The following is a 57671-nucleotide window of genomic DNA, read 5'->3' on the forward strand; positions in this document are numbered from 1 at the left end:
TTATTTTCAAGTAAATTCTCGAAATACGGCCAGTTTTTTGCGGTAAAGTATTGATGAGGAACGGCAAATACAACTGCATGGGCGGGCTTCAATTCGTTCTCATTCGATATCAATTGAATGCCGTATTCTTTTCTTATTTCGTCAATATCGGCCATCGGGTCGAAGATTTGTACGATTACACCAAAGTCCAGCAGTTCCCTCACGATATCAATCACCCGGGTATTTCTTATATCGGGGACGTTTTCTTTAAACGTAAATCCTAAAACGGTGACCCTGCTCCCTTTAACGCAGATTTCATCCCTAATAAGTTCTTTTACTATCTGGGATGCAATAAATCCCCCCATACTATCATTAATACCGCGGCCTGACAGGATAACTTGCGGGGTATAGCCAAGTATTGATGCTTTATATGTCAAATAATAAGGGTCAACGCCTATACAATGTCCGCCAACCAAACCAGGCTCAAAAGGTAAAAAATTCCATTTTGAAGAGGCAGCTGCCAGCACATCCCTCGTATCGATGTCCATTTTATTGAAAATCAGAGCCAATTCGTTCATCAACGAAATATTTAGATCCCTTTGAGTATTTTCAATAACTTTCGCGGCTTCTGCCACTTTAATTGTCGGTGCTTTATGTACACCCGCTTGTACTACCGATTCATACACCGAAGCTACAATATCCAATGTCACTGGCGTATCTCCAGATACGACTTTGGTAATAGATTTAAAAGTATGCGACTTGTCGCCCGGGTTGATCCGTTCAGGCGAATATCCCACATTAAAGTCCACTTTCCATTTTAGCCCCGATTCTTTCTCCAAAACAGGGATGCAATCTTCTTCGGTTGCTCCCGGGTAGACAGTTGATTCATAGACAACAATATCGCCTTTTTTAAGTTGTTTGCCTACCGTTTTTGAGGCATTGATAATAGGGGATAAATCAGGCTGTTTTGCATGATTGACAGGGGTGGGCACAGCAATGATATGAAAATCCGCTTTTTTTAAATCATCAGCGTCGGAAGTAAAGAAAATATCAGCTGCACTCAAATCATGCTGATCAACCTCGTTAGTCCGTTCTATGCCTTGTTTCAGCTCATCGATACGTATGGAATTCACATCAAATCCAATCACACGTTGAGTTTTTCCAAATTCTACTGCTACCGGCAAGCCCACATAACCCAGTCCGATAAGCGAAATTTTTCTGTTATGCTTTTTCATAAAGCTACCTTATAAAAATCTTTATACCATTTAACAAAATTTCTAATGCCGTCTTCCAGCAATGTATTGGGTCTATAATCTAAATCCTGAACCAAATCAGAAACATCTGCATAAGTTGCAGGTACATCACCCGGTTGTAAAGGCAGCATAATCTTGTCGGCTCTCTTGCCCAAACATTTTTCTAGAGTTTCAATAAAGGTTAGCAGATGTACGGGATTATTATTGCCGATGTTATATATTCGGTAAGGGGCGAGACTCGATCCCGGATCAGGGTTTTCCCCCATCCAATTAGGATTGGGCTGCGCTGGCTTATCAATGACCCGGATGACGCCTTCGATGATATCATCTATATAAGTGAAATCACGCAGGTGATTGCCGTGATTAAATACATTAATCGGTTTTTCTTCAAGGATATTGCGCGTAAACATAAACAACGACATATCCGGTCGTCCCCAAGGACCGTAAACTGTAAAAAATCGCAATCCGGTGGTTGGTAGATCATAAAGATGACTGTATGTGTGAGCCATTAACTCGTTGGCTTTTTTACTGGCCGCGTAAAGCGAAACCGGATGATCGACATTGTCATGAATGGAAAAGGGCATATGGAGATTTGCACCATAAACCGAACTGGATGAAGCATAAGCTAAATGTTCTACGGCATTATGTCTACAGCCTTCCAAGATATTAAGAAATCCCGTTACATTGGAATCAATATAGGCATATGGGTTAGTTAATGAATATCGGACACCGGCTTGAGCTGCCAAATGCACGACTCTTTGGAATTTCTCTTCGGCAAAAAGCCTCTCAACTTCGCTTTTATCGGCAATTTCAAGCTTAATGAACTTAAAATGCTCGTAGCTTTTGAGCCGATCTAAACGCGCCAGCTTCAGATTGACATCGTAATAATCGTTCAGATTATCTATGCCGACAATTTCATCACCCCGCTCCAGCAATTTTATACTTAATGCGGATCCGATAAATCCGGCAGCTCCTGTTACTAACAGTTTCAAGATATTCTCTCCATTTTTCTTGTATATTAGGAAATGAAAGTTATTGGCAAAAACATAATCTATTGATTATTCTTGGCTATTATTTCATTCAATAAGGCTTCGGCGGCTTTCTTATCGGAAAAATCTCCTCGCTTTGCTGCTAAATTTAGCGCCTCTCTAAGTTCGGAAAGGGCAGACCCATTATCTGCATTTTTGTGATGAGCAACTGCCAAATGGTATCTGAAAACCGGAACGTCGGGGTCGGAAATAATTATTTGATTAAGGAGCTCTATTCCTGAGCTAGGGTTGCCCTGATTGATCAATGCCCAAGCATAAGTGTCTTTATACGAGGCTTGTTTTGAATCTTTGAATTTTTCACTTAGTTTTACCGCTTTGGTTAAATCTTCTTTATCATTTCCGTGTTCAATCAGAATTGATGCTAAATTGTTTGTCGCTATATCCAAATCAGGATTATTTTTTAGTAAGATTTCATAAATGGAAACAGCAGCATCATAATCGCCTTGTTTCTCGTATAATGCTGCCATAGATAATAGCAAGTTTATATTTCCGGGATTCGCTTTAAGGCCTTCCTTATAATCATTTATAGCCGAATCACTATCGCCTTTAGCCAGTTTTACTTTGGCTAATTCCGCATATAGTTCGGGTATTTTACTGTTTTCATTAATTAAATTTCTTAGCAATGATTCAGATTTTTCAAATTGTTTATTGTTTGCCAGTAGATCGCTCAAAATAATACTTGCAGTAATGTTACGAGAGTTCTTGCTCAATAAATCATTTAAGAAGACGATCATACTATCCTTTTTATTTATTTTTTCGTAGCATAGAGCCAGATCACCTAGAATCTCATAACTTTCGGCAACCAATTCGGCGAGATCTTTATACAGATCAATCGCCTTTATGCATTCCCCTTGTCCTTGGTAAATCTTTGCCTGTAAAAACTTTGCTAAACTAGTGGCTTGTAAGTGATTGAATCCTTCAATTTTTTTCAGTATGTCGTTTGCACTGTCCCATTTTTTTTCGGATATATATACTCTACCAATTTTCTCGAGTAAAAATAGGTTGTCTGGGTGATATCTTAAGGCCTTTTCAGATATTTCTTCCGCATAACCTAGTTTTCTGTCAGATAGGGCATTGTTATATAAATATGTAAACGCTTCTTGATTAGCCGGATTAATTTCCAATACTTTTTTAAATTGCTTTTCAGCCTCTTTTTCGTCGCCCTTTGCAAAAAAAGATTGCCCAAGCAAAACTAGCGTTTCTTCGGAGTTGGGTTGATCCCAAAGAACTTTAGTTAAAACGTCGACTGCTTCATCATGTTTATTTTCTGCCAGTAATATTCTTGCCTGTAGTATCTTCGCATCAATATAATTTGAGTTTTCAGCCAAGATGTCTTCAAGAATTTTTTTCGTTGAAACAAAATCTTTTAAAGCATAGGCAATTTGCCCTAAATATATTTTAGCTGATAGAATTTGATTTTTGTCCTGATCGAGTTCTACGATATGATGAAAAACGCTTTTGGCATCATCAAAATTTTGTTGTGCAACTGCCCACTTTCCTAAAGCCAGTAATCTGCCGGACTTTTCTTTATACTCTTCCGTATATTTTTGAAACTGCACATGTGCTTTTTCAGGATATGCAGTCTTTAAGAAGTCAAGAAACAGCAATTTCAAATTAATATCATCAGGCTTTTTATCGATTAAATTTTTTAGCAAATCTTCAGCTTCTTTCTTTTTGCCGGATTGAGTGTATATTTTAGCTAATATAATCTCAAAATCTTGGTTTTCCGGAAAAAGGGAAGCTAACTCTTGATAATCATTTATTACACTATCGATATTCTTCCTTTGAGCGTTAATTTGAATTTTGAAAAGCCGCAACGAAATATTCTTTGGTTCGTATTTTATTGCGGTATTTATTGCTGACAGTGCGGAATCAGAATTTTTATTTTCCATGTAGAGCACTGACTTGAGCATTAAGCCATCTATATGCTTGGGATTTTCTTTTAAAACACTGTCCACGATGGCTTGAGCTTCAGCTTGTCTTGTTTGCTTCATCAGAACAGAAGCTTTTAATAACTGTGCGTCCGGGTTGTGGTTTGAATTCTTTAGAATAGTTTCAGCTTGCTCAAGTGCTGAATCCAGCTGACCTAATAGAAGCTGGACTCTTCCAAATTTTAATCTTGCTTCCAGATGGGTTGGGGATATCTCGATCACTTTCTTCAAGTTTTCGCTCATCGCTTTATATTGTCTATTTTTTTCATCTAATAAAGCGAGATAATAGTAGGTTTCAGCAAGTTTCTTATCGGACTGGCTCGAGGTTTTTAATTCAAGAACGGCTTTTTCATATTCTCCTTTATTAAAATATTCAATGCCTTTTTGCAGATGTTCTTTAGGATCTTTTTTGTCGCATCCTTCTAATATTAATACAGAGATGGTCAATAAAAATATAGGCTTAAAGTTTCTCATGTATTTGGTAGTGAGTATTTGTGTAATATTTATTAGGCGCATTCAAACTTATCTAGGCAATTGACGTAACGTTTTAAAATAGCCATTTAAATTAGGGCGACATTAAAAGGCGGAATTTCAAGAAAACTGTCAAAAAATTCGCAGCCGACTCTAACATTGGCGGGCACGTTATCTTTCCGGCATCATGAGGTTTTAATTTAATAGGTGTTGAAAAAAGTTTGGATGACAAAATTTAGTTTTGCGAAACATCAGGCACTACAGCTTCGGACGGATGAAAGGGTTTTTTCAACATTCTGTAAGTGTAGCATAAATACATTAACAGCTTGATGTCGGCTCGGCTTATGAGCCGCTCAATATTGAAAAAAGCGCATGCCTTTATACATCAATATCCTCATACCCGCCGAGATACCCACAATGCTGTTAAATTAAGCCATAAGGGACCGCAAAGCTTGCTTTGCAAAGGTCGAAATTGACCGACAAAGCTCGCTTTGTTGTCTGATTCAAGCTCCCTTTAACTTAAGGCTTAAGGAAATTCTGAACAAAATCGATTCTGTCCATGACCTTTGCTAAAGCTCAGAAGAGTCTTGGCGAAGAACTTCTTTAGAGTTTCTTAATGGCATAGGGGGAAGCCCAAAGGGCACAAGACGAGGTATCCAGCGCTTTGGATGGCAAGCTCGAAACGTCTTTGTAGTCGAGGGGCAGATCTTTGTTCGTGCCGTCGCGGATGCCGGTACCGCTCTGTCTGGAGTCGAATTGCATTGGCCCGAAAAGAGCCAGACAGGAGTGCAGAGTACCCTCTGGGTACTGTTGGAATGGTGGGCTTGTATAAGTATATGAGGTTGACGAAAGCATGGATTAAGTTTTTATATTATTGTCAAAATTCAAGCTGAGAGTTCGGCAAGCGGTAATACGATAGTGAAAACGCTTCCTTTGCCCGGCGAACTGTCAACAGCAAAGTGACCGCCATGCTTTGTTATGCAATCCCGTGCTTCATAGACCCCGATTCCCATACCCGCATTGCCTTTCGTGGTATCAAATGGTCTGAATAGTCGTTCTGCAATAAATTTTTCATCCATACCGCATCCATTATCCATTATTGTTATGATACCTTGTTGGCCTTCTTTCCTGAGTTCAAGCCTGACCCAGCCACTATCGTCAGTTGCATCCTGCGCGTTTTGTACAAGGTGACCCAAAATAGCCGTCATTCTTGCTTTATCCCCTACAATGCATACTTTCTCTGGATTGGTCGATATTTCCAGAAGAGGCTTATTTCCAGACTGCTGAATTGCCACATTTGAAATAACGTCTACGAGATTAAAAACTTCCCTGTCTTCGCCTTTAACATTACCTCGTTTTAGTTGTCCTAGAAGATGGTCGATCTTGTTTACTACATTTTCAAGCGTTGATACGGCATCCTCTATAAAATCCGGATTGTGTTTATGTGCTTCCGCATTCTTTATAATCAGAGAGATTTGCGCTACTAAATTTTTTAAATCATGCACCAGATAAGCGGAAAATCTGTTATAAGCTTCGAATTGTTTTGATTTTGCCAACGCATCACTTACGCGGCTAAGAACCAGAGCATTGGCTAATTGCATCCCGGCTGTCTTCAACAAATCGTGGTCTTCCCAATTAAGTCTTCTTACAACTCTCGCCTGTGTCAGTACGACAAAAGCCTCTAATTCATTTTGTCGGAACAAGGGAATAATCAACCAGATATTTTTCTCTTTTGCATCCCACTGCGATAAATCCACTTCATCATAGATCTCGGGATCATGTTCATACTCGACGAAATCGATAACCCATCGCTTGGTTTTCAGAAATTGCACTAATGATTGGTCGGACTTAATCATTTTTAAAGGGGCAAAACCCAAGTTATATTCTTCGGTCAGATAAAAATTTCCTTCCGCATTCTTTAGCCATAACCCGCCTCCTGAGCTATCCACTAAATCAGCCATGGTTTTAATAATAAAACCTGATAATTCTCCAAGAGAATCCAGCATGGCAATAGCTCTGCTGAGCCTGATCCATTCGTCGCGATAATCATAACGGAGATGGATGAAATGTTTACTGAAATAAACTTTAGCCAAAGCTTTGGCTTTTCCTGAGAGAAAAGTAATTGCAAGTAACAGGATGGCCAGGAATACAAAAATTATTTCTGCGATCTTCCCCCAGTTTCCACCATAATTTCTAATGTAAAAGCCGCTGATAGACATCAGGATGAGATATAATCCTATGCCGAATAATACGGTAGTATGAAAGATTATCTGTCTTGAAAGATTGATTCTAGTTGAGTCAGTCTGGTACCGATGAATCGAAATTGCCAATAAGGGGATAATTAAAGCATTAATAAACCCTCTGGAATTCCAGAGGGGCTCATCAAGTCTTACGAAAAGTAACGATTTGCTATAAACAATAAAGTCAGTCATAAACAGAGCGCCCAAGCTTAAACAAGTAAATTTGTTTATCCAGCGTTGGTCGGGATTTGCGTTGCGGTAGACTTGCTCTACCAAAATTAAGCCAACAATGGAGAATACCGTATGTGCAACGAAGCGCGGATCCTGGTTGATGATTTTCTGAATGGCGTACCGAAAATTAGAGAAAATTTCCAGTATTAATACAAATGCCGTCCATAACGCTATTGTGTAAAATAGTTTGGATCTGAATACTAAAAAATAATTACGGTTAAATTGCTGGTATGAAAGTAATACGCCCAATAAAAAAAACCACGCCGTATTACGTAGAGCTTCCAATGGCAATGTGTCCGAAATGAAAGATTCAGGGTTTTGCTTGGTATATGCTATGAAGCCGGCCCAAAATGAAGAAAAAGCAATTGGAATCATAAAGGGAATTGCCAATGGGTGTTTTTTTAAACCCCATAGCAGTGGTGTAAGTAACAGCAGATAAGCGATAGCGGCCGTTAGATAACTGTAAAAACCATAGCTTTCCATAACTTTTCTTCGCCAATTGTTTTTGTTTTAAAATAAGATGAGTATTATCGCTGAATCTGGCGTGTAACTGTGATCTAAACCAGAGACTGACTTTTCCGACTGTCGGGATCAATCAACAAGATCAATGATGATTCCCGAGGTAGAAAGATAATGCAAAAGAATGAGTTTGTGTAGGGTAAAATTTAGGACGCGATACCGCGTCCGGTAGAGCTTGAATTGCTTTACTTTACGATTCACGCCGCTGGCGACTCGTCAATGCCATTAGAGTGTGTTGTGAACTTTTTGTGGGGAGCATGGTTATGAGGACATGATGAATCGTAAACCTTACTCCAGTAATGTATCGGGCGATGAATGGGGCTTTGCCGTTCCGTACCTGACACTGATGAACGAACAGGCTCCGCAACGCTAGCACGACCTGCGCGAGTTCTTCAATGGGCTGCGTTGGCGACTGCGAGCGGGAGCCCCTCCAGGCGCCTGCTGCCGCATGATCTGTCGCCGGGGGAGGGGCGGTCCACCAACAGATCCGGCGCTGGCTGGATGCCGGTTGTTTTCCAGCGATCGTGCATGATCTGCGCGAAATGTTGCGACAAGCGCAAAGCCGAGACCCGCAGCTCAATGCAGCTCTTTTTGACGGGCGAACCTTGCAGTTCAGCTGTGAGAGCGGTGCGCGGGTCGGCGATGACGGATATAAAAGCCGGAGAGATTGCAAGGGGATAGGGCTGTGGATACCTTGGGTTATTTGCTGGCCCTGCGGGTGACGCCGGCAAACGAACAGGCGCGTACCCAGGCGCTCAATTAGCTGAAGCCGTGCAAGTTGCCCTGGGTGATAGTGTGGAGGTAGTGTTCGTGAGTCAAGGCTATAAGGGAAGAAACGGCCAAGGCTGCACGGCAACATGGAATCCGGCTGGAAGTCGTGAAGCTGCCTACTGCCAAACAGGGCTTTGTGCTGTTGCCTCGCCAGTGGGTCGTAGAACGCAGTTTCGGTTGGATAGCCCGTTTTCGGTGGCTGACACGGGATTATGAGCGCTTACCGGAAACTTTGGCCGGGTCTGCATTTCCGGGTCTTTGCCATCCTCATGCTCGTTCAGGCTGCACCCCACTTGCAAAGTGCATAACACGTTCTAAGTTAAGCCGTCATTCGGTATGCCCCAGGAGAGTGCTGGGCTTTACCCCTCCGGGCCCATGTAAATCGGTTCCAGACAGATTAGTGCCGGCATCCACTACGGCAGGAGCAAGGTGCCAAGGAGCAAATCTCTACCTTTGCAAATCGTCTAGTATTCACCGCTGGAATGACGTGATTTTTCTTAACTTAACGATATTGTTGGTGGATTAGGGATAATAGAAGAATGGATTAACTTTAATGGTCATGTTTGCCCGATAGGCGATAATAACTTTTTCGCAATAAATGAGGAATCAGCAAATACCACTTCATCCTAAGCCAGTGGGAACGAACATACAATAACCACCGCGCCAGTCCGGTCCACCGGTCAGCGCAGCTTGGATGATCGGGCAGAAGCGCGCGCAAAAAAAGGAAATCCATTAACCGAATTTGCCATCTTTTCCCAAACCCCACACTTTCGAAGGCTTGCAGTACGTCTACGGGGACAGGCGTATTCAGTAGTCTATGTGTATACCGCATTCCGTAAAAAATCTGCCTTTGAAGGTTAAGCTCTTCAGCGCGGGAAATCAAACGCTGCCAAAAGTCGTCTTGTGCTGAGAACTCGCGAAAAAGCAAATCGAGATCGGAAATATCTCGTAATCCGTGCTCCAGTTCGCCCTCGTAAAAAAGGTGGGTCGCACTATGGATAATTATATCGTAGCAGTTTAGGATCTTGATGTTCGGATGATTGTCTAGCGGACGGGCATCGGCAAGCAGTTTGTTTGCATCCGGGCAATCCTTGGCGGTCAGCGGCAAAATATTGTGATGCAGATCCACTACGCTACCTCGTTTTATATGATGGAGAGGAGGGATTTCATGCATCCATTGGCGGTAATACCTTTGATTGTAAGGATCTTTTTCGGCTGCAAACCAGCCGTGGAACATTAAGGCTTTTTCAACACGATCGATGTCTTTTTTTGGTACCAAAATATCGATATCGGAAAAAGTGCGCCCATTGGAAGCAAGCAGATCGGCGATGACATAACCACTGCCTTTCAATAACAGCAAAGGGATATCCAGTTCGCGAAATATGGTTTGTAGTTTCCGGATCTCCCAATGCAAATCCCTCTTCTGTTTGGCAGCATCGATAAATCCCGATTCCAAATGTCTCAATACATTAGCAGGAACCGCAGCAGAAGCTTCATGCCGCTTCACCAACCAGTAAAGCCGGCCCAGTAGTAATGCCCTCCTCGCCTGTGGCACGATGATATCCCAGTCGATATCGGTCAATTGAGGCAATAAGGAAGGTTGCCGGAACAATTCGACGAGCGAGGAAAGGGGGGGGGTCATGTGTAAGGCTTCAATTCGTCAAATACAGCCATCGCCTCGTCCAGATTGCTGTATTCGAAGCGGTAACAAGCGGCGCGGTCGATAACTTGTTTCAGTATATTGAAACCGGTTTCGCCCAGCTTGCTGTAGTTGAAAGATTGACTCGCCATATCAAGAAAAGCGTGCCCTTTTGTATGAGGTATTAAAGAAGTTGGGGCATTTTCTAAATATTTGGGAAAGATCACCCAGGCGATCGGGCATTCGAGCATCTGATGTCGAACGCTCTCCGCAGTGGGTTTGAGATGACTGACGGTACCTTTGGCTGTATCGGACGAAACCACGCCGAAAACGGACTGCGGATAGCGGTTTCGAATGATCTCGATGGATTGATTTTTCAAGCTGACAGGGCGGGGGACGGGAACCGCATTGGCATTGTCGGGCCGTATCAAGGTCAGTTCGTCCGATAACAAGCGCCAGCCTTCCGACATTAACGCGGCGCAGAGGGTGCTTTTTCCTGATCCGGGAGGGGCCGGTAGAACTACGGCGAAACCCTGCTTCTCGAGTACTGCTGCATGAATAATCAAATAGGTATTGATGTGTGCCGAAATACACCAGTTCATGCCCCATTCTAACATCGCTGTGGAATGATTATAAGGAACGGGTTGAAATACGGATGCACCGTCGAAATAAAATTGTGCTTGTTGGCGAAAATGCTTCCTAAACAAACTTGGGATTTCAACGGAGGTATGAAAATCGCTGAAACCTATAGACTTAATTGTATCAACAATTTCAAAATCATGATACAACCGAAAAAAATGATCCGCTAGAGAGGAAATGCAGCTTTTAACTCGATAACTGAAAGGTCCTGTCTTTAGGATAAAACCCTCGTTCGATAAACGCTGAATTATATAGGGTTTGTTATAATTTCCGATTACCACAGCCAACAACTGTTATTAATTCTTTTTGCAACAAAACCTCTAAAAACGCTTTTAGACTTGTTGGAGTTTCCTGATTACCTTCTATACTATTTCCACAATATTTTTCTATATCGTTGTAGTTAAATATTTCTCCGCTCAGAAAGAATTTTAGTAGTTGGTAGGAAATCCCTTCTATTATGTGAGTATCGCCTGATGCTTGATTGAAAACGATAGAGCCATCTTCCCCGCTGAACTTATATAAACATCCAGGATAAGCACGCCAACATTGCATAGCAATAATACTAACTTAAACGCAGCCAGAATCAGGGCTATAAAAATACTCAAGAAACTCACACCATGTTTTTGTAGATCCGGGCAGCAAATTTTGCCCGTTATTTGCATAAGCATCACTCACCTCAAATGGTAATGTTTCTACAGCATTATTCAGGACGGATGCGGCTATATTAGCCGTACAAGTATTACTGCTAGCCAAAGCATCATAAATGCTCAATCCTGAAATCGATACACCAGTTACCGACTTTAACAGTAACTTAAATGTAGACGTTTCCACAGCCTGCACTTGGGCTAAAGTTTTCTCATTAGTTCCATTCCATCCAGTAAAATTATAAGTACCGTTATTAGGCACTTTATGAAACTTGAAAGTAGTTGAGTTATAGGAAATTCGGCCAAAACTTGTTGACCAGGAGGCCCAATTACCAGAGTTATGCCATTCTGCGGCCGTTTTCCAATTTGTATTCCCGCCCACCAGTCCCTGAACATTTGAACCTATTAGGCCGGAAGTAAAGCCCGAAGGCGTGCATTCCATCCCTGCCCAAGCCGGTCGATTTGCCAGCGTCAAAATAGCCGGCACAACCAATCCCCCGGCCTGAGCTAATTTTCTTTTCGAACGATCTATCTTTTCTTGGGATTGGTGTAAATCCGAATTTTTCGAGGCCATGGAGGTTCTCCTTTTAGGGGCGAGGAATAGACGAAGCCCGTCTTCCAGGGGTTTATAAGGCAATGTGAAACGGAAGATCTCTGCGGCATGGTAGCAGAATTCAAAAAAATAAGATACAGCCTCACCGCTAACCGTAAATCGATAATTTCTTCATTTTGTAGGAATATCCTAGTACGTTAGTATGCTTGAACGTTTATCTTAGTTTAATTCCGATCCTCTATCGAATTTACTGCAAATCATTTTTCAGTTCTATCGTATTGTCGCTTTTTTCCGGTTCCACCGGTGTTTCGGTTTTTTTAGGCGCATCGGAATCATCCTGTGTTTCATCTTCCGGCGGCGTGGCAGGACTTTCGGTAAGGTTTTCTTCCGGTTGTGTTGGATTTTCGTCGTGTGAATCGGGCGAGCCTACTTTTTTGGTATCCACTAAAGTCTTAGCATCCGGCCCCATCGGAACGGAAAAGTCAATCGAAGAAATGATGTTTGCGCTTGTCAAGTCCACCATGCGCAACGAAACGTACACCGTCTTTTTGCCGGGTGCATAGACTCCGCCCACGATTGCAGCCGCGCCGTATCGCTTGACGATATTTTTGATTTCATCGGAAAGATGCAGCGTACCGCCTTCCTGCATGCTAAACAGATCGATCGGCAATTCCATGCCGATGATTCGATAACCTGTATTATGCAGGGCTGACGCGATTTGATCGGACATAATCCGACCGAAAGAGGAGGTCTTTTTCAAATCATCGACATGCAATAGCGTGCTGACAATGATTAACGAGCCTGGGGGAATCCTGATTTTGAGGTCGTTCTTGAGCGTATCGGCTGCATCGTAGCTCACTTCGACCAGATCGGCATCTTTGACTTCACGGTAATACGAGGCGCAGCCGTTCAATGAAGCAATAAGCAAAGCAGCGGTAAGAGTTATTGCTTTTTTTGGCATGGGGTAATCTCCAGCGTGATTAATTCGTTGAGTATGAACGGCTTACGCAGTTCTTTGGAATGCTCGGATATAGGGTTTGTTTTCGCAGCATCAGGTTAACGGGTCTCTGAATAAATTCTTCCTCCGATCAAAGTGGAGAAAGCATTTTTCCATTTTTAGTGCCTATTTTAAGTTAGGGAGACTCGCGTTTAAATTTTTTCTAAAAATTATAATGCGTGATGGCAATTATGCTAGTTTTTCGATATAAAGAGATAGTAACGGGAAGATGAAATTTGGTTTCTGATGCCTGTTCATCCAAATCCAAGCTGACGTTGAGTAAATGCTGCCGTTTTTCAAACTTGCCGGACATTTTTGTGGCGATTTAACAAAAAACGAGTAGCAGGAGGTTTTTCATGCCATATTTTATTCTTAAGGTTAAAAAAAATACGCCATGGAAAATCTCACCTCTAAACTCCCTCTGCCGGACGGCTTGAATCCTCCGCCTGTATTGAATCAGCGTCCGTGGTTTCGTTCGCCACGGTTCATTACTTTTATTGCCGTTTTTTTGATCAGTGCCGCTGCCGGTTTAACCTACACTTATAGCCGGCCTGCCGTTTATCGCTGCAGCGCGACCTTATTGACCACCGAGATGACTGCTGTAGACCGTGAAGGAAGCGGGAGCATAGCGGATTTTCAACATGTCGCCATTCAGAAACAGGCTTTGCTGGGTTACGACATCATTACTGCGGTTCTGGCGCGGCTTAATGAGCCGTTAGCTAAGGCTTCAAATCCTGCGCGTTTTTCCATGGCGGACATCAGGAAAATGTTGGATGTTGTGCCGATCGAAGAGACCAATCTGGTGGAAATTCGAGCGGAAGGTTTTGATCCGGAAATATTACCCTTGCTCATCAATAACTGGATCGATGCTTATTTTAGTGCACGGGCTGAAGAAATTAAAAGGTCGACTCGCAATACAATCCATAGTCTTGAAGTCGAACTTGCGGGACTGACAGATAAAATCGACAAAGAGAGAAGCGAGCTGCTGACTTTCAGAAGCCATAACCAAATTCTATCGAGCGGAAGGGGGGAAAATGAAGCCCTGGCCCGTCTCAATGGCTTGACGCAGTCTTTGAATAAGGCGCTTGACGATGAAGTCAGGGCAAGAGCCAGGCTTAATGCGATAAAAAACGCGATAGCCAATGACGAAACGGTGGTTCCTCAAGAAGATCAAGGCGCGCTGCAGGGCTTCGAAAGCCGTTTGCAGGAGTTGCGCGAAAAACAAGCCGAGCTCGACAAGCGCTTTACCCGCGATTATTTAAATTTGCAGCCAACGCTGAAGGTTATACCTGGACAGATCAAAAAACTGGAAGCCGAAATCAAAGCGAAGCGCCGCTCCGGAAAAAACATCGTGTTGGTTGAGGCGGAAAAGGATTATGTTGCCGCTCAGCAAACGGTAAGGGAAATCCGCGCTCAGTTGAATGAGCATAAACAGCAGGCGGCAAAATTTACGGCCAAGTTTGCCGAGTACGAAACCAAGAAAAACGATCTTGATGGCCTTGAAAAATTGTACCGCGAAACGAAAGAAAGATTGGTACAAATCGAAACCAGCCATCGCGAAAAATATCCCCAGGTCGAGGTGAGCAGTCGGGCTTATTTATCTCCTGAACCCGTAAGACCGAATTATGGCCGCGATGCGGTCATTGCATTAGCGGGTTCTCTCTCGCTGGCCCTTTTTGCCGTTTGGATAGCTGATTATTTGACGCGTAAACAGGAACCGTCCACGCCTGTGGTGCTGTCCGGCATCCATATGTATCCGCAAGCCGCAGAACTGATGAGTTATCGGGAGGCATCCTTAAAGCCGCTGGAGCGGCAGCTCAATAAATCGCTTGTAAGTCCGGTATATCGCGAACTTTCCGTGGATGAGCTCAAGGCACTGCTTAATGTTTCTACTCTCAAAGGCAAACAGATTATCGGTTTTTTGCTGAGCGGACTAACTCTCGCAGAAGCGGCATCCCTCAAGCCCGAGCAATTCGATATGCAAGCGGAAACCATCTCCCTTGAGCCGCCAATGCAACGGACTTTAAGGCTCAACTATCCTCTCAAATCGTTGCTGGCGCAATCCGGAGGCTATCCAGTCTGGCTAGCTGAACAGTCTCGGTCTCCTGATGATTTGGCGGCATGCTTGCTTTGTGCTTCTCTTGACTCGGATTTGCCTACGCCTCTGGAGTGCAATGCCGAAGCCATCCGACACAGCTATATTCTTTATTTGGTTCGCCAGGGGCTTCGCCTGGCAGAGCTTGAACAAATCGTCGGTCATATAGATTCTGCTGCCATTTACGAATACAGTTCTTATTCGCCGCCGCAAAAAGGCCTCGGCATTGGCGATATCGAATTGGTGCACCCGGCACTGGCTTTTTCATGAGCTAGAATATATTCAGTAGAGAAATTCAAATTCGGGTTTACTGCTTTCAATTGGCAGCTTACTAATTCATGCCTCCAAGATCGGCAAAGTTATTGGCGGATAATTTTGGATAACTTTTTGCATGTGTTTTTTTGAAAGCAGCATCGGCCCTCGTTTCTCTCTTGACGGCGAAACGCCGGATACTGTTTACTTTAATAGCAAATAGTTTGTGATTTATTTTCAAAGCAGGAACAAGAAGTTATGTGCGGAATTGTCGGTATTTTCGATATAAGGGGAAAGTGCGAAATTAATCGGGACCTGCTTTCGCGGATGAACGAAACGCAGTTTCATCGGGGACCTGATGAGGGCGGATTACATATTGAACCCGGCTTGGGTTTTGGACATCGACGGCTGTCAATTATCGATTTGACCAGCGGCCAGCAACCCATGATTAGCCGCGACAATAACGTCGTTCTGACCTATAACGGCGAAGTCTACAATTTCCAGGAATTGAGAAAGGAACTGGAAGCGCTTGGTTTCCAGTTCGCTACGCACTGCGATACCGAAGTCATTCTTTATGGGTGGCAAGCCTGGGGTGAGTCATGTGTGGACAAACTGCGCGGTATGTTTGCGTTTGCGATTTGGGATCGGGAACGACAAACCTTATTTCTGGCTCGTGACAGGCTAGGCGTTAAGCCGCTTTACTATGCGGAATTGCCCGACGGCCAGTTTATTTTCGGTTCCGAATTGAAGTCTCTCAAATTACACCCGGACCTTCCCAAGGAACTGGATTCGACAGCCGTTGAAGATTATTTCGGCTTCGGCTATATTCCCGACCCCAAAACCATCTATAAAAATGTCTATAAACTCGAACCGGGATATTATTTAACATTAAAACGGGGAGATAAGTCATACCGCCCGCGTCAGTATTGGAATGTCAAATTCGCTGTTGATACGCCAAAAACGGAGCAGGCAATCCAAGCCGAACTCGTCGAGCGGTTGCGCGAAGCGGTAAAAATCCGCATGGTGGCCGATGTGACGCTGGGCGCGTTTCTGTCGGGCGGGGTGGATTCAAGCGCGGTCGTTGCAATGATGGCAGAATTCTCGGGTGATCGGGTCAATACTTGCTCGATTTCATTTGGCGATCCGGCTTTCAACGAGTCCGAGTTTGCGGCAAAAGTCGCGGCGCGCTACCGCACCGCGCACCGTGTCGAGCAAGTGGATCCGGACGATTTCTCCCTGGTCGACCGGTTGGCAGGGCTCTATGACGAGCCTTATGCCGACAGTTCGGCTCTGCCGACTTATCGCGTGTGCGAATTGGCAAAGAAACAGGTTACGGTAGCGCTTTCGGGAGATGGCGGTGACGAAAATTTTGCCGGCTACCGGCGTTACCGCTGGCATACTTACGAGGAGCGGATGCGCTCGTGGTTGCCTGACGGCGTCAGAAAGCCGCTGTTCGGCTTAATGGGACAGGTTTATCCCAAAGCCGATTGGGCGCCTAAAATTTTTCGTGCCAAATCGACTTTTCAATCGATTGCCCGCGACTCATTGGAAGGTTATTTCCATAGCGTGTCGATATTGCCCAACGACTTGCGGAGCAAATTGTTCAATCCGCGGTTTAAGCAGGATTTGCAGGGCTACCAGGCCGTCGAAGTATTCAGAAGACATGTGAATGAGGCGCCGACCGACTGCCCGCTGTCTTTGGTGCAATACCTGGATTTAAAGACTTACCTGCCTGGCGATATTCTTACCAAAGTCGACCGGGCCAGCATGGCGCATGCCCTGGAAGTGCGGGTGCCGCTCCTGGATCACAAGCTGGTCGAGTGGATTGCGGGCGTACAGCCGGAAATGAAACTCAACGGACGGGAGGGTAAATACATTCTCAAAAAAGCGATGGAAGCTTATTTGCCGGACGATATTCTATATCGCCCCAAGATGGGCTTCGCGGTGCCTTTGAATGGCTGGTTCAGAGGGCCGTTAAAAAATAAAGTGCGGGATGCGCTTTTAGGCGAGACGATGATGCAGTGCGGCCTGTTCGATCAGAAGTTTCTTTTGCAGATGGTCAATCAGCATGAGAGCGGCTTGCGGGATTACAGCGCGCCGATATGGTCGTTGTTTATGTTCGAGGCGTTTTTGAAAAATGGTGATTAGATCATCGGTTCCACTGAAACGCTGACAGCATATTGTTTAATAGGGGAGGGAAATTGATTCTGGTGACCGGCGGTGCAGGTTATATCGGCAGCCATACCTGTGTGGCTTTGCTCCAGGCAGGGTATGAGATTCTGGTAGTGGATAACTTAAGTAACAGTAAGAAGGAATCCTTACTCCGGGTGGAAGCGATTACGGGCAAAAAAGTGCCTTGGGTACAGGCGGATGTGCGCAACCGGGGAAAGATGCGGGAGCTCTTCTCAGCTCATCCGGTCGAAGGCGTAATTCATTTCGCCGGCTTGAAGGCGGTGGGCGAGTCGGTGGAAAAACCGTTGCGTTATTACGATGCCAATGTGGCGGGCAGCATGGCATTGGCCGAGGTCATGCAGGAGTTCGGCGTCCGCCTCTTGGTGTTTAGCTCCTCCGCCACCGTCTACGGGGACCCCGCCATGCTGCCGATTCGCGAAGATTTTCCGGTGGGAGCGACAACGAATCCCTACGGCCGTTCGAAGTTGATGGTGGAGCAGATCTATACCGATCTGGCAGTTTCCGATAAGGCTTGGCAAATCGCCCTGCTGCGCTACTTCAATCCGGTGGGGGCGCACGGCAGCGGCTTGATCGGCGAAGACCCCAGCGATATTCCAAATAATCTTATGCCTTATATCAGCCAGGTCGCCGTCGGCAGACGCGAGCGATTGACCGTATTCGGCAATGATTATCCTACGGTGGACGGCACCGGGGTGCGCGATTACATTCACGTGATGGACTTGGCGGAGGGTCATGTCAAAGCGCTGGCCTGGCTGCAGAATCATACAGGAGCGCACGTGTTTAATTTAGGCACAGGGCGCGGTTATAGCGTACTGGAGGTGGTGAAGGCTTTTGAGACGGCCAGCGGACGTCCGGTGCCTTATCGATTTTCGCCTAGGCGGGCCGGCGATGTGGCGGCAGTGTATGCCGATGCGATGAAAGCCGAACAGGAATTGAAGTGGAAGGCCTCGCGCGGCATTGAGGCCATGTGCAGGGATGCCTGGAACTGGCAGCAACAAAACCCTATGGGCTACCCCGATTGAAAGCATGAAAATTTTGCATATTCTGGATCATTCCATTCCGCTTCACAGCGGTTATACCTTTCGCACCCGAGCCATCCTGGAGCAGCAAAGACGGTTGGGCTGGGAAACATTCCATGTTACCTCGCCCAAACAAATCGGCGCGAAAGCGCCGGTAGAAGAGGTTGACGGCTTTCAATTTTACCGTTCGAAGCCTGTTGAAGGCTTGCCTGCCAAACTGCCGCTCCTTAATCAATGGGCTGTGGCCGATTCGCTTGCAAAACGGCTCGACCGGATCATTCCCGAGATCAGGCCCGATATTTTGCATGCCCATTCTCCGGCACTGAACGGAGTGGCAGCGCTGAGAGCGGCAAAAAAATTCAGACTGCCGGTCGTTTACGAATGCCGCGCATTTTGGGAAGACGCCGCAGTCGATCACGGCACGACGACGGAGGGCAGCCTGCGTTACAGGTTGACTCGAGCCCTGGAAACTCATGTCTTCAGGCAGGCGGATGCGGTTACCGCCATTTGCGAGGGATTGCGCCTCGATATCATCGCGAGAGGCATTCCCGAAAATAAAATTACCGTTATTCCGAATGCGGTCGACATTGAAAAATTTACTTTCAATGCAAAAGCCGACCCCGTTTTACGGGACGAGCTGGGGCTGACCGATAAAATTGTCCTCGGCTTTATCGGATCGTTCTATGCTTATGAGGGGCTTCCTTTATTACTGGATGCAATGCCTGCCATTCTGCAACAGGCGCCCAATGTCCGCTTGTTGTTGGTAGGGGGCGGTCCTCAGGAAGAGATACTCAAACAAAAAACGGAAAACCTGGGATTGGGCGGGCACGTCATTTTTACCGGAAGGGTTCCTCATGATCGGGTGACAGACTATTACAATCAGGTCGATATCTTCGTTTATCCGCGCCTGCCCATGCGGTTGACCGAATTGGTAACACCGCTTAAGCCTCTGGAAGCGATGGCCCAGGGACGCCTTGTGGTCGCATCGGATGTAGGGGGACATAAAGAACTCATCAATCGGGGTGAAAACGGCTTTTTATTTTCTGCAGGCGATGAGCAAAATCTGACGCGAATACTAATTGATCTGATCGAGCAGCGATCGGAATGGGAGACTATAAAAGCCAATGGCCGCACGTATGTGGAAGAGGAGCGAAATTGGGCGGCAAGCGTAGGCCGCTATTCTGCCGTTTATTCGAAACTTTGCGGATATTAGCCATTTTATGGAATCAAAACAGCCCCGCCTGATTGTTTTCAGTTCCTTGTTTCCGAGCTCTGCTCAACCCAATGCAGGCGTTTTTATCAGGGAACGTATGTTTAAAGTGGGCCAACATTGCCCCCTTGTTGTGGTTTCCCCTGTTCCCTGGTTTCCGTTGCAACATCTCTTACGCCGCTATAAGCCCGGATTTAGACCGCAGCCGCCGCGTTATGAAAATCAGCAGGGTGTTGATGTCTATTTTCCCCGTTTTTTTTCGGTTCCCGGTTTTTTCAAAAATCTGGATGGTTTCTTCATGGCGCTGTCTGCGCTGACAACCTTATACAGGCTGAAGAAACAATTCGCTTTCAATATCATCGATGCCCACTTTGCCTATCCGGATGGCTATGCCGCAACTTTACTCGGAAAATGGTTTAACGTGCCCGTGACTATCACCTTACGTGGGACGGAAGTTCCGTTATCAAGAATGCCAGGGCGGAAAAAAAGACTTCTTAAGGCATTGGATCGTGCAACTAGAGTCTTTTCGGTTTCAGATTCGCTTAAACGGCATGTCGTCTTGCTAGGTGCTCAAGAAGATAAAATAGAAGTTATCGGGAACGGTGTTGATACTCAAAAGTTTTATCCGATTGATAGACTCATCGCACGCGAGCGCTTTGCGTTATCTGCACAAACTAAAGTGTTTATTTCCGTTGGAGCATTAGTTGACAGAAAAGGCCATCATCGAGTCATCGACATCCTACCGGCACTGCTAAAAGAATTTCCTGATTTAGTTTATTTGATCGTGGGAGGGGCATCTCCCGAAGGTGATAATCGCTTATTTCTGGAGCAAAAAGTGTCTCAGATGCAATTGTCGGAGCATGTCAGATTGTTAGGGGCATTAAGTGCAGAGGAAATCAAATACCCTCTTTCAGCAGCTGATGTGTTTGTGTTAGCCACTTCTAACGAAGGCTGGGCCAATGTTTTTTTAGAAGCAATGGCTTGTGGTTTACCGGTAATAACTACGGATGTCGGTGGGAACAAGGAAGTAGTAAAAGAAGCCTATCTGGGAGAAGTTGTTGAGTTTAACAACTCACAAAGTCTTTTCGATGCACTTTTAGCGGCCTTAAACAAAACTTGGGATAAAAGCACAATTATAGAGTACGCAAAGCAAAATTCCTGGGATAAACGCGTTGATCGTCTGGTGACTATTTTTTATAGCTTAATAGGCAATCGATGAGCCGCACGGCGCTGTAAACAGCGATTCTTAATTAAAATTAAAAAGGCAATTATGGGATTTTTAGCTGGTTATGTCGCGAATAACTTAAATCAGGAAGAGGCAGTCCGCTGGCTGCAAACTTTAAAAAATCAAGCCCCTGAATTTTTGAAAATAGATCTGGAGTGTCATGTCTCTGGCCGTTTTGGATGTTTAGCTCCTCAAAAAAATTTGATTGCCGGGCCTGATTATGTTGTCGCAAGTGTAAATGATCAGCCTGCTCGCTCCCTTCACAATTTTGCCGAACGCTTTAATAAACTGAATTCTGCTTCGCTCGGGCAACAGGACTATCCGTTCAGTGGAGCCATGTTCGATGCTTCCTCCAATGAAATTAGCTTAATCACCGATTATTTGGGACTAAAGCATCTTTACTATGCTCAATTAAAGGAAGGACTGGTTTTCGGCAGTACTGCGGACATCGTGATCTCCCATCCTCAAGTCAGCGCCGAGCTATCGCAACAGGCTCTTTACGATTATCTCTATTTTCATCATTGTCCAAGCCCTAACACGATATACAAACACGTAAAAAAACTGGAAGGCGGGCAATTACTCAATTATAGAAATCAAGATATTGCAGTCTCTTATTATTGGCTACCGGAGTTCTCAGAGCATAAGATACAGTCGTTGCACGAGGCGGGACAGCATTTGCAGGAGCAGTTAATCCAGATTGTCAAAGACTATGCAAATGATCCTGATGATACCGGCGCTTTTCTGAGCGGCGGTTTAGACAGTTCGAGCGTTGCCGGAGCTTTATCGCGTATTTTTCCGGACAGGGCCAAAACGTTTACGATGGGGTTTCCGGTCGAAGGTTACGACGAGATCGAATATGCGCGCATTGCGACGCAGCATTTTAATACCCGTTCTCACGAATATTATCTGACACCGGAAGATACCGTCTCGGCAATACCCGAGATCGCCGCATATTATGACGAACCTTTTGGAAATTCCTCGGCGCTGGCGGCGTATTATTGTGCCAAAATGGCCAAAGAAAACGGCATTAAAGTGATGTTAGCGGGAGATGGCGGCGATGAATTGTTTGCCGGAAACGAACGCTATGCCAAGCAACTTTTGTTCGACAGGTATTATCACATCCCGGGCTTGGCAAGAACATTACTTAAGTCAGGCTTGTATCAGGTCCCGCAAGTTTTTCTAAAAAACAAAATCATTCATAAAGCCAAGCGCTATGTAGAGCAAGCCGAAATTCCACTGCCGGATCGTCTTCAGGACTACAACTTTCTAAATCGGCATTCGGGCCACGAAATTTTCAATGCCGAATTTTTAGAGAGCGTTGACGTCAACGCGCCGATACAAGGCCTGCGCAATTGTTATAACCGGCCGGAAAAAGCCAGCGTACTCAATCGTATGCTCTACATGGACTGGAAGACGACGCTGCATGATAACGATCTGGTTAAAGTCAATAAAATGTGCGAAATGGCGGGCGTTGCCGTGCGCTATCCGTTATTGGATAAGAAAATCATCGATTTATCTTGTCGGATTCCGTCGTCTGATAAGCTTAAAGGTCAGCAATTGCGCTGGTTTTATAAGCAGGCGATGCACGATTTCTTGCCGAAGCAAATCATTAATAAATCCAAGCATGGATTCGGGTTACCGTTTGGAATTTGGCTCAAAGATCACAAACCATTAAAAGAGCTCGCTTATGACAGTCTTCTTGCATTAAAAAAACGCGATTTTTTTAAAAATGATTTTCTTGATCATGCTATTACTATGCATCAAAGTATCCATGCTGCTTATTACGGTGAATTGATCTGGATATTGATGATGCTGGAGCAATGGTTACAGACTAGGCGACGATAAATGGAATATTCCCTTAAGGAAATCCTGATTAAGTCTTTTCGGCAAGTTCAGGACGAACGGTAAGCTGTTGCTTCAGTTCATGGTGAACTTTTCGGGCTATAAACGAAATTAAGTTATTCAGAGTTGCCCTAAGGTGATCGATATTTTGAATATCTAGCGAATTGTTTTTTGCGTTATCTATTGATAGCACTAGCTAAGCCTGGAATATAGTATGCTTAATCAATAGTCGTATGATGGGAAACTACCTATTTCCACAAGATTTTTTATTCAATAAATTTAATCACCGCTAGCCATTTAAAAAGCAGTTATTTTTCTATAAAGTTCCTGCCAATAATTGCTAATTTTTCGCTATATCCAGCCAACACAGTAAGAGAGTTGATATATGCAAGATGATTTTATTGCTAGTTTAAGCAAGAGGAAAATAGCTGTACTTTTGCCTTGTTACAACGAAGGCTTAGCTATCCGTAGAGTAGTCACAAATTTCCGCAAAGAACTACCTCAGGCAACAGTTTATGTTTATGATAACTGCTCTTCAGACAATACATCTGAGGAGGCTAAAGCAGCAGGCGCCATAGTACGGTATGAACAATGGCCGGGAAAAGGGAATGTGGTAAGAAGAATGTTTTCGGATATAGACGCTGAGATCTATATTATGGCAGATGGGGATGGGACATACGACGCCAGGGCCGCCCCTCATATGATTCAGCATCTTATTGACAAGAATCTCGACATGGTCGTCGGTACTCGGCGTAATGTCTATAAAAATGCTCACCGTATAGGGCATGGATTTGGGAACCGGCTTTTCAATGGAATGTATCGCAGTTTATTTGGGCCTTTATTCACTGATATATTTTCCGGATACCGGATTTTTTCAAGACGATTCGTAAAAAGTTTTCCAGCAATTTCCAGTGGCTTTGAAATTGAGACGGAAATGTCGGTTCATGCCAGTCAACTCCGTATGCCTATCGCTGAGATTCCAACGGAATACGGGGCCCGCCAAGAAGGATCGGTCAGTAAACTCCGAACATTTCGCGACGCATTTAGAATTATGTTTACCTTTTTAATTTTATTTAAGGAAATTCGGCCGGCCCGATTTTTTGGGTTACTCGCTATTGGATTATCGATATTCGCGGTTGTTCTGGCATTTCCGCTACTTATAACCTATATGGAAACAGGCTTAGTGCCAAGATTTCCAACCGCAATTTTAGCCACAGGGCTTATTTTAATGGCAAGTATATGTGCTGTAAGCGGGTTAATCTTAGATAGTGTTGCTCGAGGACGGCTGGAGCATAAGCGCATGTGGTATATGGCCAATAATAATATTTCTGAATAATAATTATATATGTTTGTTCGCTTTCTTTTTGTTGGAGGGATAGGATTCGTCATTGATGCGGGTATTACCTATCTGCTTATTCAACAAAAGGTGGCGCCTTGGGGAGCCCGGGTCCCAGCTATTATTCTTGCGATGACCTTTACATGGCTCGCCAATCGTTATTTCACTTATCAAGTAAATAAGCCGCATTCTGCTAGTGAGGCCGTACGATACGGGATCGTCTCGCTGAGCATGGCTTCTGTCAATTATTTGGTTTACCTTTTGTTAGTGCATTATGGAGTCTGGCCGGTGGCTTCTGTAACCCTAGCGACAGCATTCCAAACTATCATAAGTTTCAATGTGTATAGATATTTCGTATTTATGGAACCTGGCGGAAAAATGCCAAACACTAACTGGCTATACAATTTGAGACGCCTTAAATTGATTACCTGGAAAGCATGGTTCTTTGACGTAACTATTTATATGACCGCATTGGCTGTTTTGGCTATAGCCATGAACTCTCTTCATGCTCTGGATAGCGGTCTTTCGGGAAGTGATGAAGGCTCTCATTTTCTTAATAGCTTTTTGATTTGGTCCTATTTGACAGAGGCGCTCGGGCAAAATCCATTGTCTTACGCTCAAGATTTTTATGTTCACTACCCTAAGATTTCTATTGGACATTGGCCTCCTCTTTATTATGCTTTTTTGAGCTTATTTTTCTTTGTTCTTCCCCACGCGCCCTGGCCATTTCTAATTATTAATTTAATGGTTGGGGCATTCCCCGCTCTTTTAGTTGCGAGAGTGGTTCGGCAGGTGCTTGGATTACCTTGGGCGATATTGGCTGCGCTTACCTATGTCATGAGCCCGATTGTACTTAATAACACAGTGCGTCTTATGCTGGATCAGGCGCTTGCTGGCTTATGTTTTTTAGCGGCGCTGATTTGGAACGCTTATGCAAAAGCACCTAATCTGCGTTTAGGGATTGCTTATGCATTGGCTGCAGCTGCCGCAATTTTGGTGAAAGGCAACGGTTGGGTACTGGGATTATTTCCCTTGTTACATATTGCATTGACAGGCGGTTGGAGCCTGCTTAAGGATTGGCGCACCTATCTTTCCGGTATCATTGGGCTCATAATTGTCGGAGGCTGGACACTCATAACGTATAAAATTTCCAGTGATGGATTTAATTATGCTTGGGGAGTCGAATATTTCATGTTAGCGGCATCCACGTTCTTGTCCGCTTTATATGCTAATTTAGGTTTTTGGGGTTTGATCGCCGTAATTCTCGGTATAGTCAAAACTTTCTTTTCACAAAAAGATAATGAAATTAAAGAGATTGGAATAGTATGTTGCTCGCTGGTAATGGTGACTCTTCTTTTCCATTCTATCGTCCCTGTCGATTTAGATCAGCGATACATGTCTTCCGCAGTCCCCCCTTTAGTGATACTCATGGTGATTGGCGTATGGATAATTATGCAGCAACTCCGATCGATAACTACTCAATCTTGGATTGTTTTTCCGATTGCACTGGCTTTATTTTCCATCCCAGGAGGGGAATTTCTAAATAATCGCCCAATGAGATTCGATATGCATATGGATTTAATAGCTAATGAGATAACTAAACACCCTGGTGGTAGAGTCATTGTTATTGATGGTAATGCCGGTGCAGAAGGTGCGCTAGCTGCCGAGGTAGCGCTTAAAGATTCTTATCATAAAAATTTTGTGGTGCGGAGTTCGCAATTATTGGCAAAGTCAGATTTCATGGGGCATCGCTATGCACTTAAAGTTGATAATCCGGAAGCTGTTCTAAGGCTGCTCGACAGCATTTCCTGTAGTGCAATAGTAATTGCAGACGGCCCATTTATTACGCCCCGATTTGCGCATTCCGATCTTCTTTGGTCTGCTTTGCAACTTCCTTCATCCCCTTTCAAATTAAAACAGATTTACAAACATGAGAGGCATAAAGGGAGTACTTATCTATTTGTGAGAAATGTTTATGTTCAGCCTCAACAGGAAACTATAGTTCAAATGAATTTTTCAGAAAAGTCATTGCGATAAGCGATTCGGCTTATATGCATCACTTTTGATTCATTATGGATAATAAAGGGCTTATATTAGATTTTCTAGAGACCTTTAAGATAATTGCAATTCATTAATTAAATTTACAACTTTGGGTAATGTTTTTGGCTTGGCTGGAAAAAACTTTATGGCGTCACCGCAGATTCATTTCAGCCTTGACAGTTATTTTTATTATTCAATTTTTTGAGCTCGCCCTCTTATATGTTAAATATGATATTTTTGTAGGCGGATTTTTACAGCCCTACGCTTATAGGACTCCACTTCAAAGAGCTCTTTTTATTGCTATATCGTTTTGGTACGATTTTTTACTTTTCGGGGCGCTGGCTTATTTTTGGTTCTATATCGCAGATCGACTCAATAAATACGGTATCTTGATTTATTACAGCTTTACCATTGTAGTCCTTCTAATAATGGGCATTTGGCTGGGGCTCAAATTCAAAGTCTTGTCGTATTTCAACGATACGATTAACTATCAGATCATTGCCAACCTTGGCGGAGGAAGCTTAAAGCAAGGCTTGCTGTATGCGGCCAATGAGATTGTGCTGTTTACCGCTATCCTGGCAGTAATCATGCTTATCTTCGCATTCAGCACTCGTTTCCTGAAAAATCATCAGTATTCTCGAGATTATCAAAAACAGATACCACAATCAGCTATTTTAAAATGGTCTCTCATCTCGATGGCAATTGTGACACCGCTGATTACATACAGGCTCTCTGATAACGCGCTTTTACGTTACGGGCTTGAAAAGAAAACCTCATATAAGATGATCAGTGCGGGTTTGGATAGTTTGACCGATTTTGATCGCGATGGTTATGGATCTTTTGGATATCCAAAAGATTCGGCGCCATGGGATGCCCGAATTTACCCAGGAGCATTGGATATTCCAGGAAACTCGATTAACGAGGACGGTCTTTTGGGCGATGCCGAGCTGACTCCTTTGGCTTCAGATCCTTTAAGAGGAATCTCTCCCAAACCAGGTAAGCATATTGTGCTGATTGTCCTGGAAACAGCGCGAGCTGATTTATTGGACCAGAAAGTTAATGGCCATTATGTAGCGCCTGTAATGCGCGAAATCGCTCGGACCGGCACATCCGCTGAATATGCATACAGTCATACCGGCTATACGACGACATCTCTGATGGCATTATTTAATCGGGAACTGATTCATAACGATGATCGCATTAAGTTACTCGATTTTTTGAAAGATTCTGGCTACAACATTTCGATTATTTCAGGGCAGGACGAGTCGTTTGGAGATGTTGCCACAAATACCGGTATGAACAAAAAAGGGAATTATTATTTCGATGCGCGTACCGCTATTGAGGATCGCGTTTATCCAAGTAAGGATTCCGGTAGTTTGAGGCTTAGCGAAGAGCGAGTTGTTGAGCAATTTCGAAAGCGCTTTGCCGAACTGAATTTTAATCAGCCTCAGTTCATTTATTTAAATTTTCAGGCTGCGCATTTCCCCTATTCACATCCGAACATGCGTAAAATACTGATCGAGGAATTTATTCCACGTTCGGAAATTCGTAGCCAAAACCGCGAATGGGTCGCGGCAACTTATTGGAACGCGGTCGCTAACGCCGATTGGGCGGTCGGGCAGGTGGTCGAGGTATTGAAGTCGAAAAATCTCTACGGCCAAACTACATTAGTAGTATTGGGCGATCACGGCGAATCGTTATTCGAAGACGGTTTTCTCGGCCACGGTCATGCAATTAATGAGGCGCAAACGCATATTCCTCTCCTCATAAACGATCCGAGCATCGAAATTCGTGAAGCAGTTGGTCAAGTCGATGTTGCGGAAATCGCGATTCGTTCCGCTTTGGGTCTGAAAAACCAATGGTTAAACCCCGATAAAACAGTATTTCAATTAGTTGGAAGCCTCAAGCTTCCAGCATTAATAGGACATATCACTTACGGTGGCAAACGGGTGATTTTCGATTTTCGAAACGAACAAGTCTATATGAGCGACTTGCAGCAATGGAAACCTTACGGGGACTGGTTGGAAGATGTCGATCAACAATCCCGGATTACAAATTTAATCCGAGAATGGGAAAATTTGAAATGGCATGAGTTTGAATTCCGGAAACAGAGCCGGCTTATAAAAATGCACTAATCTATGCGAAGTCATTGAAAAGGGCAGGTCAAAGAGAAAGGTATTTGACGAAATTTCATTTAATTTAATGGTTGTATACCGCGTTGAAAAGTACATCAGTTTTATATACTGTGTTATTACGAAACTTATACGAAAATTTATCTTCGGATCTTCTTAGTCGTAGATTCAGCGCCACTCAAAAGTTGATCAAAAATATGCCGCACGGCGGCACTTGCGGGAATCCTACCACCGATTACATCACTTTCGGCATCAGCTAATTGATGGGATGAACCGAGATGATGAACAAGCCAGTCTTTCGCTCCTTCAACTAGCTCTTGTTCAAACCAAGCTCTTGCTTGTGCTTGTCGTTTTAATTGCAATTGTCCTGACGATTGTTTGATACGATGACATTCATCCACACTTTCAAAAATTTGAGCGATTCCTTTGTCTTCGAGTGCACTTGCCGTCAAGACAGGAGGTTTCCAATTATTCTCATGCCGAGTAAGATGTAGGGCTCGTTGTTGTTCTAGTCGTGCATGTTCCGCCATTTGCTTTTGCTGTCCATCGGCTTTTGTGATGACAAGGATATCGGCAAGTTCAAGAATGCCTTTTTTGATTCCCTGCAGTTCGTCACCCGCGTTCGGCAACTGTAACATCATGAAAACATCTACCATCGATGCAGCGGCTACCTCGGACTGGCCCACTCCCACAGTCTCAACAATGATGAAATCAAATCCGGCGGCTTCGCATGCAAGCATAGTTTCCCGGGTTCGTCTGCCCACACCCCCAAGATTTCCATTAGTAGGCGAAGGTCTGATAAACGCATTCTCTTCGCGCGCCAATGATTCCATGCGGGTCTTGTCTCCGAGGATGCTTCCGCCGGTTACTGGCGAGGAAGGGTCAATGGTGAGTACGGCAAGACGCTTATTGTATTGAAGCAGATATTTGCCCAAAGCTTCAATGAGCGTGCTTTTGCCGACTCCAGGTACACCGGAAATGCCTAATCTTATACTATTACCAGTATGGGGTATGATCCGCGTTAAAATCTCTTCTGCAATAAGCCGGTCGGCGTGTTTAGTGCTTTCAATTAGGGTAATAGCTTTTGCCAGCGCGCGTCTCTGGCCCGCTAGAATTTTTTCCGCCAGATCAAATGCAACGTTCATTTTGCGATTTCGCTTTTTTGCTTGCTTTTTATCGCTTGAAGAACCTGGGCTGCGCATTCTGGAATGGGCGTACCCGGCCCGAAGACTGACACAACTCCCGCTTTTTTAAGTTCAGCGTAATCACGAGTTGGAATGATCCCTCCAACTACCACTGCGATTTCATGAGCATCATGTATTTGAAGCACTTTAATTAGCTGAGGAACCAAGGTCTTATGTCCTGCAACTTGGGTTGATACGCCAATGACATGGACATCGTTTTCTATGGCTTGTTTGGCGGCCTCTTCAGGGGTTTGGAACAGGGGGCCGATGTCCACATCGAACCCCAAATCAGCAAATCCGGTTGCAATGACTTTAGCTCCGCGGTCGTGCCCATCTTGCCCAAGTTTGACGACTAATATACGGGGTCTTCGACCTTCTTCTATAGTAAATTCCGCTATCTGCTGCTTGACGTCATCAATTACACCAGAATCTTTATAGTTATTGATGTAAACATTGCTCACTGCTTGAGTAGTAGCTGTATGTCTGCCATAAATTTCAGCAATAGCATCGGATATTTCCCCTACTGTGGCGCGCTTCCGCATGCACTCAATCGCGTACGCCAAAAGATTTGCTGAATCACTGGCTGCTGCATCCTTTAACGCATTCAGCGCCTGCTCAGTCGCCTTAGAGTCACGAGTGGCCTTTACCGCTTTGATCCTCTTGATTTGCGCTTCGCGCACAGCCGTATTATCGATATCTAAGACGTCTATTTCGGAGGCTTCTTGAACTCGATATTTATTTACGCCCACAATGATGTTTGCTCCACTATCAATGCCGGCTTGTTTTTGCGCTGCGGATTCTTCTATTCTAAGTTTGGGCAGCCCGGATTGTATCGCTTCGACCATGCCGCCGGCAGCGTCTATTTCCTGCAGAATTTCTTTGGCGCGGTTGATCAAGTCGAATGTCAATTTTTCCATGAAATAACTGCCGCCGAATGGATCGACTGTATGCGTTATATCGGTTTCTTCTTGAATAATCAGTTGCGTATTGCGAGCAATGCGGCTGGACGTCTTAGTGGGTAAGCTAACGGCCTCATCGAATGAATTCGTATGAAGAGACTGTGTTCCGCCTAGTACCGCCGCCATAGCTTCAATTGTAGTGCGTACCATGTTGTTATAAGGGTCTTGCTCTGTCAAAGTCCAGCCGGATGTTTGACAGTGAGTTCTCAACATTGAAGATTTAGGATTTTTGGGTGCAAACTGCTGCATGAGCTCCCACCAAAGGGTTCTTGCAGCCCGCAGTTTGGCGATTTCCATATAAAAATTCATACCCACTGCGAAAAAAAACGACAAACGGGGGGCAAAACTATCTACATCTTGTCCGCGTGCAATAGCGGCTTTAACGTATTCGATCCCATCTGCGAGCGTATAGGCGAGTTCGAGAGCGGCATCGGCTCCCGCTTCTTGAATATGGTACCCGCTTATGCTGATGCTATTGTAGTTGGGCATAAATTGGGACGTGTATTCAATGATATCGCCAACAATCCGCATACTCGGTTTGGGAGGATAAATGTAGGTATTACGGACCAGGTACTCTTTCAGGATATCGTTCTGTATTGTGCCTGTCAGTTTATCCTGGCTAACGCCTTGCTCTTCGGCGGCCACGATATAGCCCGCTAAGATAGGAAGAACAGCGCCATTCATCGTCATCGATACAGACATTTGATCGAGCGGAATCTGATCGAACAGGATTTTCATATCATCCACTGTATCGATTGCCACTCCGGCTTTTCCTACATCCCCTACTACGCGTAGGTTATCAGAGTCATACCCACGGTGAGTGGCAAGATCAAAAGCAACGCTCAAGCCCTTTTGTCCGGCAGCAAGCGCATTACGGTAAAACTTATTGGATTCCTCGGCTGTGGAAAAACCGGCATACTGTCTGATGGTCCAGGGACGGAATGTGTACATTGTGGCTCGTGGTCCACGGGTAAAGGGTGGTTGACCCGGCATCGTGTCCAGAAAAGGAATTCCCTGGAGGTCAGCGGCTGTATAGAGGGGTTTAAGGGACAATCCTTCTGGTGTTTGTCTGGTGAGTTGTTCCAGAGGCGAGCCTTTGATATCCGCGGATGCATCCTTGACCCATAGATCGTAGCCTAATCTGCCGGATTTGAATGATTGTTTCATAAGTATTTCTCAGGTAATAGCGAGATAAGCGCAAGGCGAACCGCTGGCCGTTGATGGGTAATAAAAAACCTTTCAAAGCAATCCGTATAGTAAGCCAATTATTCGTAATGCATTGTTAATTATTATATTTCTACTAACGTTAATGAATTATTAGTCTCTATATAGTTCTAGGTTATATCAGTGTCTGGATCAGGGTTAGCTCGGGAAGACTAGATTTACAGGATTATTTGGCAGTATAAAAGAAGCAACTCTATCCGAACCATATTAGCAGCTATTCCTATTTTGCTTGTTTGTATAAGGCTTTCCAATCACCGTTAAAATAAAGGTCAAGATTCATTTTAAAGGGAGGGACTCTTTTATATTCCCAATAGCCGTAAAGTTGTCCCAAATTATTAAAAAAACTCCGTACCATAACAATTAACGGGACATAAATATTAGCGGAGGGTGTGGTTTTTTCTGATTTTATTTTTTTTAGAACCGGCTTGACTAATGTTATATACATAAAGACAAGTACAGCTAAGGTTAGCAGCCAAATCCACGGAAAGAAGATACCCAATAGCAACGTTATTATCCAGATTGAATGATTACGCAAATGATAAAGCACTGTCTTTAAATCGGTTTGAGCGATGCGCCCTGTGCCTTTGCCGTATAAATAATATTGTTTCGCGAGTTTTCTTATATTTGGTCTTGGACGCCAGGAAATAATCGCATTGGGCGCGACCGCTACTCTGCAGCCTAATGATTTAGCCTTTTTTGCAAAAAGAGTATCTTCCGCCGTATATAGCCATTCCGGATAACCGCCGACTTCTTCCCAAACGCTTTTTCTAAAAGCGGAGTTACGCCCGTGAAATACTCTGTCCTGCTCATTCGCGGCATTGCCTGACGTGGACAATTGGCCCGCAAATAGCTCAAAATTATTCTTTGAATCTACTAAGCGAACGCCAGAAACCGCTCCATAGGCAGTATTGTCCAGCAAGGGTTGGGTAAGTGCTTCAAGCCAATAATTTACCGGTTTGCAGCCGCCATCAGTTACCGCAATAATTGAAGAATTGGCCCGCGAGATTGCGATATTCCTGCCTTCGGCGATGTTTACACCGGGTTCAATATAAAATTTAATAAAGGGGTTTTTTTCGCAGTACTTGTTAAGAACGTCAATTGTTCCATCGGTAGACCCGCCATCAACAATAACGATTTCGTCCGGTTTTCGGGTTTGTGACAGAATTGATTCCAAAAGCTCCTCTAATCCATCCCGTTCATTTAAGACGGTAGTGATAACCGCTACAGTTTCGGAACTCATCTTTACAATCTCCAAGAAATATCAATAGATTATAGAAATAGACAGGAAGGAGTATTGTTCTTTTAAAACAATTATCAGAAGGGCAAATCAAAATAATCTCCGTCCAGCCCACTGCGGTACCAGTTTCTTAAAACAGCTGGATCAAGCGGCGTTTCGCTGAATATCTGGTATCGGTTTCCCTTAGACGGTACATGCTCATAATTTAATTGTCTGAATAATGCTGTTATTGGAGGAGATGCGACTTCGAGATTGAACCAGCTAATGTCAGCGCTCCGCCATTGATTTATTAAATAATACAGTAATCCTAGGGCTGCGACTTCATCTGACGGCTGATAAAAAATATCTCTAAGGACGGCCATCTTTATATCGCCGGTAAATTGGGTGATATGCCAAATTCCATAGGCCCTCAATGTACCTGATGAGTCTCTTAGCGCGGATAGATGCAAAGGGCAGGTAGGGTAGTCGAAAAGTCGCCAATTCAGATAACGACTACTATGGTCAAAACAAGAAACTTGATTGAGCTTTACTTGTTCCCAGAGTAAATCGAACTCTTTTTCGCAACGCTTTATTTCGGACAGATAAAATTTCTCCTTGGGTTTATAGGTAAAGGTTCGAAGAAACAGATTGATGTCGAAAATTTTCCCGATAATATGGCCCAGCTGCGGGCCGAAGCGCTTTTTAAGCGAGCCTTTATAACTGATCCTTGTTCTGAAAAAATCATTATCGGGGCCGCCGATCTCGTTAAAGCCAAGCTTTCTGTAAGCCTTTTGGGTTATAAAGCCGGCCGTGGTGCTGCCGGATAGATTCGCGAATTTTTTATTTTCCTCGATCATTACGCTAGCCAATCCTTTGCCACGGTAAGCTTGATCGACGACAGTATTGGAGGCAAATGCGATGAGTGTTTCATTGCCATTAATCCACCAAGGTTGAGCGAATATGGCGCGAAAAGCGATTAGGGTTTTATTGTGCCTGATGCCCACGCCAATACCAGGAAACGCTTTCTGCCAGGGATTATGGAGGATTCGGTTTTCGAACCAAGTTCGAACTCGTTCGGGCGAGCCTTCCAATTCTTCAAAATTCCGGGCGGCGAGCTCAATGCATTCAAGCACATCCCCCGCGCCAAGCTGGAATATTTGCAGGCTATCAGGTAATTCGATATCGCGATTCATGGTTGACTCTGTCAAATAATTGCGCACTAACTAGGGGTGATAGCATATTCATTATCCGTCGAGCGGACAGATTTCAATTTGAGTTTTTGCTGCGCAATTTTTTCAGAAAGCTCCTGTAATGCAAATTTTTTGATTAATACGGAAATAAAGACCAAATGGTAGATCAGATCCCAATAGGCGAGACCTAAAAACGCGGTGCCAACCATATAACAAATAATGGAAGCGCGGATCATGAAACAGTAATTACCGACCCACTCCATGCCATCAATATTACGAGTTTTTTGGGGCAAAAACGTCAAACTGACAATGCTGCCCACTATCATAGAGAGCCATAGACCGAAAGCAACAAATCCATGCTCTGCAAACATCTCGACATAGGAGCTGTGCCAATCGCGGAGGCTAACTACCTGCCATCCCTCGAAACCGGCGCCGGTAAACGGATGTTCGAGCGTATGGTTCCAGCCATCAATCCAGGTTGTGATTCTTCCCATGGCTGATGCGTCTTGTTCGTAAGTTTCTATAGTATTCATTCGGCCAAACCATTCTTCAGGGAGATAGTCTTTAGCGAGAAATGCTCCAATTAAAACCAGGGGTATGACCAAAACTTTACGCTTACTGTGCCAGGTGAGCATAAGAGTAAGCATTGCCATGGTCAATAATGCGCCGCGCGACCAGGATGATAGCGAGGCGGCATAAATGATGGGCAAGGAAAAAAGGATTCCTTTTTTTATCCAAATATGTGGAGATTGTTTTTGCCATACCAATAACAAGGGGATAATCATCAGCATGGCCACGGCAAATTGGTTATTGTCTTCAAATTGAGTCAGCGGCGGCCCGTAAACCCGATGCCCGAAGCCCGTTGCCAGTGCGAATATTCCCCCCTTTACGGCTACAATGCCAATTGAAACACCTATTGTGATAATGAGGTAATACAGTTTTTCACGTGTATTGATCAGCACCAGTGTGAAATAAAGAGGAATAAAAATTTTGCTAACAAACCAAAAACGCTGCCAAGCTATATCTTTCATGTAGGCTTGAGTGGTTGTAAACAGGAAATACAGCCACAACAATGCAAAAAAAATGACCCGCCAATCTTTTGGTATCGGTTGCTTGTCTTTGGCAAAAACAGTGCGAAAAATAATAGCTAAAAATAATATATAGTAAACCGGGAATGTGCGAACAAACCCCCATGCATAGGCATGAGGATTCATATAGCTGAATACTGCGAGGGACAACACGCCCCACCAAGGTTTTTTAAGCGCGGCAATGATGCAGGCAGTTAGAAAAATGAGTACGACAATGTCACGCATCAGGATTGATGAGGTATTTTGTTTTTCAGACGGTAACCAGCTATTAGGCCAAGAGCGTATGAAGCATTCATGGTTTGACGAAGCTTGCCCGGATTGCATGTCAGATACATCCACACAGTTTTAAGGCTGTGTTTGAGCAACTGTTTGATCATGAAAGGCGGTATGCCGAAAAGGGTGCGAGGATAGTTCGGCAGTTCATTGTAGGCTTTACGCATACCGGACCGATAATGAAGCTTGAGAAAATAGCTTCGATGCAGGCGCCATGGCTCGACATCATGCAGAACACACATGCCGGGGTTGTAGTAAATACGAGAGCCTTGTTTGAGCAAGGTGGCGAACATTGCCGCATCCGAGCCGCCGCCGATGACTTTGCCTTTGCGGTCATAACGCTTATCGAACCTCAACTCCGAGTTTTCACGGAACATTCTCATGTCGTAGGCAATGTTAGCCGTCCATATTGGCGTGCTGGTGTCCTTGATCCAAAAAGGCTCGTTGCCGTAATCCACTTCCGCCAAAAAACCCAGCAACTCGTCCTTTAACCAGTGCGGGCGGGCATGGGTCGAAAAATCCAACGCAACTTTGCCGCCTACGCATTCGGCACCTTGTTGCAGAATGGAATGCGCTGCCGATTCGATCAGTCCGGGCAAAGGTATTTCATCGTCATCGATGAAGATCATAACGCCTGAATCCAGGCACTCCGCAATGGCGCGGTTCCGGGCGGCAACGATGCCCTGCTCGGTTTCGGTGACATAACGCAAGACTGGACCGGACAGCTTGGCGAGCCGCTCCAATTCCGTGAGGGTGTGGTCGGTGCTGTTGTTGTTGACGGCCAGAATGTCAAAAGGAGTGGAAGTGGTCTGCCGGCGTATGGCCTCGACCAGTTTTTCAAGCCGCTCCGCGCGGTTGTAAGTGCAGAAGGCCAACGTTATTTTTTTTGTGCTCATGGTATCGTTCAATTGCGGCATAGCCTGATCAGTTTTTGATAGAGTGCTGCAGGAAGTAAAGACGGTAAAAGATATTTAAGATCCGCCAATTTGAAAAATGGCAAAAATAATAATCTTCTAAACAGACTTTGCGCTGTCGCCAAGTCGCCTTGCCAGTAAGCAACATAGGCTCTATGCAATAATTCGCCGTGTGTCAATTGTTTGACCTTGTCCCTGCCTAACGCTTTTACGATAGGGGGATGATTTTTCAAGAACTCGAGTTGAATTTTCCAATGATTCAAAGCGATACGTAGACGATTTTTCGTAATCTGTTCGCCTGCATGGTGATGATAATAAGCCAACACTTCCGGAACCAGGACGATTTTGTTGAAGGAAGCGATTCTGAGCCACAAATCGTAATCCATGCAAGATGACCATTGTTCGGCAAATCCGCCAACAGCATCGATGGCTGATTTACGGGTCAGCGCGCCGTGAATCGGCCAGGGGCAAGTGCGTAAGAGGGTCTCGATCTTGTCTGGCTTTTCATGATCTGCGGGTACAAATGGCTTACAACGATTAGCGGCCAAACCGGTATTTTGCCAGCCGCAATAAGCGATGGCCGCGTTCGTATCGGTCATCAAAGCTTGATGAAGTTTGGATAGACAGTCGGGATGCCAACTGTCGTCCGAATCGAGAAAGGCGATAAATTCTCCGGCTGCTTCCTTAATGCCGCGATTTCTGGCCGGCCCCGCACCCTTGTTGGGCTGATCGATAACACGTAACCCGGAATAGCTCTCGGCAAGTTTTTTTAATATCGACAAGGACTCATCGGTCGAGCCGTCGTTGACGACTATCAACTCAAAATCTCTAAAGGTTTGCCGGTAGACGCTGCCAATGCTTGTTTTTATGGTCTTTCCGGCATTGTAGCAGGGCATGACGATCGAAATTTGAGGGGACTGCAACATGTTTATGGCTTAGGGTTTTAAGAGTTGCCTTAATTATCGTTGAGAATATCCGTATTGTCTGGATTTATGTGCATTGCACAAAACTATAGTAAATTCTGGAGACTTAAGGCTCGGGCTTTTAAGATTAAGGAAGCTCTGATTAAGTCCGGGAACCTCCCTCTCCCAGAGGGAGAGGGAACTTATTCAGCGTTTCCTCAATGCAAGAATTTCGCTTTAAGGCGCTGGCTATAGTAATTGGCCATCTTTTTCCAGCTTACGTCGTTGTCGGCGAACGCCAGCTTGCGAGCCAGTATAGCCGCGGTATCATCGGCAAAAATAGTAACGCGACGGATCAACAGCGGATTGGGTTCCTTGTCGAACCAGCCCGAGCGGGTGCTGCAAGCCCAATCATAACCCGTTGCGGTAATTGCTGTAAGCGATTCCTCGTTATATCTTCCGAAAGGATATGCAAATCCTTTGACAGGCTTTTGCAGTAGGGCTTCAAGTAATTGTTTGGATTCGGAAAGTTCGCGCGCTTGCTGTTCAAATGTCGCTTGTGAAAGATCGGGATGCGAGCAAGTGTGCGAACCGATCTCCATGCCGGCAGCCGACATTTCGCTGAGTTGGCTGGCTGTCAGCATTTTCGTTTGCTCCGAAGGCGGGCCCATCCATTCCGCATGTTTGCCAATGCCGTCTGTCGTGATGAACCAGGTTGCTTTCATGTTGTTTTCAAGCAACGGCAAAAATGCGTTTTCGAAGTTGTCGGCATAACCGTCATCGAATGTTAACGCTACAGTTTTGTCCGGCAAATCGTCTGGCGTGCACAATTCGCTGAGGCAGACGGTATGCCAGCCGTTTTTTCGCAGATAAATCAAATGTTTTTTAAACTGCGAGGCCTGTATCGAATATTTGGAAACAGGATAATTATTGGTGGTCCCATGGTACATGAGAACAATGGGACTTTGTTTCGATTTCATAAGGCTTATTGATCTCTGCGTCTTAACGGATTTAATGCATTTTTACCAGTACAGGTTGGCTACCGTTTCTTGGATTACCAATTAATTTAGGGGGGGCATAACTTAAACAGAAATCTGTTTCTGATCATTTTAAGGAAGATCAAATACAAATTCTGGCTGCGATGGTTATAGCGAAACTCGCATTCTTTCAGGTGCAGGTAGAACGTGTTTTTACGGATGCCTCTGAACTTGGCCAGCCGAGTTTTCGCCACACCCCAGAAGCCTTCGATATCGTTGATGGGGTTGTGTCCTGTAGCAAACTCGTCTTTGCCATGCTCAATGCGATGGTGTTTATCGTAACCGACATCGACCACACCGTCGTAGCCCTTGAAACCATTGGAATAGATGATGTTCTCAGAACTCACCTTGCCTCGGATAATTGCTTGCAGTGTGGCTTTGGCGCAATAATCCGGCACGATCTAAGTGTAGACTCGACCGTGGCGCTTGATCAAACCGAATACCACGGTTTTGTCATAAGCGCCTCGCCCCCCGTACCTATTACACGGCGGACACCAAATCTAGTCATGATCCTTCGGCAATTGTATCTCTATTCCGCTGAAATTCTATGGCCGTAATCCACCATATTAACCACCCAGCAATAATGGGCCAAACTAATAGCCTCACCATAAACCAAGAATGTTCTATGGTATGATTTATAAATAATGCGTACCAAAGGAAAATTCCCGCCGCAGATAATAACAAGATAAAAATTCTCCACTTAAAGTTGCGTGAAAAATTTCTGGTCAGCAAATAACAAGCTGTGAATAATTGGGCTAAACAAAAACTGAAAATTATATATCCTGCTTGATTTGAACCCCATGCAATGTTTCCAAAATTCCACCGAAGATGGTTGATAACATCAATAATATTGTAGTTAACCGTGGCATTATAAGAAGATGAGTTCCCGGTTCTTAATGCCACTCCATTTTTAATTTGAAGAAAAATATCTTCATCGAAAATATAGGTGGTTAGAGCTATTTTAAAAATATAACAGGCTAAAGCAGAGAATATAAAAGTAAAAAGAACCCAAAAGGTTCTTCTAATGCTATTGGAGTAATCTTCTGTCCCCCAAAAAATACTCATAATTCCTAAGATAACGGCACACCCTAAAGGTAAAGGCCCGCTTAGAAATTCAAAATACATGGCAAGGCATCCAAAAGCTGATGATAATACGCATAAATTAAAAATATCGTAATTTATTAATTTGTGTTGAAAAACAAATAATATAAATATAAGAATTAATATTGCAAATGGACCGTGAGTGAAAGATTGGCCAAAGTATTCAAGTCCATAGAAAGAAAAAAAACCTATTGCAATAATTATCTGAGAGCCTGCTTGTAAAGTATTTTCTGAATGGGTTTTTGCAGCATTATTGAACTTTCCAAAAATTAATTTTCTTAGCCCATCAAAAAACATTATAAAGATTAACCCATACTCAATAAATTTTAAAATAAAACGACTAGTTCTTAGGTCTGTAAAGCTTAAAAATATTGCTGCAACTGTTCTGTGCCCGTGAAGATAGCGATGGTATCGTTCGTATTCGAAATTTTGACTCCCTGTAACTAATTGATGGAGAGCTTTACAAATTGAGAGATTTCGATTTTTATTAGGATTCTTAGGAATCATAAGTGGAGATAAGGCATCTTTTATCGAATCTTTTGATCTCAATATTGCCATTTGGATTATTAAACAGTCATTATATTGATCTGAGCCATGTAATTTATCGCCCTCTAATCTATCTTTATCACCTAAGTCACGTTCTTCGAAAGCAAGTTGAATCGATTTGTTAATATTAATTTCAGATAAAGTGGCGGCATAAATATTCGCGCACAAAAAAAAGACAGATAAACATAAAGAAGTAATCAAGGAAATTAAAATATATTTAATAAAAGATAATCTATATGAATTACTCATTATAGAAATCCTCTGTACACGGCAAAAATAAAATCCAGGTTCCTTCTCATATTTTGATATCTACGATTTCCGGCAATTGCCCATCTAGTTGTTATGTTTCTTATGTCGCTTTCATCCTAATTGACGGGTTTAGCCAGACCTCGCCGAAGGTGGCCAGTTTCGGGTTTTGCCCCAGCCTTCGTCGGTGGGTTAATGGAAAATAGCCTGCTTGCCCGTCTACTACTAAACAACGCATCATAATCCCGTAAAGTGGGTGATGTGCTCCTCATTAGGGTTACTAAAGATAACTTAGAAGTTAAGTTAAAATTATTATTGCTTGCCTTAATTTTTCCGCATACCTGGCGGGAGGCATATGCCCGCAATTGCTGTACGGACTCACTTCACTGAAGACTCTGACCACCACTTAATAGAGATACTTGGCCTGCCAACCTTTCAAACCAGTGCTCATTTAAGACTGACGGCTAATTATGGAAGTGTGCTAAGACTCAGTTTACCGCTGGTTGAGCCATTCATACCATAAAGCCTGTGGTGTATACCAGAGGAATATTTATTTGGATGACGAAGCTTGTAGAAAATAGTTAATTGACTCTAGTTGTTTATTTTGACTCATGAGTTGTTCTCTGGCAGAAGAAGTATTGATTATTATTCTTTTGATTTCTTTAATAATTTCAATGTTTTGCTTAATGTAAGCTTCGCGCTGAGCTCGGTTCTGTTCGAGTATGCTATCAATATTTTGCAGGGTGAGTTGAACGCCGAAATCCGGATATTTATTCCTCTCCTTTTCATCTTTCCCTAGTAATTTATTTAAAATAATATTCCCCGTTTCTTTTTTATAATGGCTTGATTCCCAATACCATCGCATTTGTGTGAGATTGTCGCTTAGTTCGGGAAAGGGCTCAGTCGTGATTTGGTTGAAACCAGAAAAATCCCACAACGAGTAAGAGGGTGCATTTAATTTGATGAGCTGTGTCAGATTGATTTTCCAATCTTCATAGATTTTCCAAAGACCTATTGTATCGATCAAAATTAATTTTCTCGCATGTTCAGGGGAAATAAATAGGCGAAGATCGATGTTGTTGAATTTGCAAAATAACAGAATTTGTTTGAAATATTCATAAGTGGAGGAAATGGGATTTTTATTTTCGATCGAGAAAAATACGAATCCGTCAGCTGCTTTTAAAGTATAGCTTTCATTGTTTATAGTTGCTCGACGATGGCCGCCTTTTTTTTGTATGGTTTTCCAATGTTGGCTGTCGTCTCTAAAACCGTTAGATAAATATTGTGAAACCGAAATCTCTCTTTGATGTGTTAGAGTCGATAAGGAGGCTGACAAGCCATCATAGCTCAATAACGAGTTTATAATATCTTTGTACCAGCCACGGTTATTAGAGATAAGGCGGAGTTCGTCGAAGTCAGGTTCGTTCGATTTGTTGACGTTGAACATGAAAAAGTCGAGTCCGATGACCACCTGTTTTAACGGTTTTACTGCATGGGCATGCTGTATATAACGCAATATTTCATAGATATTGGCGCTGCTTAAGGCAAGATTGTAGGCGCCGACGTCAGTCTGCATTAACGCCGGATGGTCAGGATCTAAACCCAGGTCCACCCTGGACGAGCCGATAACCAAAACTTCCGGTTGGCGTATGCGTACCTGATGGGCCTTAATCATTCGGACATGTTTGGCATACTCCGGTTTCAGCCGATTGAAACCCTCTATTTTCGGACTGCCGAATAACTCAAAGGGATCGACCGAAATGTTGATTATCGCAGTTAAAACCAGCAGAAAAATTATTAAAAACAATAACTTTTTTATGTAACTGTGAAATGAGTCCATGATCCGGCCGATTAGAACTGGAAGTACAAGAATTCGCTGATGTTGCCAAGATGCAGAATCGATATAACGGCGATAAAGCCGATTAGTACGCTCCAAATGGTGTTGGGTTGCCAGATCAGTTTGTCCTCCAGAGCGTCACACCCCTTAGCCTTATAATCGATTGCTGGCTCGAAATGTCTCATTAATTGTTGAGTAGTGGGCCAGGCCATCAAAATCCACAGCCAAAAGCACAAGATACCGAGCTTGAGGTAATGTTCCGTTGCGAAGTAACCGCTGTCGAAGCGAAATCCAATTGTTGTCATGAATTGTTCCAGGGGCCCGATATGTCCGTGCAGGTTACTCGGCAAATTGATCATGGCTTTCAAGATAGCCAAGGCTCCATCTATTGTGGTTGCTCTGAAGAAAACCCAGCCGATTACGACAGCTAATAAGGTAAAAGTGCGGGCAATGCCCCTCGACCACCAACGGTCTATCGATACAGGAACGAGTCGTTGCCAAAGATGATTGATAACCAAGTACAGGCCGTGCAATCCTCCCCAAATAATAAAGTTCCATCCGGCACCGTGCCATAACCCTCCGAAAAGCATCGTAACGAATAAATTGAGATAGCGTCTGAATTCGCCTTTTCTGTTGCCGCCTAACGCGATGTAAAGGTAATCCCGCAAAAAACGGGACAAAGTCATGTGCCAGCGGCGCCAAAATTCAATGATATTGCAAGCTTGATAAGGCGCATTGAAATTAAGAGGGAAACGGATGCCAAATAATCTAGCGAGGCCAATCGCCATGTCGGAATAGCCGGAAAAATCGAAATAAAGCTGCAAGGTATAAGCGATGGCGCCTTCCCAGGCTTGAAAGCAATTTAACGTTCCGCCATTGTCGGCGATTAGAAATGCAGGGGAAGCATATGTGGCAAAAGTGTCTGCAATGGCAACCTTTTTGAACAGCCCGATGATAAAAACCGTTATTCCCACACTCAGATTAGACAATTGTGGCCGATAGGTTTCGGGTCTGGCAAATTGCGGCAGCATTTCGCGGTGATGCACTATGGGGCCCGCTATCAGGTGTGGAAAAAAAACAACGAAAAGCACATAATGCAGAAAATTATACTCCCGCGTTTCTCCTCGATAAGCATCGACCAGATAGGCGATTTGGGTAAAAGTATAAAATGAAATAGCTAACGGTAGAATAATTTTATCGATATGCCAGTATAGGGATGTAAGAGTATGAAGAGAATCAATTAGAAAATTGGTATATTTAAAATAACCGAGAAAAAATAAGTTGGTGCCGACGCCTATCCATAACGCTAATTTCTTTCTGCCTGAGTTCTGGTCGGACTGTCTAGACAATGCGACTCCGAAAGCGTAATTGAACAATATTGAGAAGAGTAAAAGACCGAGATAGGCAGGATTCCACCATGCATAAAAAAATAGCGAGACGCCGATAAGCCAGCTTAGTGCGACTCGGTAGTGACCGAGATTGCCGAGATAAAAGAAAACAATTAGAGAGATAGGTAAAAAGAAAAAAATAAATTCATAGGAATTGAATAGCATGAAAAATTCTAAAAATTAAAATTGTAATAATAATTTTTTCTTCCATCGATCACGTTCAGTTTTTAATGATGCGATAGGACAAAATAAAAAAAGCAAGCCATAAGTCATGCCGCCAATAGCAGTAAAACTGATCATGTAATCCAAGGGTTTTAATTCGATGTTGTAATGGTTTAGGCCGTATTCAATTAAACCTAAAGCACTTGCCAATAAAGTGCTTAAAAATAAAGCAGGAGCTATGGCTTTTGAAAATTCCAGAAGCGTCACTTTAAGTCTCTTACAAGCACAATAAGCGAGACCTATATATAAAAAAATACTTCCTGGCAGCATACCCCAAGCTATCATTGCTATATCGTTTTGTTGAATGCCGTACCAACAGCCCAATCCAACTAAAAAAAAAGTCACTGATTGAATCTTAATTTCAGTACCTAATATATTCTGTGCAGCTATTACTGCTCCTGATCCATTACCGAAACATCTTAACATTTGGCTAATGCAAAGAATTTGCAAAGGCATTACGGCCGGCCGCCAATTTTCTCCATATAATATGGTTACAAAAGGATCTGCTAACCATAACAAACCAATATAAAAGGGATATGTATATACACATACGAGGGTTATGGTTCGAAGATAAATATATTTGCTTTGGTTGAAGTTATCTTGTGTGGAAGAAAGTGCACGAAACACGGTTTGATAGGTAGAGCCCGCAATTAAAAGAACAGGATATTCGGATAAGCTATAGCCTTTGTTGAATAAACCGACAGTTTGGGATCCCATAAATTTACCCAGTAAAAAATTAGGGATTTGTAAGCGTAGATATTCGACAATGTCGTTGATTGAGAATTTAAAGCCATAGGTGCCTAAGCTTTTGGCGATTTCACTATCAAAAGCAAATGCTGGATAACATTGACTAAGAATAATCAGGGAAATCGACATAAATAAGGAGCCGATTAATCCTCCAAATATAAGGCTCCATACCCCATAGTCGTAGAAAGCTAGCAATACGCTGCATGTGCTAGAGACTATTAGACTGACTAAAGAGAGGACAGAAATCGATTTGAAACGCATCTCACGCTTTAGTTTTGAGCTGGAAATGTTTAAGAATGGTCGAATAAGAAAATTTAAAGCGGAAACGCGAAGTAAGTCTGAATAAATGGGTTTGTCAAACCATACTGCAATCCAAGGAGCGGCTAAGAAAAAAGCAGCATAGATTGATACACAGATACCCAGTTGAATGGTAAAAACCACATGAAAATGTTTCTGGGTAATTTTCTTGGCTTGTATCAGGGCCTGGCCCATACCTCCACCGGCAATAAAACCCGCAACGCCGGTAAATACTTGGGTAGTAATTAATAACCCAAAATCAGAGGGTAAAAGTAGCCTGGCGAGTAAAATGCTAAATAAAAGTTCTAATACTCTTTGAGTTATATTGCCAGCAAACAGCCAAAGCGTATTTTTTCTAATTGATAAATCTTTTTGCATTAAATGTGCTGTTTAATTTGTTGTTCCGGGCAAGATAATATTTAAATCTTTCTATAATTAATATCTGTATTATTTTTTTTCTAATGCATGTAAAAGCTTATTTAACTTTTTGGATGAGGGGGAATGCTTAAGTCCTATTTTTATAATTTTTTTAGCTTCGCTAATATTGTTTTGCTTTCTGTAGATCTCGCTTAGTGCAGCATAAGCAGGAGATGGTTTTGGATTTAACCTTATACTTTCTTGATAATAATTTATCGCTTTAAGTGAATTTCCCATTAGCTCATACATTTGGCCAATATAATATGATGCTTGTGGCTGAAGAACAAACTGAGAGCTGGCATGTTGTTGAACATAGCCCATTTCTGAAATGGCACTTTCAAGGAGATTGGTTCTTTCTTTTTTATCCATTAGCATTCTTGCTTTATCCATTTTCCAAAGTCCGAAACAATAATGATGGACATGTATAAAATCGGGTCCTAACTTCCTAGACCATACTTTTTTTAAATTTTTGTCATCGGTTAATCTTGCGCGGCAAAAAGGGGGGAGCATTGCTAAATCAAGCTCAGAAGTTATTACATTACTTAAAATCCTGCTATGCGATATCGGAGAGTGTAATATTATGCTTATAAATATAATAAATTTTAGGATATTCATGTCAAGCTATTGGTATGTCAGCTACGTGCATAAGGAAAGTTTTAAAAGTGATAATCTGGCATATTTTTAATTATAGGTGAATTTTACTTTGACTGTTATCTGTAGTTAATCTTTACATCTTTATTATTTAATAAGTCAGATATATTGAGTGAGTTTGTGATTTTATTGAGATCAAAATTGATGTCAAGCTCTTCTGACTTGCTTGCCCCTTTTTTATAATCTTTTACGCTGATTATTGAAAAATGTTCTTTACTTATCCAGCGCTCCGGAATTACTTTTATTTGACCGCCATAATAACGACGCCAGTATTCAATGCCGCAGCCATGATCATCATAAAATTTATTACGCCTTTCAATTTCTGCAGGGCTTTTATCGGCATTTGGGTGGCTTTGAAATCCGCGCCACCAGCCGCATCCTTTTAAAAATTGGTCCTCGCTGGCTCTCCGGGTAGTGCAGGCTAGAACTTCCCAGAAACGATGATACTTTTTGTTGAAGAAATTGCGCATCCCTCCATAGGTTTTAACGGCAGCCATTTCTCCGTCCTGTAATTGTTCAAAAATATGAGCGGCATGTTTCATTTTTTTTCGTGGCAATAACAAGTCGGAATGCCAAGTCGCGAGTTTATCAGCCCATAGAAAAGCGAATTCAAGAGGAATATGCTGGTAAAATACCGGCAGTTGTAAGTCTCTATTGAAATCAATTGCAATCGCCCCCTCTACAAGAGGGGGGCAGCCGACGCCAAGATTAGGATCCCAACCTACGACGGGGGTCCAGCCAACCTCGAGAACCAGTTTTTGTTGTAATAGGCACCATTTATCATTCATGTTCCAGCATAACCACGGCTTTTTAATGCCATCCATTTGCATTTTCCATTTTAATGCTGTTTCGACGATAAAATCATAAGGTATATCCCAATAACGCCAATGCCCCGTTCCTACTTTGCCAGAACCTTTTTGAATATCCCACGCATTTTGTTTCACTGATTCACCTTACTGGTTTATATAATTGGCTGCTTTGAGCATGTGCAATAATATCGCACAATACGAGTTAGCTTTTGATCTCTTAAGCTGGTTATTGGTTAGTTTTTCAAATAGCTAATATGAATTTATGTTCAGAGCCAAGATATAACTTACCTGTTTTCGTAATAATCTCGTTCCTGTATTTGGATAGCATTGCAACGATTTTATCGAATGTAAAGAGGTGCTGATGTTCTAATTCTTCATGGGGGTGAAGGGCATCGTTAGGGACGCTGCACATTATTATTCCTCCGGGTTTTACTACCCTAACCATTTGCTTAATCGTTTTTTCTGGGTTATCAAGGTGTTCAAAAACTTCAGTTGCAACAGCTATATCGAAGGCATTGTCTGGCAGGGGAATATTTGGCAATTTGCTGACAATAGTTTTAAAGCCTTCTTTTTCCAGTTGTTCACAAGCCCAATCTGAGAAGTCCAAGCAGGTTAGGTCAGCATTTTTTTGTTCTCTAATAATTTTGGAAAGGCGGCCTACCCCGCAGCCGACATCTAGAACTTTTACGCCTGTAGGAATTTGTTCCAAAATAAGCTTAAATAATTCTACATAGTCTCGTTGGACAGAATCATTAGCCCATTCATTATTCCAGTAGTCCCGGGTATTGATATTTGTGCGGCCAAATTTTATCAGTTTGTATAATTTATGCAATCTGGTTCGGATTCTGTCTTCCAACAAGTTATTAAAGTAATTTGTAATTCGCCATGGGATTATATTTGTGGATTGCATAATGTTATATTGAAAAGTTTTTAATAAGGCGGTCGACTTTTCGTTAAATAGAATGCGATTTTGTCAGAATTGAATTTCAACTTTAGAGATGACTTGTCTGGTTTTTCCCGAGATTTCTGAAGGGATATTATTTAAAAATTTTATATCAATTTGACATTTATTGCCGAATCTGGCTTTGAATTTATTCTCGATGCTTTTTTGTCCGATGGAAGTCCAATGCGGGTTTGTATGAATCAGAATCTCGAATTCGTTGATATCGTGCTGAATGATTTTAAACTGTTCGACACCTTCGGTTTCGCGCAGAATATAAATAGCGGCCAACGCATGCACAATAGAGCCGTCTTGATGTACCAGAAAATCAGTACTACGGCCATGTACTTGGCTGATGATAGGTAATCCCCGTCCATCTCGATCGGTCTCGCTGGATAGCGTAGCCATGTCCCCGGTGCGGTAGCGAATGAAAGGTTGAGCCTCCGAGCATAAGCCGGTGACAACGATTTCGCCGGTTTCGCCCAGTTTTACCGGGTTGCCCTGTCCATCAAGCACCTCAACAATATTGCTTTCACTCATCTGTACCATCTGTTGGTGACGGTTTTCGTGACAAATGAATCCGGCGTCGCGGCTGCCGTATTCGTTTGCGACCGGAGCCTGGAATGTTTCTGAAATAAGCGTTCGTTGCTCAGGATAGAGCGGTTCTCCGGTGGTGCAGACGACTTTTAGATTGGGGAGGTTGAGTTTCTTGCCGGTTTGTTGAGCATATTTGCACAATAATGTAAGGCTGCTGGCATAGCCGTAAATGCCTCTGGGCTGGAATTTTTCGATCGCATTCAAATATTCCTTCATTTTTTCAGGCGACATTTGAAAGGCGTTGAGCAGTAATTGGTTGAGCAGGCGGTCGCGTATCGTTTTAATGTGGTCGGTTTTGTTGAGCTCGACTGGCGCGCCCCATAAATAGACTTCCGGTTCGCCTACATTGAATCCGAACCAACGTCGGGCTCGTATTCTGCTGGCTGCATCCGCCGCTTGACGCTGTCTTCCATAGTAAAAAATCAATGGCTGTCCGCTCGAACCGCCCGTGGTGTAACGGTATGCCCCGCCCGGTACCCCATGCCAGACCATTTGATCGCCGTGTTGTTGGGCGTCGATTCGGGTCATCGTCGGGAGTTTGTGTAGATCGTCGGGCGTAATTTTATCGAGATTAAGCCCTGTTTTTTCTATGCGGTGCGCGTGCCAAGGCGAATGTTCTTTCGCTGTTTTTAATAAAGTTTGTAATTTTTGCGTTTGCAGCGCTTCGATTTCACTTCGGGGTAGCCATTGAGTTCTTTCTAATTCTTGTAAATAAGAAAATGTCGGCCGGTTGAGCAGTTTTTCTTGAAGAGGGTAAAGGATGTTTCCAGATATGAAGGGGTTCATTATTTGATAGGAAATTATTTTAAGCTTGAATAAGCCGTTTATAAATTGCTTGCACTTTTTCGGCATGCGTTTCGATGGCAAAGGTTTTCAGTGCGTGCTGGCGCGCATTATTCCCTAGCTTTAAACGTAGCTCATTGTTCTTATAATACCTTTCAATTTGTTCGGCAAACGAGTTTGCCTCTCTCGGCGTGAACAATAGACCGGTTTTCTCGTGCTCTATCATTTCGGCCGCTCCGCCATGATTGGGGCCTATCAGGGGGCGGCCCATTGCCATGCACTCAATAACTACTGTTCCAAGCGGTTCAGGGCTTGTCGACGCTGATACGACGACATCAAGCCCGTTATAAACGGTTTCCATTTTACTCATATGGCCGGTAAATACGATAATGTCGTCGAGTCCTTCGTCGACAACCCGCTGGCGTAGCATTTGTTCGTAAGCTTGGCAGTCATTAGGCGTGCCGCCGACGATAATCATTTTCAGATGCGGAATTTTATTGCGTAACAGTCGTGCTGCGTCAAGGAATAGCTCCTGGCCTTTCCAGGGGATTAACAGGCCGATCAAACCGACCGCGAAATCACTTTTATCGATGCTGTATTGTTTGCGAAATTCGGCGCCATCTGTGTTCAAATTCAGTCTTTCCAATTCAATGCCGTCATAAATCACGTCGATATTTTCAGAAGCCACCTGCAGTTTTTGCTGCATGCTTTTCGAAACCCAATGCGACACCGAAATAAAGCGGTCAGGCAGGGAGAAAGCCCATTTCATGAGTCTGGATCCGTCCTGGTCGCCACGCACGTGACATACGGTTGGGATTTTCAGTAGGCTGCCGACCAATAAAGCCGCCCGGTTGCAGAGAGGCTCGTTATTAGCATGAATCAGATTGACCTTTAAGCGCCATGCAGTCCAGAACAATTGGATAAAAAAAGGTAAAAAATTGAAAAGATCGTCGGTTCTCGCCAGTAATTGGTTGATCGCAAAGCGCAAGCCCGGAACTTGATCGGGCCATTTTGCGGGATCGAGTAACCGATGCGCACCCACAATGTCGATATGCCTGTCCGGAATGTGTTTCCAGATCGCTTCTTGAGCTATTTCCTGATAGTGAGGGCCGGTTCTGCCGGTTACTACGATAGGGATATATTTACTACGGTCCAGATTTCTGACTAAATGCCGAAGGCAAATGATTGCGCCGCCGTAGCCGATGCCGTTTTCAACATAAAGAATTCGTTTAGGAGCAGGCGAAGTGGGCATAGAGCAAATGGTTTATTTGATGGACTCGTTAATAGTGAGCAGTAAATCAATAAAGGCGTCAGGCAAAATTTAGTGTAGTAAAAATACCGTGGAATGGTTTATTTTTTATAAGTGATTTGGAAAAAGCAGTTTTTTACTGGACTCGAGATTAATCGGCCTATACTCATAAATTTTTGATTTTTCTCATTGTCGCTATCATTTGCGGCGAGAGATAACAAAATAGCCAATAAAATAGGGCGCGCTTGTTCGGTTTTTGCCTGAGGCTAGCCGAAAAAGCTTTTCGAGCATTAAATAAGTTTAAGTTGTCAAAATGCCAGTAGCCAAGGCTGGCATAAGCATCAGCAACCAGCCGGGCTGGATTGATCCGTTGCGCTTTCAATTCTTGCGAGGCCGTTTTTTTGATGGATTGCATGACCTTCACTAAATCATCCAGTAAAGCCGCGGTCATCTGGGTGGCATTATTGCCATGCTGCCGGCGCAGCATCAATATTTCGGGAATGCAGGATATAGGATATTTTGTCGCTATTCTGGCCCATAATTCTAAATCCTCGCCGAAACGTATAGTCTGATTAAACAAGCCAGCTTCAATTAGTGTGGTTTTATTCACCAGCACGGTACCGGTCGGGATGAAGTTTTTGGTGACTAACTCAGACAATGCATTGGGAATGGCTTTGCCGTTCAGGTGTTGAAACTTTTCAAGTAAGTTGTGTTTGGCTAGTACGGATTGAGTAATGATCCGGTCTTCATGGTCGATTTCGGTCATGTCTCCGGCAATCAGAGCGAGGCTTGGGTAGGTCTTTAATAAATTAATCTGCTTTTCGATTTTGTCGGTTGTCCACTGGTCGTCAGCGTCCAGAAAAGCAATCCAATCGCCGCCTGCAGCCTTGATTCCGGTATTTCTTGCTGCCGATGGTCCTTGATTTTGCTGTTTGATGTATTTAATTGGACCAGGCAAGTTTACGACAATTTCCGCTGTGGCATCAGTCGAGCCGTCGTCAACGACGATAATTTCCAACACGGGATGTGTTTGCATTAGGATACTGCGGACGGCATCGGCGATAAACTCGGCGCTGTTGTAGGCAGGAATAATGGCGCTGATATTCATTTTTTAATGAAGTTTTTTAGGGCTTGCAATTTGATAAATAAGCCAGCAAGGGATAATCAAACCGCTGATATAAGCGATTGCAGCTAGCTTTGGATGTCGATAATAAAGCCTACTTAAGAAAGGGCCCATTTTAGCAATACCATTAATTTTTTTTACTTTTGGCCAGGTTTTTTTATTGAAATGATTGATGATGTCTTGCTCGGGATTAATCATGGCTTCGGCAAGTTCGGCGGAAGAAAGAAAACGGGGAATAGCCAAATCTTTAGTCAGATTGCTCAATAAAGCGGCTAGTCCTTCCAAAGAGGATCTCGATTCTTCTTCGCTTCGAGTGTAATTATAGCGGTGGGTGGATATGGTAATAGGCAAGGCTTGGCGATATGAGCGTATTGCCTCTAGATATGCGCTTGCGGGTGTATTTTTACCATCGACAGGTTCATACATGACGTTTCTGACAAGATAAATTTGCGACCGGGTATTTTTATCACCGGCTCGAATTAAAGATTTATCTTGGATATATCTTCCATCTCGTGCTCTGCCTACGCATCGATACCCTGCGGTCTGAATCGCTTGAATCGCATGCCGGCTCCATTCGGATTCGACGTCATCGTTCCAAAGGTAGCATGGAGCGACTGCTGTGAGGCTCGGGTAGCCGAACAGGCGGTGAAAGGTTTCGACGGCAATATCAATGATTTCTTTTGCTTTAGCAGCTGGAACCGGAGTCGTTGGTAGTGTGCTGCCGTTTACATAGTGAGCTTGCAGAGGGGAGTCCAGTGATTCCCAGTCCCACCAGTTACTATCCGTACTGGCTTTAGCAATGCGGGAGTCTCCTGCTATGCATAATGTGGCAAATGCTTCGTCGTTTAAATGTTCGAGGCCATGCAGTTGAGGAACTAAAAGGTCATTTTCTACACCGCTCATCATGACTTTATATATTTCCGGGAAATGTCGATCTAATACTTTTCTTGGAAAAAAACTGGCGGGAGCATCTTTAATCGCTTGCGTATCGGGTACTGTTAAAATCACATCGGCAGTCAATACGGCAGAACGATTAACACTGTCTTTATATTTTGCTAAACAATCAAGCAGGTTCTGGAGCCGATTCGCATGAAATTTACCTCCAGGCCCCCAATCATCACTTTCAATCAAAATTGGTGTATCACTGAAGTAGGGTTCATGCCAAGTTTTTATGAATAGCTCCCGTTTCCATATGAAGAGGAAGATGAGCAACACAAGCCAGAATGCCGGTATTATTAATATTAACAACATAACTTTATAATGTCTGCGCGATGCTCTGTTCGCTGTTTTTTGGGTGGGTATTCTGCAAAATCAGATATCAAATCTTATAGTTTTTTTCTGCAATATTTTATTTATTATCGATAACCTGATGTATTGCAATGTTATTCTTAATAATACTTTGTATTGCTTGAGTTAAAATTTTAGCGGCATGGGTTTTTTCAAAAGGGGTCTCTCGTGTGCTGTAGTTGTCTGAAACGTAAAATAAAGTCATTGGCTTTTTAGGACTGATTAAGAGTTTCAGCGTGTCTTTGATTTGGTGCTGGATGGGATTTTCGATAAATTGGCCGTCAGACCAAAGAACATAAGCAGCAAGGCCTGGACTATTAATATTACGCAATACATTAACCGGTATTTTGGTGCCTTCCAATAGTTGAATGTTTTCTTTCTCCATACTATTTCCGTAAGAGAGCGCCAATTCCGGATGATGATAAAGTCGTTTATGATCGAAGGATTTGCCTGCAAATAGACGAATGACGTGGCCATCATCATCCGTGTATATGCGCTCGATCCAGTCATGGCAGTCAAAAGTTTCTTTCCCCCAACTTTCAAGACGCTTCGAAGGATTCGATGAGAATGAATCGAGGATTACAGGTATGCGGTTAACAGAAAAATTATCTTTGGCGGTCAAGCCCATATAGTTATGAATTACGGTGGGAATCAAGGCCACTGTAAATAAAACGATAACAGGTAATGAATAACGGGTAGCAATCATTATTGATGTGGCTCGTTAGCCGGGTTTTGTTGAGGTAGCGGATTCTGGCCCAGCTTGAAAATGATAGGCAATGCCACCATGAAAGTCAGCAGTCCCGAAATTTCATGGGCGGCAGTGGCGAGAACATCCAAACCGATCCATTTGACTAGAAGCGTCAGTATTAAAACTCTGGCAATATTGACTGCAATAGCCAAGGGAGCGGCAATCATTAGCACCAGTATTCGTCTCGAGGGGCTATGACAGAAGTAGGCGGTGAGTATTGCGATGGTAACTGCCGCATAGAGAGTTGAGAAACCGCTGCAGGCATCGGCAACCTGTAAGGTTCCTGTTTCCACTTGAAGTAGGGTTCCTGTTGAATAGACCGGCACGCCGAACGCCTTCAATAACCAGGCGACTGATTTTGTGGCAATTATGCGGAGCGCCATATGAATGGATTCAGTAAGTACAAGAGGAATAGGTAAAGTGAGAATCAAAATGAGGAGAGGAAATAGTACCGCTTTGGTTCGTTCAGTTCCCAGAAACAATAACGCCAGTCCCGGCAGCGACATGAATAAGGCAAAAGCCGACAGTAATTGGGAATTCAATCCCGTATCCAGCATATGAACGATCAAAGCAGGAACCAGGATTGCAAAACCCCAAGGGTTGGATTGTCGAGGTAATTCCTGGCGTTTTTGTAGTTCTCCCCAAACTAGATAAATAACTAATAAGGTAACGAGTATGCCATGGCCATTTTGCCAGACGCTCATTGTCCAGCGTTGCCAGAGCCAGGACATTGTGGGGGCAAACACTAGAATAAATAGAATTGCAGGGGCTGCGATTGGCCACTGGCAGGAGGAAAACCGTTGGGGGAGGGCTTTGGGCGATCCATTCGGCTGGGATGTTGTGTTCATACAGTTCGATCTTGTATTACGAATAAATTCGTGAGGAATTCAATGGAATGTAAGTTTTTTACCAATGAAACTTAATCATTTTTCGCTCGGGAAAAGGTTGAATCGATAGGGACGAAAATGTCGAACTTTGCTTTTTAGCTTCACCTTGTCCTCCTACCTTAAAGTTAAGTGTTTTTAGAGAGATTGAGCCTTCGGCTGAACTCAATCAACAACCGCCATTGCAATTATGCTCGGTGAATGCTTTAACATAACGGCATTGTTATCGTATGGAAGAGAGTGTTATGAAGATGCTCGCTGAACAGTATCAAACAGAATTAGTATAGAGCTAATGTAGCGGATAGTGAAAAGTTATTGTGCTTTGCTCCATATTTGCGGCGTACGCAGCAACGCAAAATATAGCAACAAAAAAAACAAAAGCGTCAACCGTGGCGCGTCAAACGGGCTGTCGACGAATCCAACGACCATGAACCCGCTGAATGAGCTTATTAATATGGCTGCAAACACGGAGTGCTGAGAAGTTTTGCGGCAGCAAGCGTAAATAGCGTTAGCAAACAGCAGGAAAAAGGCGCTAACGCCCAGCCAGCCTTGATCGAATAGCATATGGATCCAAAAATTGAAGATATGCCAGGGATTATGTTTTTCTGTGGCGAAAAACCAAAAATCGGTACCGTGTCTGAAATCTCCATTCGCCAGCAGATTTTTACCTTGGGGATCGAGTAACTGTACATTGTCTATATCGAGCAATCTACCGATTCCGTTTCCGTTATAAAAGGTTAACTGAACAGGCCGCTTCAGAAGGCCGCCTGCTACGTGCTCGCCAACGTCATTGCTATTAAGGGCTAGTTCGATATGTTCCCATTGATTATTACCCGCCGATGAGGAAACAGAGCGGCACCGGAATGAATACTGTATGGACTTTTCACAGAGCGATGTCGATAACGTCAGGTTATCGACATCGCCTCGTAAATCCAGCAACAGGCGATAGGTTGTGTGAGGTTCGATATTCAGGTATTGCCCCAGAAACAAGGCGTCGCCGCCATGTAAGCGCAAAAAATTATTGTTATTTTTTTGGTTGGCGATTTCATAGGTTGCAGGGTGCGTGTTTTCGTTGTTCAGCCAAAAGAAAGTCCGCGGATAACTGCCTAATCCCATGCCGAACAATGACGTTGTGGCATTGTTATCGCGTATATTTAAAGCGTCGCGCCAGTGATGTGCGCGGCTGTCGCGGTCCTGCTCGAGAAGGCTGAAACGGTGCTGAGCCACATCGCCGAGCAGTACAGGCTTGATCATGAAGAAACAAATGGCTGCCATAGGCACAAACAGCAGCGCGCTTGTTGTTATACGTAATTGTTTTCTAAAGCTAATCAGTAAGGCCCCTAGCAATACCAGGAAACCGATGAAAAAACCGATATAACCGCCGCGAGAAAAGGTTACCAATAAGGTGTATAAGGCAATAATGAAAAGTCCAAAGCCTAACAGATTCCTAAGAAAACTGTGGCTGGATCTGGCAAACAAGATCGTGATAAAAGGGAGCGTCATCATCAGAAATGATTCGATATGGCCTCCACCTGCGTGCATGGTCGAGAACAATGAATTGATGCGGTAGTCCGAGGTAAAATCGAACAAGGAAACAAAAGTCAGCCGCTCGAAAACGGCAAAGAGGGATACGCCGGACAAGCCTAACAAGATTCCATAAGCGAAATAATATTCGGCGTCGCGATAACGTCTGATCGTGAGTTGAAATAAAGGCAAGAGCATTAAGCTCCAGATGAAGCCTTTGCCGACGCGCAGGCTATTATAGTGGCTGTAATAATTGTTAAAGGCATTGGCATCTATTGCGGGTAAAGGCCACAGCCCTTTAAATAAACTCGCGCAGTATAACAAGCTAAAGACGGCCAACAATAAAATAGAGGGGAGTGACAGCAGGGAAGGGATACGTCGCTGCGGCTTTTGCCAAAAATAAAACGCTAGCGTCGTCATTATCAGCAAATCGAATTCGTCGAAGAAAAAACGCCCTGTCCACAATGTAAAATCCATTACGGGCAACAATGCGGGAACTACGACTAGCCATGCATAGGGAAAATAGAATAATAAGGCGGTGTAGCCAATTAAAAAAAGCCCCAGCCAGGGTGCGGCAACAGGATAATCAGATAAAGTAATGGCAATGAGACTCCATAATAAAACGGATGCGATACGCCAGGGTTTGGCTATGTCATTTGCTAATTCATTGCGTTTAGCTGGATGTTTCTCGGCAGGTGTTCGTAATTCTTCTCTAGCCTGTTCGATAATTACAGGTTTTGCTGCAGTTTTTTTACGATCAAGCCAGAGCAGAAAGCGGTTTAGCAGCTCATATCCTGCCGCTGCTGCGATAAAGGCAATCCAGACGTCACTGGGGTCGGTATGTTTTCCCGCTAAAAATGACTTACCGATTTCGACGACCAGGGCGAATAAAGCTGCCAATAGGCCGATGTAAACCCAATGTACGCTTTGGTGCTCGCGTTGAGAAGTGGGCTCATAAAATCTAGCCCAGCCCAGCAAGCCTATTGGCATATACATGCCTAAATTACTTAACAGGCTGACTAAAGCGACACCCTCAGAGGTATAGTAGTAATAATAGAAAGGTAAAATTTTGGTTTCTGATAGCTTTATTAAGCCTTGGTTCAGAGTTAACCATTGGCCGGAAAACCAGCTGTTAAGAGTTAAAATCAGTGCTATATAAAGAAGTAGAAGAAATGGTACTGTTCGCCGTAATGTTGGTCCCAATATTGGATAACTGTGCTGTTTCATGTAGGCAGACAGACCGGCACCGAATCCCGTGCCGACCATCCGAGTTACCACTGAAATACCTTGACCGGCACCCGATAATAGGAAGACTTGCGCAACTTCAATAGTGAGACCTAAAAATAAACCTATCAGTACGGCTAAAATGGTTCGATGCGTCAAATACGGCAGATAGCCGATCATTACCCCCAGGGGCAGCAATACCAGGATTTCTGCCAGTAATTTAACCATACAGCGCACAGGGTCTGCGCCGCATGCATCCAGGGATAAAATTAGCGCATCGTTGCTTTGGGCTAATTTTTCATTTAACTCTTCAAAAGAAGTAACAAAATCGAAGGGGAAGAGGCTAAGTAAGATATAAAACAACAAATAAAAAAAGATCGCGGCGTGCACCGAAAAGAAACTGCCGCTCAACAGATGTTTGTATAAATTGGAAAAGTATGTCCCAAAAAATTGCCAGCTAAGTACCCCGATAACCGTTCCCAAGGTTTCGGCAATCAGATCATTTAGAGATACCGTTCGCGGTGGAAAAAACAGCTGGGTAAATTCGATGGCGACGGCCAAGGCAAGACAAAAAACCAAGACGCTAATGGCTAAAGTTGTCCGTAATAAAGGATGGTGGATCCTGCCAAATAAAGCTGACATGCTGTAGGCTAATGGGATATAAAGCAGGATATTGGCTATCCAGTCCGCCCTGGACGCTGCGCCTAGATTCAGATAAGGAATATTTTTGAATCGCCCAATTGCCTTTTCTAATGGTAAGTCATTGAATTCGAGCGGGACCAGGCTGCCATAAATTACAAAGAG

Annotated in this window: 41 protein-coding genes and 2 pseudogenes (2 of these 43 only partly in view); 10 read left to right on the top strand and 33 right to left on the bottom strand. The window is 43.7% G+C overall.

Annotation, left to right across the window (positions count from 1 at the left end):
- The 5 genes from JJL52_RS15010 to prsK form a co-directional block, all read right to left on the bottom strand.
- Positions 1 to 1214, bottom strand: partial view of a nucleotide sugar dehydrogenase gene (locus tag JJL52_RS15010; protein ID WP_202053303.1) — the 5' portion only. 79 nt of this gene lie to the left of the window's left edge; 1214 of the gene's 1293 nt are visible here — the first part of the coding sequence; it begins with the start codon at positions 1212 to 1214; its stop codon lies off the left edge, out of view.
- A complete protein-coding gene (locus JJL52_RS15015) occupies positions 1211 to 2224 on the bottom strand; it encodes an NAD-dependent epimerase (RefSeq protein ID WP_202053304.1) in 1014 nt (337 codons plus the stop codon). Before JJL52_RS15015 ends, JJL52_RS15010 begins: the two co-directional genes overlap by 4 nt.
- A 59-nt stretch (positions 2225 to 2283) precedes the next feature.
- Entirely contained in the window at positions 2284 to 4686 is a 2403-nt protein-coding gene (locus JJL52_RS15020) for a tetratricopeptide repeat protein (protein ID WP_202053305.1), read from the bottom strand.
- A gap of 600 nt (positions 4687 to 5286) precedes the next feature.
- Entirely contained in the window at positions 5287 to 5445 is a 159-nt protein-coding gene (locus JJL52_RS15025) for a hypothetical protein (RefSeq protein WP_202053306.1), read from the bottom strand.
- Between the two features lie 122 nt (positions 5446 to 5567).
- The gene (gene prsK, locus JJL52_RS15030; protein WP_202053307.1) at positions 5568 to 7637 is read right to left on the bottom strand and encodes an XrtA/PEP-CTERM system histidine kinase PrsK; all 2070 of its coding nucleotides are present in this window, start codon (positions 7635 to 7637) and stop codon (positions 5568 to 5570) included.
- Positions 7638 to 7947: 310 nt separating this feature from the next.
- Between prsK and JJL52_RS15035 the strand changes: the two are divergent.
- Positions 7948 to 8752, top strand: a pseudogene (locus JJL52_RS15035) (IS5 family transposase).
- A gap of 242 nt (positions 8753 to 8994) precedes the next feature.
- Here the strand turns inward: JJL52_RS15035 and JJL52_RS15040 are convergent.
- The 5 genes from JJL52_RS15040 to JJL52_RS15060 all read right to left on the bottom strand — a co-directional run bounded on the left by JJL52_RS15040 (position 8995) and on the right by JJL52_RS15060 (position 12880).
- Positions 8995 to 10086 carry a nucleotidyltransferase domain-containing protein gene (locus JJL52_RS15040; RefSeq protein ID WP_202053308.1) on the bottom strand — a complete coding sequence of 364 codons (1092 nt, stop codon included), beginning with the start codon at positions 10084 to 10086 and terminating at the stop codon, positions 8995 to 8997.
- Complete coding sequence (locus JJL52_RS15045) at positions 10083 to 11003, bottom strand: HprK-related kinase A (protein ID WP_336885081.1); 921 nt, start codon at positions 11001 to 11003, stop codon at positions 10083 to 10085. Before JJL52_RS15045 ends, JJL52_RS15040 begins: the two co-directional genes overlap by 4 nt.
- Positions 10984 to 11274 (bottom strand): hypothetical protein, encoded by a 291-nt coding sequence (locus JJL52_RS15050; RefSeq protein WP_202053309.1) that lies wholly within the window; start codon positions 11272 to 11274, stop codon positions 10984 to 10986. The genes JJL52_RS15045 and JJL52_RS15050 overlap by 20 nt, the downstream gene beginning before the upstream one ends.
- A 15-nt stretch (positions 11275 to 11289) precedes the next feature.
- Entirely contained in the window at positions 11290 to 11940 is a 651-nt protein-coding gene (locus JJL52_RS15055; protein ID WP_202053310.1) for a hypothetical protein, read from the bottom strand.
- A gap of 226 nt (positions 11941 to 12166) precedes the next feature.
- Positions 12167 to 12880 (bottom strand): FlgO family outer membrane protein, encoded by a 714-nt coding sequence (locus tag JJL52_RS15060; RefSeq protein WP_202053311.1) that lies wholly within the window; start codon positions 12878 to 12880, stop codon positions 12167 to 12169.
- A gap of 430 nt (positions 12881 to 13310) precedes the next feature.
- Here JJL52_RS15060 and JJL52_RS15065 point away from each other — a divergent pair, with 430 nt between their 5' ends.
- The 9 genes from JJL52_RS15065 to JJL52_RS15105 all read left to right on the top strand — a co-directional run bounded on the left by JJL52_RS15065 (position 13311) and on the right by JJL52_RS15105 (position 28263).
- Complete coding sequence (locus JJL52_RS15065; RefSeq protein ID WP_202053312.1) at positions 13311 to 15281, top strand: GumC family protein; 1971 nt, start codon at positions 13311 to 13313, stop codon at positions 15279 to 15281.
- A 240-nt stretch (positions 15282 to 15521) separates the two neighbouring features.
- Positions 15522 to 17411, top strand: coding sequence for an XrtA/PEP-CTERM system amidotransferase (locus JJL52_RS15070; protein WP_202053313.1), 1890 nt, complete (start codon positions 15522 to 15524; stop codon positions 17409 to 17411).
- A 62-nt stretch (positions 17412 to 17473) separates the two neighbouring features.
- Positions 17474 to 18478, top strand: coding sequence for a UDP-glucose 4-epimerase GalE (galE, locus tag JJL52_RS15075; protein ID WP_436231527.1), 1005 nt, complete (start codon positions 17474 to 17476; stop codon positions 18476 to 18478).
- Positions 18479 to 18482: 4 nt separating this feature from the next.
- On the top strand, positions 18483 to 19688 hold the full coding sequence (locus JJL52_RS15080; RefSeq protein ID WP_202053315.1) for a TIGR04063 family PEP-CTERM/XrtA system glycosyltransferase: 1206 nt from the start codon (positions 18483 to 18485) through the stop codon (positions 19686 to 19688).
- A gap of 7 nt (positions 19689 to 19695) precedes the next feature.
- Complete coding sequence (locus tag JJL52_RS15085) at positions 19696 to 20904, top strand: glycosyltransferase (protein ID WP_202053316.1); 1209 nt, start codon at positions 19696 to 19698, stop codon at positions 20902 to 20904.
- Between the two features lie 51 nt (positions 20905 to 20955).
- Positions 20956 to 22755, top strand: coding sequence for an asparagine synthetase B family protein (locus tag JJL52_RS15090; protein WP_202053317.1), 1800 nt, complete (start codon positions 20956 to 20958; stop codon positions 22753 to 22755).
- 382 nt (positions 22756 to 23137) lie between these two features.
- The gene (locus tag JJL52_RS15095) at positions 23138 to 24088 is read left to right on the top strand and encodes a glycosyltransferase (RefSeq protein ID WP_202053318.1); all 951 of its coding nucleotides are present in this window, start codon (positions 23138 to 23140) and stop codon (positions 24086 to 24088) included.
- Between the two features lie 9 nt (positions 24089 to 24097).
- Positions 24098 to 26125 (top strand): GtrA family protein, encoded by a 2028-nt coding sequence (locus tag JJL52_RS15100; protein ID WP_202053319.1) that lies wholly within the window; start codon positions 24098 to 24100, stop codon positions 26123 to 26125.
- Between the two features lie 125 nt (positions 26126 to 26250).
- Positions 26251 to 28263 (top strand): LTA synthase family protein, encoded by a 2013-nt coding sequence (locus JJL52_RS15105; RefSeq protein ID WP_236994283.1) that lies wholly within the window; start codon positions 26251 to 26253, stop codon positions 28261 to 28263.
- 137 nt (positions 28264 to 28400) lie between these two features.
- Here the strand turns inward: JJL52_RS15105 and meaB are convergent, their stop codons facing one another.
- From meaB to JJL52_RS15220, 23 genes and pseudogenes are all read right to left on the bottom strand, one after another.
- Positions 28401 to 29405, bottom strand: coding sequence for a methylmalonyl Co-A mutase-associated GTPase MeaB (gene meaB, locus JJL52_RS15110; RefSeq protein ID WP_202053321.1), 1005 nt, complete (start codon positions 29403 to 29405; stop codon positions 28401 to 28403).
- A complete protein-coding gene (gene scpA, locus JJL52_RS15115) occupies positions 29402 to 31570 on the bottom strand; it encodes a methylmalonyl-CoA mutase (RefSeq protein WP_202053322.1) in 2169 nt (722 codons plus the stop codon). The genes meaB and scpA overlap by 4 nt, the downstream gene beginning before the upstream one ends.
- A gap of 277 nt (positions 31571 to 31847) precedes the next feature.
- On the bottom strand, positions 31848 to 32867 hold the full coding sequence (locus JJL52_RS15120) for a glycosyltransferase (RefSeq protein ID WP_202053323.1): 1020 nt from the start codon (positions 32865 to 32867) through the stop codon (positions 31848 to 31850).
- Between the two features lie 74 nt (positions 32868 to 32941).
- Positions 32942 to 34036 carry a GNAT family protein gene (locus JJL52_RS15125; RefSeq protein WP_202053324.1) on the bottom strand — a complete coding sequence of 365 codons (1095 nt, stop codon included), beginning with the start codon at positions 34034 to 34036 and terminating at the stop codon, positions 32942 to 32944.
- 26 nt (positions 34037 to 34062) lie between these two features.
- A complete protein-coding gene (locus tag JJL52_RS15130) occupies positions 34063 to 35346 on the bottom strand; it encodes a putative O-glycosylation ligase, exosortase A system-associated (RefSeq protein WP_202053325.1) in 1284 nt (427 codons plus the stop codon).
- The gene (locus JJL52_RS15135; protein ID WP_202053326.1) at positions 35346 to 36290 is read right to left on the bottom strand and encodes a glycosyltransferase; all 945 of its coding nucleotides are present in this window, start codon (positions 36288 to 36290) and stop codon (positions 35346 to 35348) included. Before JJL52_RS15135 ends, JJL52_RS15130 begins: the two co-directional genes overlap by 1 nt.
- Positions 36291 to 36298: 8 nt before the next feature.
- Positions 36299 to 37234, bottom strand: coding sequence for a glycosyltransferase family 2 protein (locus JJL52_RS15140; protein WP_202053327.1), 936 nt, complete (start codon positions 37232 to 37234; stop codon positions 36299 to 36301).
- Between the two features lie 194 nt (positions 37235 to 37428).
- Complete coding sequence (locus JJL52_RS15145; RefSeq protein WP_202053328.1) at positions 37429 to 38190, bottom strand: polysaccharide deacetylase family protein; 762 nt, start codon at positions 38188 to 38190, stop codon at positions 37429 to 37431.
- An 86-nt stretch (positions 38191 to 38276) separates the two neighbouring features.
- A pseudogene (locus tag JJL52_RS15150) lies at positions 38277 to 38746 on the bottom strand (IS1595 family transposase); the annotation flags it as partial.
- A 5-nt stretch (positions 38747 to 38751) separates the two neighbouring features.
- Positions 38752 to 40143 (bottom strand): hypothetical protein, encoded by a 1392-nt coding sequence (locus tag JJL52_RS15155; protein WP_202053330.1) that lies wholly within the window; start codon positions 40141 to 40143, stop codon positions 38752 to 38754.
- Positions 40144 to 40690: 547 nt separating this feature from the next.
- Entirely contained in the window at positions 40691 to 41980 is a 1290-nt protein-coding gene (locus tag JJL52_RS15160; protein WP_202053331.1) for a hypothetical protein, read from the bottom strand.
- Positions 41981 to 41991: 11 nt separating this feature from the next.
- Complete coding sequence (locus JJL52_RS15165; RefSeq protein ID WP_202053332.1) at positions 41992 to 43530, bottom strand: MBOAT family O-acyltransferase; 1539 nt, start codon at positions 43528 to 43530, stop codon at positions 41992 to 41994.
- A 15-nt stretch (positions 43531 to 43545) separates the two neighbouring features.
- On the bottom strand, positions 43546 to 45009 hold the full coding sequence (locus JJL52_RS15170; protein ID WP_202053333.1) for a lipopolysaccharide biosynthesis protein: 1464 nt from the start codon (positions 45007 to 45009) through the stop codon (positions 43546 to 43548).
- A 69-nt stretch (positions 45010 to 45078) separates the two neighbouring features.
- Entirely contained in the window at positions 45079 to 45438 is a 360-nt protein-coding gene (locus JJL52_RS15175) for a tetratricopeptide repeat protein (RefSeq protein WP_202053334.1), read from the bottom strand.
- 320 nt (positions 45439 to 45758) lie between these two features.
- Entirely contained in the window at positions 45759 to 46643 is an 885-nt protein-coding gene (locus tag JJL52_RS15180; protein WP_202053335.1) for a hypothetical protein, read from the bottom strand.
- A gap of 106 nt (positions 46644 to 46749) precedes the next feature.
- A complete protein-coding gene (locus JJL52_RS15185) occupies positions 46750 to 47340 on the bottom strand; it encodes a class I SAM-dependent methyltransferase (protein ID WP_202053336.1) in 591 nt (196 codons plus the stop codon).
- Between the two features lie 141 nt (positions 47341 to 47481).
- Positions 47482 to 48897 (bottom strand): phenylacetate--CoA ligase family protein, encoded by a 1416-nt coding sequence (locus JJL52_RS15190; protein WP_236994284.1) that lies wholly within the window; start codon positions 48895 to 48897, stop codon positions 47482 to 47484.
- On the bottom strand, positions 48851 to 50080 hold the full coding sequence (locus tag JJL52_RS15195) for a glycosyltransferase family 4 protein (protein WP_202053337.1): 1230 nt from the start codon (positions 50078 to 50080) through the stop codon (positions 48851 to 48853). The genes JJL52_RS15190 and JJL52_RS15195 overlap by 47 nt, the downstream gene beginning before the upstream one ends.
- 163 nt (positions 50081 to 50243) lie before the next feature.
- Positions 50244 to 51185 (bottom strand): glycosyltransferase family 2 protein, encoded by a 942-nt coding sequence (locus JJL52_RS15200; protein WP_202053338.1) that lies wholly within the window; start codon positions 51183 to 51185, stop codon positions 50244 to 50246.
- Positions 51186 to 51188: 3 nt separating this feature from the next.
- Positions 51189 to 52451, bottom strand: a complete 1263-nt coding sequence (locus tag JJL52_RS15205; protein WP_202053339.1) for a hypothetical protein — start codon at positions 52449 to 52451, stop codon at positions 51189 to 51191.
- A gap of 97 nt (positions 52452 to 52548) precedes the next feature.
- Entirely contained in the window at positions 52549 to 53193 is a 645-nt protein-coding gene (locus tag JJL52_RS15210) for a hypothetical protein (RefSeq protein ID WP_202053340.1), read from the bottom strand.
- Positions 53193 to 54083 (bottom strand): exosortase/archaeosortase family protein, encoded by an 891-nt coding sequence (locus tag JJL52_RS15215; protein WP_202053341.1) that lies wholly within the window; start codon positions 54081 to 54083, stop codon positions 53193 to 53195. The genes JJL52_RS15210 and JJL52_RS15215 overlap by 1 nt, the downstream gene beginning before the upstream one ends.
- A gap of 348 nt (positions 54084 to 54431) precedes the next feature.
- Positions 54432 to 57671, bottom strand: partial view of a VanZ family protein gene (locus tag JJL52_RS15220; protein WP_202053342.1) — the 3' portion only. Its footprint extends 39 nt past the window's final position; 3240 of the gene's 3279 nt are visible here — the last part of the coding sequence; its start codon lies off the right edge, out of view; the stop codon is at positions 54432 to 54434.

Source organism: Candidatus Methylomicrobium oryzae (assembly GCF_016745425.1).
GTDB classification, from domain to species: domain Bacteria; phylum Pseudomonadota; class Gammaproteobacteria; order Methylococcales; family Methylomonadaceae; genus Methylomicrobium; species Methylomicrobium oryzae.

Bases quoted from the DNA above. Each gene is read 5' to 3' on its own strand.
- JJL52_RS15020 (WP_202053305.1), bottom strand. From the start codon at position 4,686: ATGAGAAACTTTAAGCCTATATTTTTATTGACCATCTCTGTATTAATA.
- JJL52_RS15025 (WP_202053306.1), bottom strand. From the start codon at position 5,445: ATGCAATTCGACTCCAGACAGAGCGGTACCGGCATCCGCGACGGCACG.
- prsK (WP_202053307.1), bottom strand. From the start codon at position 7,637: ATGGAAAGCTATGGTTTTTACAGTTATCTAACGGCCGCTATCGCTTAT.
- JJL52_RS15040 (WP_202053308.1), bottom strand. From the start codon at position 10,086: ATGACCCCCCCCCTTTCCTCGCTCGTCGAATTGTTCCGGCAACCTTCC.
- JJL52_RS15050 (WP_202053309.1), bottom strand. From the start codon at position 11,274: ATGCAATGTTGGCGTGCTTATCCTGGATGTTTATATAAGTTCAGCGGG.
- JJL52_RS15055 (WP_202053310.1), bottom strand. From the start codon at position 11,940: ATGGCCTCGAAAAATTCGGATTTACACCAATCCCAAGAAAAGATAGAT.
- JJL52_RS15060 (WP_202053311.1), bottom strand. From the start codon at position 12,880: ATGCCAAAAAAAGCAATAACTCTTACCGCTGCTTTGCTTATTGCTTCA.
- JJL52_RS15065 (WP_202053312.1), top strand. From the start codon at position 13,311: ATGGAAAATCTCACCTCTAAACTCCCTCTGCCGGACGGCTTGAATCCT.
- JJL52_RS15070 (WP_202053313.1), top strand. From the start codon at position 15,522: ATGTGCGGAATTGTCGGTATTTTCGATATAAGGGGAAAGTGCGAAATT.
- JJL52_RS15080 (WP_202053315.1), top strand. From the start codon at position 18,483: ATGAAAATTTTGCATATTCTGGATCATTCCATTCCGCTTCACAGCGGT.
- JJL52_RS15085 (WP_202053316.1), top strand. From the start codon at position 19,696: ATGGAATCAAAACAGCCCCGCCTGATTGTTTTCAGTTCCTTGTTTCCG.
- JJL52_RS15090 (WP_202053317.1), top strand. From the start codon at position 20,956: ATGGGATTTTTAGCTGGTTATGTCGCGAATAACTTAAATCAGGAAGAG.
- JJL52_RS15095 (WP_202053318.1), top strand. From the start codon at position 23,138: ATGCAAGATGATTTTATTGCTAGTTTAAGCAAGAGGAAAATAGCTGTA.
- JJL52_RS15100 (WP_202053319.1), top strand. From the start codon at position 24,098: ATGTTTGTTCGCTTTCTTTTTGTTGGAGGGATAGGATTCGTCATTGAT.
- meaB (WP_202053321.1), bottom strand. From the start codon at position 29,405: ATGAACGTTGCATTTGATCTGGCGGAAAAAATTCTAGCGGGCCAGAGA.
- scpA (WP_202053322.1), bottom strand. From the start codon at position 31,570: ATGAAACAATCATTCAAATCCGGCAGATTAGGCTACGATCTATGGGTC.
- JJL52_RS15120 (WP_202053323.1), bottom strand. From the start codon at position 32,867: ATGAGTTCCGAAACTGTAGCGGTTATCACTACCGTCTTAAATGAACGG.
- JJL52_RS15125 (WP_202053324.1), bottom strand. From the start codon at position 34,036: ATGAATCGCGATATCGAATTACCTGATAGCCTGCAAATATTCCAGCTT.
- JJL52_RS15130 (WP_202053325.1), bottom strand. From the start codon at position 35,346: ATGCGTGACATTGTCGTACTCATTTTTCTAACTGCCTGCATCATTGCC.
- JJL52_RS15135 (WP_202053326.1), bottom strand. From the start codon at position 36,290: ATGAGCACAAAAAAAATAACGTTGGCCTTCTGCACTTACAACCGCGCG.
- JJL52_RS15140 (WP_202053327.1), bottom strand. From the start codon at position 37,234: ATGTTGCAGTCCCCTCAAATTTCGATCGTCATGCCCTGCTACAATGCC.
- JJL52_RS15145 (WP_202053328.1), bottom strand. From the start codon at position 38,190: ATGAAATCGAAACAAAGTCCCATTGTTCTCATGTACCATGGGACCACC.
- JJL52_RS15155 (WP_202053330.1), bottom strand. From the start codon at position 40,143: ATGAGTAATTCATATAGATTATCTTTTATTAAATATATTTTAATTTCC.
- JJL52_RS15160 (WP_202053331.1), bottom strand. From the start codon at position 41,980: ATGGACTCATTTCACAGTTACATAAAAAAGTTATTGTTTTTAATAATT.
- JJL52_RS15165 (WP_202053332.1), bottom strand. From the start codon at position 43,530: ATGCTATTCAATTCCTATGAATTTATTTTTTTCTTTTTACCTATCTCT.
- JJL52_RS15170 (WP_202053333.1), bottom strand. From the start codon at position 45,009: ATGCAAAAAGATTTATCAATTAGAAAAAATACGCTTTGGCTGTTTGCT.
- JJL52_RS15175 (WP_202053334.1), bottom strand. From the start codon at position 45,438: ATGGATAAAGCAAGAATGCTAATGGATAAAAAAGAAAGAACCAATCTC.
- JJL52_RS15190 (WP_236994284.1), bottom strand. From the start codon at position 48,897: ATGCCGAAAAAGTGCAAGCAATTTATAAACGGCTTATTCAAGCTTAAA.
- JJL52_RS15195 (WP_202053337.1), bottom strand. From the start codon at position 50,080: ATGCCCACTTCGCCTGCTCCTAAACGAATTCTTTATGTTGAAAACGGC.
- JJL52_RS15200 (WP_202053338.1), bottom strand. From the start codon at position 51,185: ATGAATATCAGCGCCATTATTCCTGCCTACAACAGCGCCGAGTTTATC.
- JJL52_RS15205 (WP_202053339.1), bottom strand. From the start codon at position 52,451: ATGTTGTTAATATTAATAATACCGGCATTCTGGCTTGTGTTGCTCATC.
- JJL52_RS15210 (WP_202053340.1), bottom strand. From the start codon at position 53,193: ATGATTGCTACCCGTTATTCATTACCTGTTATCGTTTTATTTACAGTG.
- JJL52_RS15215 (WP_202053341.1), bottom strand. From the start codon at position 54,083: ATGAACACAACATCCCAGCCGAATGGATCGCCCAAAGCCCTCCCCCAA.